The following is a 55,470-nucleotide window of genomic DNA, read 5'->3' on the forward strand; positions in this document are numbered from 1 at the left end:
CCGTGACAACCCTGATCTTCACCCATCACGACTGCTTCGCGCACGACACCGGCCCCGGCCACCCGGAGGCGCCGGAACGGCTGGCGGTGGTGTGGCAGGTGCTCGATCGGCCGGAGTTCCGCGACCGCGGTGACGGTGCCGTCCAGCTCCTGCAATTGCAGCCGGGTGAAGTCGCGGGCGCTGACGACGCCGACCAGATGGCCGTCCTCCAGAACCGGAAGATGGCGGATGTGGTGCTGCTCCATCAGATGCAACGCCTGCCGCACGCTGTCGGACGGGGCGCAGGTCACCGGCTGGCGGGTCATCAGCTGAGACACCGGCATCGCCATCAGAGAGCTGCCGCGTTCCAGCAGGGCGTGCACGATGTCGCGCTCCGACAGGACGCCGGCCAGCGTGTTGCCTTCGGTGCGGCAGACGTCCTTGACGACCAGGGCGCTGATGTTCTCCGCCTTCATCAGGCGGATGGCGTCGGCGACCGTTGCACTGGTCCGCACGGCGACGACGCGGGCTTGCTTGGTGCGCAGGATGTGTTCGACCTTCATGGCGGGACTCCTGATCGGCTGCGGCTGGCGGGAAAGCCATATGCGGGGCGGCCCGTCTTCAGGGCCGGCAGGGCGCCCGGCCGGGCGCCTTGCTTTGAATATGGTATGCCAAATACTGTACGCCAATCAAACAATTTCGCTGACCAATTTTGGCGGCGGCCCTAATTCTCAGCCCGCCTCATACGATTGTGCAGCGCAATGGGCCTCGCTCTGTTGGTTCATGATACCAACGCAGCACAGCCATACTGTTCGTAATGCGATATGTTTGTTATGCATGCAAATGGACCTAGGCATGCGGTATGCGCATGTCCGGCATCATGTACCTTGTATACCAAAAAACTTGAACCGATTGCTGCGCCGCGTCATAACGGAATTGTCACGCCGAAGCCGACCAAACAAAAAAAGCACCCCACCGAGACACTGGAGCGATGAACATGTTGGAAATGCTGGTTCTGGCGCTTGTGCTGTCCGTCTTCGGCGGCACGGTCCATTATATTCTTTCGATGCAGATCGCCAACGCGGGCAAGTCGCAGCGCGATTTCTCCTCCGCGCCGCTTCGCCTTGCCAACCCGACCGAGGCCGATCTCAAGGAGCCGGAAGACGAACTGCCGCCGGGTCCGGCCTGGGCGAGCTTCCCGCGCGCCTTCTGACCTGCGGCTCTTCCTTCCTGTCATCGTGAGAAAGACGGCCTCCCGGGGCCGTCTTTTTCGTTTCCAGTTTGGGTATCTCCACCCGGTCAGGCGAGCGGCAGGACCAGCTGGAAGCTTTTGATGGTCATCCGCTTGCGGTGGTAGAAGCGGTGGGCCTCGCCACGCTGGATGCCGGAGATGATCTCCATCTGGGCGCAGCCGCGCTCGCGCGCCTCGCCGGCCAGCCAGTCGAACAGCTTGTCGCCCAGCCCGTAGGAGCGCTTGGCGGAGCTGGTCACCAGATCCTCGACATACATATAGCGACCGCGCGACAGCGTCTCGTGGACGCGGAAGCCGCCGCAACCGGCGATCTCGCCATCCAGCCGCAGCAGGGCGAGGTTGTAGCCGTCGTCCATCTGGCGGCGGATCTGCGCGCGGTAGGCTTCGGGGTCGGTCATGTGGGTCCGCAGCTCCTTCATGACCGCGTAGCTGGCGGCGATATCGGCATCGTCACGCGCCACGACGATCTCGATGCTCTGCTGCTGGTCCATGGCGGTCGACTCCTTATCAATATGGGTTCTGCCGGAAAGGGCATCGGCGCCGACGGTATGTTCCCGGCGCTGGCATACCATATGCCAGTCGCTCGTCCGGCCAAACGCTGGCCTGCCACACTTTCCGCGTGCCGGAAAACCAATGGCCGCAGGTAGGGCCCGCAGCGGCGCGAATGCAGCCTGCGGAAACAGTTCGTCCCTTCCACTAATCGCTTGCGCGGCATTCGGCATCTGGTATACCATATTGATAATTCCAGATCGGATCAGGACCGCACCGATTTGGCGGGGGGCGAAAACCCGCCTCCCACAGCAGTGAAGCGCCCCGGGGCCGCATCCCCGCCGCGCTGCCACTCACAGCAAACAGCAGCATCAAATTCCGAAGCATCTCAGAAGACACCAAAAGAAAACGCCTAAAGCATCAAAACAGAAGCGACGCCCGAATCGGCAGAGAACCGCTTCCTAGGAGGAGATAGAAGATGCAGCATACGAATTCGGAGGCGCAGGGAGCACCGCTCGGCGGCCGCTGGATGCAGTTGGTCATCGGCGTGATCTGTATGTCGATGATCGCGAACCTGCAATATGGCTGGACGCTGTTCGTCAACCCCATCGATGAAAAGTATCATTGGGGCCGTGCCGCCATTCAGGTCGCCTTCACCATTTTCGTCGTGACCGAAACCTGGCTGGTGCCGGTCGAGGGCTGGTTCGTCGACAAGTTCGGTCCCCGCATCGTCGTCGTGGTCGGTGGCATCCTGTGCGCCCTGGCCTGGGTCATCAATTCGTTCGCCGACTCGCTGGCGCTGCTCTATCTCGGTGCGGCCATCGGCGGCATCGGCGCTGGCGGTGTCTATGGCACCTGCGTCGGCAACGCGCTGAAGTGGTTCCCGGATCGCCGCGGCCTCGCCGCCGGCCTGACCGCCGCCGGCTTCGGTGCCGGCTCCGCCCTGACGGTCGTGCCGATCGCCAACATGATCCAGACCTCCGGCTTCGAGCAGACTTTCCTGGTGTTCGGTCTGGGCCAGGGCCTGATCGTCTTCGCGCTGGCCTGGTTCCTGAAGGAAGCCGACCCGGCCCTGCTGCCGAAGAACAAGAGCAACATCGTCCAGAGCCGCCGCAACTACACCCCGCAGGAGACGCTGAAGTCGCCGGTCTTCTGGGTGATGTACCTGATGTTCGTCATGGTCGCCGCCGGCGGTCTGATGGCCACCGCCCAGCTCGGCCCGATCGCCAAGGACTTCCACCTCGACGGCATGCCCGTCAGCATCATGGGCCTGACCCTGCCGGCGCTGACCTTCGCACTGACCATCGACCGCGTGCTGAACGGCGTGACCCGTCCGTTCTTCGGCTGGGTGTCCGATCATATCGGCCGTGAAAACACGATGTTCGTCGCCTTCGCCATCGAAGCGGTCGGCATCCTGGCGCTGAACCAGTGGGGTCATCACCCGGTCGCCTTCGTCGTCCTGACCGGTCTGGTGTTCTTCGCCTGGGGCGAGATCTACAGCCTGTTCCCGTCCTGCTGCGCCGACAGCTTCGGGTCGAAGTTCGCCACCACCAACGCCGGCCTGCTCTACACCGCCAAGGGCACCGCGTCGCTGGTCGTTCCCTTCGCCAACGTGATCGTGTCCTCCACCGGCAGCTGGCAGGCGGTGTTCTTCTTCGCCGCCGCGGTCAACGCCATCGCCGCCTTCATGGCCCTGTTCGTCCTGAAGCCGATGCGTGCCCGCCAGATCGCCGAGGACACCACCCAGCCGGTCGGCAAGCTGGCGGCCGAGGGCGCCGACTGAAAGCACCGCGGACCTTCCGCCGAAGGAGTTCCCGTTGACCGGGGGGCCAGCCGGAACTCCAAATAAGGGCGGAACAGTCTGAGGGCGGAACAGGTACCGCCGGCAAAACGACAAACCGGCACCGGGACCACCGCATTGGTCCCGGTGCCGGTTTGTCGCGTTTTGGGAGGCCGGCCGTGAACCGCATTCACGCCCGCACCCCGACTGACAGGTCCCGGCAGAGAACGCTGGGAGACTGATATTCTGTATACAGAATACGGGTTGCATCGTCAACACGGATCGAAAGGGGTGGATCGATCATGTTGGGTATTCTTGTCCTGATGCTGGCGGCCTTCTGTTCCGGCGCGCTCAACGCCGTCGCCGGGGGTGGCGCCTTCATCACGTTTCCGGCGCTGCTGTTCGCTGGGGTGCCGCCGGTGGCTGCCAATGCCTCCAGCACCGTGGCGCTGTTTCCGGGGCAGGCGGCCAGCAGCTGGGCCTACCGGCGGGAGATCGCCGCCGGCGGCCAGGTGAATGTGCCGGTCTTCGCCGCGCTCAGCCTCGTCGGCGGGCTGGTGGGCGCGCTGCTTCTGCTGGTGACGCCCAATGCCATCTTCGCCCGCTTCGTTCCGTGGCTTCTGTTGTTCGCGACAGCCGTCTTCGCCATCGGCGCCTATGCGCCGGGCATCGTGTCCAGGCTGCGCCTGGGCGGGCGCAGCGTGCTGGTGGTGCAGTTCCTGATCTCGATCTATGGCGGCTATTTCGGCGGCGGCATCGGCTTCCTGATGTTGGCGGCGCTGACCCTGTTCGGGCTGCGCGACATCCACGCCATGAATGGGCTGAGGCTTCTGCTGGCGATGCTGATGAACGCGGCGGCGGTCGGCACCTTCATCGTCGCCGGTGCGGTGTCCTGGCCGGAAACCGTAGCGATGGCCCTGGCGGCGGTGGCCGGCGGTTATGCCGGCGCCATGGGGGCGAAGCGGGTCGATCCCAAGCTTTTGAAGACCTTGGTGGTCATCATCGGAGCGGTGCTGACCCTGTACTTTTTCGCGAAGGGAGCCTGATCCGAACGGGGTGTATCCGGCGTCCGCAATCTCAACCGTGCCCCCACATTCCGCATTGACATACGGTATGTGGTATACCAAACTCCAGACACAGTTTGCGCGACAGACTGTTGGATGCCGCTGCAAAGCGACCGGTCAGCCGATGGATGCGGCCGGTGCGGGCAGGCTGGCGTCGTCCAGCCCCACAGCATTCAAAAAGTGAAATCGGGGGAGAGGGGAATCCGGCATGAAGATCTGCATCTACGGATCCGGGGCCATCGGCGGCTACCTCGGCGTTCGCCTGCATCAGGCAGGTGCCGAAGTCAGCCTGGTGGCGCGTGGCGCGCATCTGGCGGCGATGCGCGAAAACGGCGTCACCTTGCTGATGGGGGAGGAGAAGACCGTCGTCCACCCCCGCTGCACCGACAACCCGGCCGAACTCGGCCCGCAGGATTATGTGATCGTCGCGTTGAAGGCCCACTCCGTCCCCGGTGTCGTGCCCGCGATGCAACCGCTTCTCGGTGACCACACCGCCGTCGTCACCGCGGTCAACGGCATTCCCTATTGGTATTTCTACGGCACCGGCGGCGCGTTCGACGGCCGCACGCTGGAAACCGTCGATCCGGGTTCCGTCCAGTGGAAGGGCTTGGGTCCGCAGCGCGCCATCGGCTGCGTCGTCTATCCGGCGACCGAGGTGGTGGAGCCGGGCGTCATCCAGCATGTCTACGGCGACAAATTCTCTCTCGGCGAGCCGGACGGGTCGAAGTCGGACCGCGTCGTCGCCCTGTCGAAGGCGATGGAGGCCGGCGGCCTGCGCGCGCCGGTGCTGGACCGCATCCGCGACGAGATCTGGCTGAAGCTGTGGGGCAACCTCTGCTTCAACCCGATCAGCGCGCTGACCCACGGCACGCTGGAGGTCATTTGCGGCGATGCCGACACCCGCGCCGTCGCCAAGGCGATGATGCTGGAGGCTAAGGACATCGGCGACAAGCTGGGCGTCCATTTCCGCGTCGATGTGGAGCGCCGCATCAACGGCGCCGCCGCGGTGGGCGCGCACAAGACCTCGATGCTCCAGGATCTGGAGCGCGGCCGGCCGATGGAGATCGACCCGCTGCTGTCGGTGGTGCAGGAGATGGGCCGCATGGTGGGCGTGCCGACGCCGACCATCGACGTGGTGCTGGCGCTGGTGAAGCAGCGCGGCGAAACCGCCGGCTGCTACAGCCGGCCGCAGCCTGCGGCTCCCGCCCGCACTCCGGAAGTGGCGGCGGCCCAGTAGGCAGGCCCATCAGGCAGGCCGGGGCAGAACAAATCAGGCGACGCGGCCGGCGCAAACCGGGACAGGTTTCGCGCCGGCCGCCTCAAGGGGGGTGGAGCGTCATGAAGGTCGAGGACATTCTCCGCAAGAAGGGCACGCGCATCGGCATGGTGCGCATCAACGAAACGGTCTCCACCGCGCTGCGCCTGATGAAGGCGGAGAATACCGGCGCGCTGGTGGTCAAGGACGTCTGCCGCACCGAAGGCAACACGGTGGTCGGCGTCATTTCCGAACGCGATGTCGTCCGCGCCCTGGTCGACCGCGGTCCCGCCATACTGGAGCAGGCGGTTTCGGCGTTGATGACGCGCGATCCCTACTGCTGCAGCCCGTCGGACTCCGTGCGCCATGTGCTGAGCCTGATGGACGAACACGGCATCCGCCATGTCCCGGTTCTGGAAGGTTCGACCCTGGTCGGCGTCGTCAGTGTCCGCGACCTGATCCGCCGCCAACTGGAAGAGTTGTCGGGCGAGGGCGTTCCGGTGGCCGCCGCCACGGCTGCTGCCACCGCAGCGGAAGGCTGGGACTTCCCGGTCGTTGCCAATCAGTGAGTGCTGCGGGTGGGGCCGGCGCATGTCCGCCGCCCCATCTGAGTTGCCGCTTCGGCGCTTGCCCGCCCTGATCCGGCTCTGACCGGGAGCCTTGACCCAGGGGTGGGGCGATTATTGCCCGCCGCCAAGGCCGGCCTTCGAAAGCAAATGACATGAAGATCGCGATACCCAGGGAGCGCCGCCCGGGCGAGCGCCGCGTCGCCGCGTCTCCCGAAACCGTCAAGAAATTCAAAGCCCTCGGTCTGGACGTGGTGGTGGAGAGCGGGGCCGGCCTCGGTTCCAGCATCACCGACGCGGCCTATGAGGCGGCGGGGGCCGCCATCGCCGCCGACCAGGCTTCGGCGCTGGCCGATGCCGACATCGTGCTGAAGGTCCAGCGGCCGCTGATCGCCGGCGAAGGGGAGGTCGACGAGCTGGCGCTGATCCGCAAGGGTGCGCTGCTGTTCGCCATCCTCAATCCCTACAACAGCCGCGACCATGTGAAGGCCTACGCCGATGCCGGCGTGAACGCCTTCGCCATGGAGTTCATGCCGCGCATCACCCGCGCCCAGGTCATGGACGTGCTGTCCTCCCAGGCCAACCTCGCCGGCTACAAGGCTGTCGTCGATGCCGCCTCGGAATATGGCCGCGCCTTCCCGATGATGATGACCGCCGCCGGCACCGTGCCGCCGGCCCGTGCCTTCATCATGGGCGTCGGCGTCGCCGGCCTCCAGGCCATCGCCACCGCCAAGCGCCTCGGCGCCATCGTCTCGGCCACCGACGTGCGCCCGGCGGTGAAGGAGCAGGTGCAGTCGCTGGGCGGCAGCTTCGTCGCCGTCGAGAACGACGAGTTCAAGCAGGCCGAGACCGCCGGCGGCTACGCCAAGGAGATGTCCGACGACTACAAGCGCCAGCAGGCCGCTCTGGTCGCCGAGCACATCAAGAAGCAGGACCTCGTCATCACCACGGCGCTGATCCCCGGCCGCAAGGCGCCGATCCTGGTGACGGCGGAGCATGTGGCGTCGATGAAGCCGGGCTCGGTGATCGTCGATCTGGCGGTGGAGCAGGGCGGCAACGTCGAGGGCGCCAAGCTGGGCGAGGTGGTGACCACGGCCAACGGCGTGAAGATCGTCGGCCATGCCAACTACGCCAGCCGCATCGCCGAGAGCGCGTCGCTGCTCTACGCCAAGAACCTGCTGGCGCTGCTGACGTCGCTGCACGGGAAAGACACCGGCGTGGCCGTCAACTGGGACGACGAGATCGTCAAGGCCATCGCGCTGACCCGCGACGGCGCCATCGTGCATCCTGCCTTCGCGGACGCCCGCGAAGCGCAACCCGCGTGAGGAGGCGGATCCCATGGAACACCCGGATCCCGCAAGCAACATCGCCGCGTTCCGCCAGACCCTGGCGGCGTTGAGCAATCAGGTCGATGCGCTGGCCGTGCAGGTGGCGCAGCTGTCCCCCGTCCCGGCGACCGAGGCGGCCAGCCATGGCAGCTTCTTCGTCACCGGCCTGACGGTGCTCGTGCTGGCCTGCTTCGTCGGCTATTACGTCGTCTGGCGCGTCACCCCGGCCCTGCATTCGCCGCTGATGGCCGTGACCAACGCCGTGTCGTCGGTCATCATCGTCGGCGCGCTGGTCGCCGCCGGTCCGGCCGGCCCGATCTTTGGCGATGGGGGCTTCTCCAAGGTCCTGGGCTTCCTTGCCGTCATCCTGGCGTCCGTCAACATCTTCGGCGGCTTCCTCGTGACCCAGCGCATGCTCTCCATGTTCAAGAAGAAGGGCAAGTAAGACCATGGAAACCTTGTCGGCCCTTCTCTATCTCGTCGCCTCCATCTGCTTCATCATGGCGCTGCGCGGGCTGTCCAGCCCGGAGACCTCGCGCCAGGGCAACATCTACGGCATGGTCGGCATGACCATCGCCATTCTGACCACGCTGGCCTCGCCCATCGTCCAGTCCTACTGGATGATCGTGCTCGGCATCGCCATCGGCGGCGCCATCGGCTACGTCGTCGCCAAGAAGATCGAGATGACGGCGCTGCCGCAGCTGGTCGCCGCCTTCCACTCGCTGGTCGGCCTCGCCGCCGTCTTCGTGGCGCTGGCCGCCTTCTATTCGCCGGAGGCGTACGGCATCGGCCTCCGCGGCGCCATCGCCAAGGGCTCGCTGATCGAAATGGCGCTCGGCACCGCGGTGGGTGCCATCACCTTCACCGGCTCCATCGTCGCCTTCGCCAAGCTCCAGGGTCTGGTCACCGGCAAGCCGCTGGTCTTCCCGATGCAGCATCCGCTGAACGCGGCGCTGGGCGTGCTGACCGTCATCCTGATCATTTGGCTGGTGCAGTCGAATGCCGATGTCGTGATGTGGCTGATCGTCATCGTGGCGCTGGCGCTGGGCTTCCTGCTGATCCTGCCGATCGGCGGCGCCGACATGCCGGTCGTCATCTCGATGCTGAACAGCTACTCGGGCTGGGCGGCCTGCGGCATCGGCTTCACGCTGCAGAACAACCTGCTGATCATCACCGGTGCTCTGGTGGGCTCCTCGGGTGCGATCCTGTCCTACATCATGTGCAAGGGCATGAACCGCTCGATCTTCAACGTCATCCTCGGCGGCTTCGGCGGCGAGGCGGCGGGTGCCGCAGCCGGTGCCAAGGGTCCGCAGGGCTCGGTGAAGGCCGGCTCGGCGGAGGATGCCGCCTACATCATGAAAAACGCCCAGTCGGTGATCGTGGTGCCCGGCTACGGCATGGCGGTGGCCCAGGCCCAGCATGCGCTGCGCGAGATGGCCGACAGCCTGAAGCACGAAGGCGTGGATGTGAAGTACGCCATCCACCCGGTGGCGGGCCGCATGCCCGGCCACATGAACGTGCTGCTGGCCGAGGCCAACGTGCCCTACGACGAGGTGTTCGAACTGGAGGACATCAACCGCGACTTCGGCACGGCGGATGTGGCCTTCGTCATCGGCGCCAACGACGTGACCAACCCGGCGGCCAAGACCGACCCGACGAGCGCCATCTACGGCATGCCGATCCTCGATGTGGAGAAGGCCAAGACGGTGTTCTTCATCAAGCGCGGCATGGCCGCCGGCTATGCCGGCGTCGAGAACGAGCTGTTCTTCCGCCCCAACACCATGATGCTGTTCGGTGACGCCAAGAAGGTCACCGAAGAGGTCGTCAAGGCGATGGAAGCGTAACGGACACTTCGACTGAAGAGGCGCGCCGCTCCGAAAGGGCGGCGCGCTTTTTCTTTTTTAGACTGGTGTTATCACTTCACCAGATCGTCCAGCCGGAAGCCGGCGATCTTGTAGATTTCCTCCAGCGCCCGGCCGAACTCCACCTCCGGCTCGTTCGCCACGCGCTCGCGCATCGCCGCCAGGATCTCCTGCTTGCTGCTGAAGCGCACCGCCATGATGAAGGGGAAGCCGAAGCGTTCCCGGTAGGCCCGGTTCAGGTCGCGCTGCTCCTGGGCTTCCCCCTCCGTCAGCTCGTTCAGGCCCGCTTTCGCCTGTTCGGTCTGCGAGAAGGCGGTCAGATTGGCCGGGCGGCTGGCACGGTCGGCGAGGTCGGGGTGGGACAGGATCAGGGCATGCTGCCGCTCCGTCCCCGCCGCGCGGACGATGCCGGTCATCGCCGCGCGCAAGGCGGTGGCATCGGCGAAGGGGCGCTTGTCCCAGGCGGCCTCGGCCACCCACGGGCTTTCCTCGAACACGGCACCCAGCGCCGCGACGAAGGCGGCGCGGTCCATCCGGTTCAGGTCGTCCAGGCTGTAGGGCATCTGCTGCGGTCTCATTTCGCGGTGTAGGGGTGTTCGGCGATCCAGTGGCGGGCGATGTCGAGCCGTGTCGCCACCCACGCCTTGTCATGGCTGCGCACATAGTCGAGGAAGCGGGCCAGCGCCGCGGCGCGGCCAGGGCGCCCGACCAGACGGCAATGCAGGCCGATGGACATCATCTTCGGCGCCGTCTCGCCCTCGGCATAGAGCGTGTCGAAGCTGTCCTTCAGATAGGCGAAGAACTGGTCGCCGCTGTTGAAGCCCTGGTTCGTCGCGAAACGCATGTCGTTGGCGTCGAGCGTGTAGGGAACGATCAGCTGCGGCCGGCCATGGCTGTCGTCCCAATAGGGCAAATCGTCGGCATAGGAATCCGCATTGTAGACGAAGCCGCCCTCCTCGGCGACCAGCCGCCAGGTGTTCGGGCTGCACCGCCCGAGATACCAGCCGAGCGGACGCTCGCCGGTCACGCGGGTGTGGATTTCGATGGCGCGCAGCATGTGCTCACGCTCCACCTCGGCCGGCAGATGCTGGTAGTCGATCCAGCGCCAGCCATGGGTGGCGATCTCCCAGCCGGCGGCCTTCATCGCGGCGACCACCTCGGGATTGCGCTCCAGCGCCATGGCGACGCCATAGACGGTGACCGGCAGGTTGCGTTCGGTGAACAGGCGGTGCAGCCGCCAGAAGCCGGCGCGCGAGCCGTATTCGTAGATCGACTCCATGTTCATGTGGCGGGCGCCCGGGATCGGCTGGGCGCCGACGATCTCCGACAGGAACGCCTCCGACGCGGCGTCGCCATGGAGGACGCAGTTCTCGCCGCCCTCCTCGTAATTGATGACGAACTGCACCGCCACGCGGGCGCCGCCCGGCCAGTTGGCCTGCGGCGGGGTGGCGCCATAGCCGATCATGTCGCGGGGATAAGCCGTGCCGGTCATCGTCGTCTCGCCCTTTTGCGCTGCGGTCGAAGCGGAACCTACGCTAAGCCATTGGCGGCAGGGGGTTCAACCGGCCGATTGTCTCCCGGCGGCCGAAGACAGTTTCCGAATTTGGACGGGTGGGCAGGGCAGGGCGGATGCGCTTAAGCTGTGGGTCCGAACTCGCACCGTCGCGGAGACCGTACCCCATGGGCCGCTTGACCACCCACGTCCTCGACATCGCCGCCGGCCGTCCGGCGCCGGGCATGCGCATCCGCCTGACCTCGCTCGACACCGGCGCCGTTCTCGGCGAGTTCACAACGAACGCCGACGGCCGGCTCGATGCCCCAGCGCTCCAGGGCGAGGATTTCAAGTCCGGCCGCTACGAGCTGCTGTTCATGGCCGGCGACTATTTCCGCCGCATCGGCGCGATCTCGGGCGCCATTGACGGTGACGGGCCGGACTTCATCGACGAGGTTCCGCTGCGCTTCGGCATCAAGGACGCGTCCCAGCATTACCATGTGCCGCTGCTGGTTTCGCCTTGGGCCTATTCCACATATCGCGGCAGCTGAGGTCCCTCCCCGTTCGGCACCGCTTTCCAGCCTGTGGAAAAGGCAAGCCGTTGATTTGCCGCACCCACCATCCGCGCGCTTAGCTGTTCTCAGCAACAATCGCGTTTGGTGAGGAGTCGAGCGATGGCGAGAATGACGGCGGCGGAAGCGGCGGTGCGGGTGCTGGAGCGGGAGGGCATCGACGTCTGCTTCGGCGTCCCGGGCGCCGCGATCAACCCCTTCTATGCGGCGATGCAGCGGCGCGGCACGATGCGCCATGTGCTGGCCCGCCATGTCGAGGGTGCCTCGCACATGGCCGAAGGCTACACGCGGGCGAATGCCGGCAACATCGGCGTGTGCATCGGCACCTCCGGCCCGGCCGGCACCGATATGATCACCGGCCTCTATTCGGCGATCGCGGACTCGATCCCGATCCTGTGCATCACCGGCCAGGCGCCGCGCGCCCGCCTGCACAAGGAGGATTTCCAGGCCATCAACGTGCCGGACATCGCAAAGCCGGTGACCAAGTGGGCGCTGACCGTGCTGGAGCCGGCCCAGGTGCCCTACGTCTTCCAGCAGGCCTTCCATCTGATGCGCAGCGGCCGTCCCGGCCCGGTGCTGATCGACCTGCCCATCGACGTCCAGATGGCGGAGATCGAGTTCGACGACGAGACCTATGAACCGCTGCCGGTCTACAAGCCCTCGGCCACCCGTGCCCAGGTCGAGAAGGCGCTGGCGATGTTCGCGGCGGCGGAACGTCCGCTGGTCGTGGCCGGCGGCGGCATCATCAACGCCGATGCGTCCGACAAGCTGGTGGAGTTCGCCGAGCTGCTCGGCGTGCCGGTGATCCCGACCCTGATGGGCTGGGGCACCATCCCCGACGACCATCCGCTGATGGCCGGCATGGTGGGCTTGCAGACCGCCCACCGCTACGGCAACGCGACGATGCTGAAGTCCGACTTCGTGCTGGGCATCGGCAATCGTTGGGCCAACCGCCACACCGGCTCGGTCGAGGTCTACACCAAGGGCCGCAAGTTCGTGCATGTCGACATCGAGCCGACCCAGATCGGCCGCGTCTTCATGCCCGATCTCGGCATCGTGTCGGACGCCGGTGCGGCGCTCGACCTGTTCATCGCGGTGGCGAAGGAGTGGAAGGCCGAGGGCCGCTTCAAGGATCTCGGCGGCTGGGTCAAGGACTGCCAGGGCCGCAAGCGGTCGATGCACCGCCGCAGCGACTTCGATCAGGTGCCGATGAAGCCGCAGCGCGTCTATCAGGAGATGAACAGCGCCTTCGGCCAGGACACCACCTACGTCACCACCATCGGCCTGTCGCAGATCGCCGGCGCGCAGTTCCTGCACGTCTACAAGCCGCGCCACTGGATCAACTGCGGCCAGGCCGGCCCGCTGGGCTGGACCCTGCCGGCGGCGCTCGGCGTCCGGGTGGCCGATCCGAAGCGGCGCATCGTCGCGCTGTCCGGCGACTACGACTTCCAGTTCATGATCGAGGAGCTGGCGGTCGGCGCCCAGCACAAGCTGCCCTACATCCATGTGCTGGTGAACAACGCCTATCTCGGCCTGATCCGGCAGGCGCAGCGCGCCTTCCAGATGGACTTCCAGGTGCAGCTGTCCTTCGAGAACATCAACGCGCCGGAGATCGGCGTCTATGGCGTCGACCATGTCGCGGTAGCGGAAGGGCTGGGCTGCAAGGCGATCCGCGTCACCGAGCCGGACCGCATCCAGGAGGCCTTCACCCAGGCCCAGGCCTGGATGGACCAGTATCAGGTGCCGGTCGTCGTCGAGCTGGTGCTGGAGCGGGTAACCAATATCTCTATGGGTGCCGACATCGACAGCGTCACCGAGTTCGAGGAGACGCTGGACCTGCCGGTGGAGGAGAGCGAGACCGTTCTGGTCTGACGATCCGGTCCTGATCCGGACTGAAACCGCCGGGGCGCAGGCGCGCTCCGGCGGTTTTCGTTTTGGCAACCATGCTGCGTCGCGGAAATTCCCTCTCCGCGGCCCCCGTGCTAGCGTCCGTCCCGACCCGTAAACCCACCGGTCCGGCCCAATCGTCTGGCAGGGAGTCCGCGCGAGCATGGCGTTGCTTGAAAACATGCGCATCTTCGTCCGCGTCGTCGAACTGGGCAGCCTGTCGGCCGCCGGGCGGAACCTGCGCATGTCGCCGGCCATGGTCAGCCACCGCATCCAGCAGCTGGAAACCCATCTCGGCGTCCGGCTGCTGAACCGCACGACGCGGCAGTTGCAGGCGACCGAGACCGGCATGGATTTCTACCAGAGCTGCCTGGAGGTTCTGGAAGCGGTGGAGCGGGCGCACAGCAGCATCGCCGCCGGGTCCGGCGTGCCGTCGGGCAGCGTCAGGGTGACGGCGCCCTTGGGCTTCGGCCGCCGCATCCTGGCGCCGCTGGTGCCGGACTTCTGCGCCGCCCACCCGCTGGTGGAGGTGCGGCTGCGGTTGTCCGACCATCTGCTCGACCTGCTGCGCGAGGCGGTCGACGTGGCGGTGCGCATGGCGGCGTTGAAGGATTCCAGCTTCGTCGTGCGCAAGATCGCCGACGTGCGCCGCGTGCTGGTGGCGGCCCCCTCCTACCTGTCGGAGCGCGGACGGCCTTCAATGCCGGCGGACCTGTCCGGCCACAACTGCCTGCTTCTGCGCTTTCCCGGTACCCAGCAATATCAATGGAGCGTGCTGGAGGGCGGCGAGCCGGTGAAGCTGCCGGTGTCGGGCCGCTTCGACGCCGACGATGGTGACGTGCTGACCGGCTGGGCGCTCGACGGGCGCGGCATCGCCATGAAGCCGCTGTGGGAGGTGGCCGAGCATCTGGCCAGCGGCGCCCTGGTGCCGGTTCTGCCCGATTTTCCGCCGGAGCCGGTGACGCTGGCCGTGCTCTATCCCCATCGCGCGCTGGTTCCCGCCAAGGTACGGGCGTTTGCCGACCACATGGTCCCGAAGATCAAGTCGGCACTGCTGGGAATATCTCCAGAGACGATCCTGTGATCGTCGGTACCCAGCCCTAGGGGTAATCCTGACTGGCCGTCCTGGATGCTTTATCTATCCTCCCTGGCGCTGTCGTATGCTGAGGCCGTGCCGCCAAGATACTTTGTTTCCGGAGACGATACCATTCGTGGCTCGTATCGGGAATGAAGCGGTGAATTCGGAAGCCATGGCCCTTCCGCATCCGTCCGGCGCGGCATGAGGAAGGGAGGACTCCATGTTTCTGTTCACCAGGGCTGTGAGCTGCGAGCGGGCCAAGCTGGATGCGCTCGACCGGTCGCAGGCCGTCGTCGAGTTCACGATGGATGGCACGGTGGTGGATGCGAACAGGAATTTCCTAGAGGCGATGGGCTATCGCCTGGAGGAGGTGAGGGGGCGTCCGCATCGCATGTTCGTCGATCCCGACCATGCGAAAAGCGCCGAGTACCGCCATTTGTGGGACGAGCTGCGGGCAGGCCGCTTCCAATCGGCGGTGTTCCGGCGGCTCACCAAGTCGGGCCGGGAAATCTGGCTGCGCGCCACCTACAACCCGATCCTCGGCGTCGGCGGCCGGCCGGTCGGCGTGGTGAAGTTCGCCACCGACATCACCGAGGCGAAGCTGCGGGAGGCCGATGCCAACGGCAAGCTCGCCGCCATTGAACGGTCCCAGGCGGTGATCGAGTTCGGATTGGACGGCACCATCCTGACGGCCAACCAGCGTTTCCTTGATCTGATGGGCTATCGGCTGGAGGAGGTGCGGGGGCAGCATCATAAGCTATTCCTCGATGGCGTGGATGCCGCCGATCCGGCCTACAGCGCATTCTGGGAGAAGCTTGGCCGGGGCGAGCATCAAAGCGGGGAATTCCGGCGCCTGACCAAGAGCGGCGCGCAGGTCTGGATCCAGGCGACCTATACACCGATTCTCGACCCGACCGGAAAGCCGTGGAAGATCGTGAAGTTCGCGACCGACGTGACCGAACAGCGGGTTCACAACGCCGACTTCCGCGCCCAGATCGAAGCGATCAACCGATCGCAGGCGGTGATCCATTTCAGGCCCGACGGCACGATCCTGGACGCCAATGAAAACTTCCTGAAGGCGATGGGATACCGGCTGGACGAGGTGGTCGGGCAGAACCATCGCCTGTTCGTCTCGCCGGAACAGCAGGGCAGCGCCGAATACCGCCAGTTCTGGGAGATCCTGCGCAGCGGGAAATTCCACTCCTCGCTCTACCGCCGCCGGGCCAGAAACGGATCCGACGTCTGGATCAATGCCAGCTACAATCCCGTGCTGTCCGAGACGGGGGAGGTGGTGAAGGTGGTGAAGTTCGCCACCGACGTGACCGGCATGATCAAGTCGCGTTTGGAAGCCATCGAGTTTTCCAAGCGGACGGTTCAGCAGGTGGCCGAAGTCGGCGATGCGGTCGAGCGGATGTGCGGATCCGCGACGCAGATTTCCACCGACATCCTGACGTCGCGCAAGGTGGTGGACGAGATCGACCGCCGGACCTCCGCTGCAGACAGCGCCACCGGCCGGTTGAACGAGGCTGCGGCGGCGATGGACGGCGTCGCCAAATTCATCGACGCCATTGCCTCGCAGATCAAACTGCTGTCACTGAACGCCACCATCGAGGCGGCACGGGCGGGCGAGGCCGGGCGGGGCTTCGCGGTCGTGGCGACCGAGGTGAAGTCGCTGGCCGAACAGACCTCAGGCGCCACCGAGCGGATCGGCGTCGAGATCGTCGCCATGCAGGAGGTCGTCCGTCAGGTGGTGGAGGCGCTGGGCGGAATCGCCCGGTCGGTCGACAGCGTGAAATCGACCGTTCATGGGGTTGCCGCCGGCGCCGAGGAACAGATGTCGCTCAGCGACGGCGTCGTGTCCAACATGCGGGAAGCCCGGAACGGCGTCGAGGCGATCAACCGCAATCTGCAGGAGATGCTGATCAAGGCACAATAAAGAGAGACGGTGACGGGCGGGCCGGTCCGGCCGGCCAGCCTCACACCCCCCGCGAGCGCACCAGCAGCACGCGCGCCTCTTCCGACGCGCGGTGCAGGTGGGGCAGGAACTGCACCTCCATCTCCGGGCAGGTGACGCGCGCGGCCTGGGCGCTGATGTTCATCGCCGCCACCACCCCGCCGGCGGCGGTGCTGATCGGCACGGCGATGGAGCGCAATCCCAGTTCCAGCTCCTGGTCGACCAGCGAGAAGCCGCGGTCGCGTACCCGTTCCAGCTCGCGCTTCAGCGCGTCGGGCGCGGTGATGGTCCGTTCGGTGAAGGGCTTCAGCGGCACCCGCGCCAGATAGGCGTCCAGCTCCGCCTCCGGCATCGCCGCCAGCAGGACCCGCCCCATCGAGGTGCAGTAGGCCGGCAGGCGGCTGCCGACATTCAACCCGACCGACATGATCCGCTTGGTCGCCGCACGGGCGATATAGACCACGTCGTCTTCGTCCAGAACGGCGGCGGAGCAGGATTCCTGCACCGCGCCGCTGACCTGTTCGATCAGCGGGTCGAGAATCGTCGCCAGCGGGGCCGACGACAGGAAGGAATAGCCGAGCGCCAGGATCTTCGGTTTCAGATGGAAGGTCCGGCCGTCCGACCCGGCATAGCCCAACTGCATCAACGTCAGCAGGCAGCGCCGCGCCGCCGCCCGCGGCAGGCCGGTGATCTTGGCGATGTCGGCGATGGTCAGGTTCGGCTCGCGCTCGGTGAAGGCGCGAATCACCGACAATCCCCGCGCCAGCGAGGTCATGAAGTTCGGATCCGACGCCTCTTCCGCCGCGCCGGAGGGTGTCTTGTTTGCGGTCCCGGCCAGTTGCTGGGTTTCGGCCATGCGCGGGCTCCTTCGCTACGAGCGATCCTGAGGGGTCAAATTAGGGCGATTACCGCGCAATAGCCAGAAAAATCGAACGGAATCAGCCGCAACTCCGTCGGCAGCAGAAATAGTTCGAGGTGCCCGCAATTGGCCTTGCGGGTGTCTGGCATCTGGTATACCGTATCGATAATTCAAAAACGACGCGCCACTCAGTACCAAGGGCCAAGGGCGATCGTCCGAACGCTCGCACGAACAACGCTCACGACAACAAGCGGCGCCGATGGCGTCGGCGCGCAAAGGGTCGGAAACGTGATGAACCGGGAAAGATTCAGTGTCGAACCCCTCGAACAGGGGATGAGCTTCAAGGCCAAGGCCTACCAATCGCTGCGACAGGCCATCACGCAGATGAACATCTACGGCCAGAGCAACGAGATCAGGTTGGACGAACGCCGTCTGTGCGAGGCGTTGGGTGTCAGCCGCACCCCGGTGCGCGAGGCGATGGCGCTGCTGGAACAGGAGGGGTTTATCCGCTCCCAACCGCGGCGCGGGATCTTCGTGGTGCGCAAGACGAAGGCCGAACTGGTGGAGATGATCACGGTGTGTGCCGCCCTGGAAGGCATGGCGGCACGCCTGTTCGTCGAAAACGCCACCACGGAGAAGCTGGAACTCCTGCACGCCGCGTTCGACAAATACACGAAGGCCGAGTTGGCGGAACATGTCGCGGAGTATTCCGACGCCAACATCGTCTTCCATCAAAGCATCGTCCAGGCTTCGGGTTCCGCTCTGATCTCGGACCTGACCGACCGCTTCTTCATCCATATGCGTGCGATCCGCCGCGCGACGATGGGCCTCGGCGACCGTGCCGACCAGTCCATCCACGAGCATCGGGACATCATCGAGGCGCTTGCCGCCCGCGATGCCGATCTCGCGGAACGCCGCGTCCGGGAACACACGCTCGGTCTCGCACAGTACGTGGAACGGCATTGCGCCTTCCTCGACTAACCAACTTTGAACCTTTTTGGAGCCTCGGGGAGGAGTCACCCATATGTCTACTGCGGCTGCAACGATCACTAAGAACCAGGCCACGGAAGCATCTGTTGTCGAAGACGCGCCGGCGCTGACCGACGGCTTCCAGCTCGTCATCGACGCGCTCAAGCTCAACGACATCAACAACCTGTATGTCGTCCCCGGCATTCCGATTTCCGACCTGCTGCGCATGGCGCAGGCCGAGGGCATGCGCGTCGTCTCGTTCCGCCACGAACAGAATGCCGGCAACGCTGCCGCCATCGCCGGTTTCATGACGAAGAAGCCGGGCGTCTGCATGACGGTGTCGGCTCCGGGCTTCCTGAACGGCCTGACCGCGCTGGCGAACGCCACCACCAACTGCTTCCCGATGATCCTGATCAGCGGCTCGTCGGAGCGCGAGATCGTCGATCTCCAGCAGGGCGACTATGAGGAGATGGACCAGCTGGCCATCGCCAAGCCGCTGTGCAAGGCCGCCTTCCGCATCCTGCACGCCCAGGACATCGGCATCGGCGTGGCGCGCGCCATCCGCGCTGCCGTGTCGGGCCGTCCGGGCGGCGTCTATCTCGACCTGCCGGCCAAGCTGTTCTCGCAGGTGATGGACGCGGCGGAAGGCGCCAAGTCGCTGGTCAAGGTGGTCGATCCGACCCCGGCGCAGTATCCGTCGGCCGAGGCGGTGAACCGCGCGCTCGACCTGCTGAAGGGCGCCAAGCGTCCGCTGGTGATCTTCGGCAAGGGGGCCGCCTACGCCCAGGCCGACGAGACGATCCGCTCCTTCGTCGAGAAGAGCGGCATCCCCTTCCTGCAGATGAGCATGGCCAAGGGCCTGCTGCCCGACACCCATCCGCAGTCGGCCGGTGCCGCCCGCTCGCTGGTTCTGCAGGAAGCCGACGTGGTCATGCTGGTCGGCGCGCGGCTGAACTGGCTGCTGTCGCACGGCAAGGGCAAGACCTGGGGCAAGCCCGGTTCGAAGAAGTTCATCCAGGTCGACATCGAGCCGCGGGAGATGGACAGCAACGTCGAAATCCATGCCCCGCTGGTCGGCGACATCGCGTCGGTCATGGAAGTGATGCTGAAGGGCATCGACGGCGGCCTGACCCCGCCGACCGACTGGATGGCCACCGTCGCGGCCAAGCGTGAGCAGAACGTCGCCAAGATGGCGCCGAAGCTGATGAGCAACGCCTCGCCGATGAACTTCCACGGTGCGCTGGGCGCTCTGCGCCGCGTCATCAAGGAGCGGCCGGACGCCCTGCTGGTCAACGAGGGCGCCAACACCCTCGACCTCGCCCGCGGCATCATCGACATGTACGAGCCGCGCAAGCGCCTCGACGTCGGCACCTGGGGCGTGATGGGCGTCGGCATGGGCTACGCCGTCGCCGCCGCGGTGGAGAGCGGCAAGCCGGTGCTGGCGGTCGAAGGCGACAGCGCCTTCGGCTTCTCCGGCATGGAGGTGGAGACGATCTGCCGCTACAACCTGCCGGTCTGCATCGTCATCTTCAACAACAACGGCATCTATCGCGGGACCGACGTCAACCCGACCGGCGGGAACGACCCGTCGCCGATGGTCTTCGTCCCCGGCTCGCGTTACGACAAGATGATGGAAGCCTTCGGCGGCGTCGGCGTCCACGTCACCAACCCGGACGAGCTGTACCGCGCCGTCAACGAGGCGATGGACAGCGGCCGTCCGACCCTGGTCAACGCCGTCATCGACCCGGCCGCCGGCACCGAAAGCGGCAACATCGGCAGCCTGAACCCGACCAGCTCGGTCCGCAAGATGCCGTCCTAAAACAAACGCCGACCGACACGACTTAAGAAGCAGGGGGAGAAATACATGGGCAAGGCACTTCAGGGCGTGCGGATTCTCGACTTCACGCATGTGCAGTCGGGACCGACCTGCACCCAGTTGCTCGCCTGGTTCGGCGCCGACGTCATCAAGGTCGAACGGCCGGGCGAGGGTGACATCACCCGCAGCCAGCTGCGCGACCTGCCGGACGCCGACAGCCTGTATTTCACCATGCTGAACCACAACAAGCGGTCCATCACCCTCGACACCAAGACGCCCAAGGGCAAGGAGGTGCTGGAGGCGCTGATCAAGACCTGCGACGTGATGGTCGAAAACTTCGCCCCCGGCGTGCTCGATCGCATGGGGTTCACCTGGGAGCGTATCCAGGAACTGAACCCCGCGATGATCGTCGCGTCGGTGAAGGGCTTCGGCCCCGGGCCGTTCGAGAATTGCAAGGTGTACGAGAACGTCGCCCAATGTGCGGGCGGTGCCGCCTCGACCACCGGTTTCGACGACGGCCCGCCCATGGTCACCGGCGCCCAGATCGGTGACAGCGGCACCGGCCTGCATCTGGCGCTTGGCATCGTCACCGCGCTCTACCAGCGCAAGGAGACCGGCCGCGGCCAGAAGGTGCTGGCCGCCATGCAGGACGCCGTGCTGAACCTGTGCCGCGTCAAGCTGCGCGATCAGCAGCGTCTGGCCCACGGGCCGATGAAGGAATACCCGCAATACCCGAACGGCGAGTTCGGCGACACGGTGCCGCGCGCCGGCAACGCGTCGGGCGGCGGCCAGCCGGGCTGGATCCTGAAGTGCAAGGGCTGGGAGACCGATCCCAACGCCTACATCTACTTCATCGCCCAGGCCCCGGTCTGGAAGTCGATCTGCAAGGTCATCGGCAAGGAAGAGTGGATCACCGATCCCGACTACGCCACCCCGGTGGCCCGCCTGCCGCGCCTGATGCAGATCTTCGGCACGGTGGAGGAGTGGACCAAGACCCTGACCAAGTTCGAGGTCATGGACCTTCTCAACAAGTACGACATTCCCTGCGGCCCGATCCTGTCGATGAAGGAAATCGCCGAGGACAAGTCGCTCTACGAGACCGGCACGCTGGTCGAGGTGGAGCATCCGACCCGCGGCAGCTACCTGACGGTCGGCAACCCGATCAAACTGTCCGACAGCCCGACGGAGGTCACCCGCTCTCCCCTGCTCGGCGAGCACACCGACGAAATCCTGCGCGACGTGCTGGGTTTCGGCGAGCGTGAGATCGTCGAGATCCGCGACAGCGGCGCCATCGGCGTCGTGGAGCGGCTGGCGGCGGAGTAACAGTTTCGGTCTTCTCCCCAGCCCTGCCCGCTTCGGCGGGAGAGGGTGGGGGAGGGCCAGCACCCGATATTTGAAAAGTCTGCCGATTTTTAAAAAAGCCCGCTTCCCCTCTTCCCGACCGTCCCCTTCCCGGTCGCTCAAGAGCCGAAGCGGGAGCCGAAGCCCGGACTTTTAAAAATCCGCCGCCCGTCAGCCGAAGAATTCCCGGCCCCCCGCGGTCTCCAAAAGACAATTCCCGACTGGGACAGAGACGAAAACCATGAACATTCACGAATATCAGGCCAAGGATCTGCTGCGGGGGTACGGCGTCGCCGTTCCGCGCGGCGGCGTGGCTTTCACCCCGGAAGAGGCTGCATCGGTCGCCCGCGAACTCGGCGGTCCGGTCTGGGTGGTGAAGTCGCAGATCCATGCCGGTGGCCGCGGCGCCGGACGCTTCCAGGACAATCCGGGCGGCAAGGGCGGCGTCCGCGTCGTCAAGTCGGTCGAGGAGGTCGCCTCCAACGCCGCCGAGATGCTCAATCGCGTCCTCGTGACCAAGCAGACCGGCCCGGCAGGCAAAGAGGTCAAGCGCCTCTATGTCGAGGAAGGCGCCGACATCAAGCGCGAACTGTATCTCGGCCTGCTGATCGACCGCGCCACCGGCCGCGTGACCATCATCGCTTCGACCGAAGGCGGCATGGAGATCGAAGAGGTCGCCCACAACACGCCCGAGAAGATCGTCAAGGTCGCGGTGGACCCGGCCACCGGCATCCAGGGCTACCACACCCGCAAGGTCGCCTTCGCGCTGGGCCTGGAAGGCAAGCAGGTCGGTGCCGCCGCCAAGTTCATCCAGGCCGCCTACAAGGCCTTCGTGGATCTGGACTGCGCCATCGTCGAGATCAACCCGCTGATCGTCACCGGCTCGGGCGACATCCTGGCGCTCGACGCCAAGATGAGCTTCGACGACAACGCCCTGTTCCGTCACAAGGATGTCGCCGCCTTGCGCGACGAGGCGGAAGAGGATCCGGCGGAGATCGAAGCCGCCAAGCACGAGCTGAACTACGTCAAGCTCGACGGCAACATCGGCTGCATGGTCAACGGCGCCGGCCTCGCCATGGCGACGATGGACATCATCAAGCTGTACGGTGCCGAGCCGGCCAACTTCCTCGACGTCGGTGGCGGCGCCACGAAGGAGCGCGTCACCGCGGCCTTCAAGCTGATCCTGTCCGACAGCGCGGTGGAAGGCATCCTGGTCAACATCTTCGGCGGCATCATGCGCTGCGACGTGATCGCCGAAGGCGTGGTCGCCGCGGCGCGCGACGTGAAGCTGCATGTTCCGCTGGTGGTGCGGCTGGAGGGCACCAACGTGGCGCTGGGCAAGAAGATCCTGGCCGAATCCGGCCTGCCGATCCTCTCGGCCGACAATCTGGACGACGCAGCCAAGAAGATCGTCGCCGCCGTGAAGAAGGAGGCCGCGTAACATGGCTGTTCTCGTCGATAAGAACACGAAGGTGATCTGCCAGGGCTTCACCGGAGCCCAGGGCACCTTCCACTCCGAACAGGCCATCGCCTACGGCACCAGGATGGTCGGCGGCGTCACGCCGGGTAAGGGCGGGGCCAAGCACCTCGACCTGCCGATCTTCGACACCGTCGCCGAGGCGGTCGAGAAGACGGGCGCCAACGCCTCCGTGATCTACGTGCCGCCGCCGTTTGCGGCCGACGCGATCCTGGAAGCCATCGACGCCGAGATCCCGCTGGTGGTCTGCATCACCGAAGGCATCCCGGTGCTGGACATGGTCCGCGTCAAGCGCGCACTGGCCGGTTCCGCCACCCGCCTGATCGGCCCGAACTGCCCCGGCATCATCACGCCGGACGAGTGCAAGATCGGCATCATGCCGGGCCACATCCACAAGCGCGGCAAGATCGGCATCGTCTCGCGCTCGGGCACGCTGACCTATGAAGCTGTCGCGCAGACCACGGCGGCCGGCCTGGGGCAGACCACCTGCATCGGCATCGGCGGCGACCCGGTCAACGGCACCAACTTCGTCGACAGCCTGGAGCTGTTCGTGAAGGACCCGGAGACCGAGGGCATCATCATGATCGGCGAGATCGGCGGCGACGCCGAAGTCCGCGGCGCCGAGTTCATCAAGGCCTCGGGCACCAAGAAGCCGGTCGTCGGCTTCATCGCCGGCCGCACGGCTCCTCCGGGCCGCCGCATGGGCCATGCCGGCGCGGTGATCTCCGGCGGCAACGACACCGCCGACTTCAAGATCGACTTCATGAAGTCGGTCGGCATCGCCGTCGCCGACAGCCCCGCCAGCCTGGGCTCCACCATGCAGGCGATTTTCAAAGGGTAACCGTTTCCCCGCGGGACCGCCGTCCGCGACGGTCCCGCGGTCTTAGCCAAGCCTTCTGTCACTCACGCCATCAGCCGCAACAGACAGGCGCAACCAACGCGCCGGACCCCGAGGGAGATGGGACATGAAAGCGCAAGCCCAAAACAGCATCCTGGCCCGCCGCATCATCCACGACGACCCCAGCGAGGGCGCCGCGGCCATCATCAAGACCGCGATCATCGAGACGCCGCGGGTGAAGAACGACAACGGCAAGGAAGCCAAGGCCGAACGCGGCCAGGTGGTCCAGTCGCTGTGCCGCGCCCTGAACATCCTGACGATCCTCGGCTCCAACGACGGTCCGATGACGCTGACCGAGCTGTCGGAGGCCGCCAACCTGTCGCCCTCCACCACCCATCGCCTGCTGACGACGCTTCAGTACGAGCGCTATGTGCGCTTCGACCAGAGCGCGCGCGGCTGGGTGGTCGGTGTGCAGGCCTACATGACCGGTGCCAATTTCCTGAAGACCCGCAATCTGGTCGACGTCGCCCGTCCCCGCATGCGCCGCCTGATGGAGGAGAGCAGCGAGATCGTCAATCTGGCGGTCGAGGAGAATGGCGAGGCGCTCTATCTGGCCCGCGTCGGCGGCCCCCGCGCCGCCCAGGTCGCAGTTCCGCAGACCGACCGCACGCTGCTGCACTGCTCCGCCGTCGGCAAGGCGCTGCTGGCCGGCATGCCCGAGACCAAGGTGCAGACCATCGTGACCCAGCGCGGCATGCGCCAGTTCACCCGTAGCACCCTGTCGTCGCTGCCGGCGCTGTACCGCGACCTGACGCTGGTCCGCACCCGCGGCTATGCCCTGGACCAGGAGGAGCGGGTGTCCGGCCTGCGCTGTGTCGCCGCCCCGATCTTCGACGAGAATTCCCGTGTGATGGGCGCCCTGTCGCTGTCCGGCTCCAGCCGGCGCATCGAGGACGCGCGGTTGCGCGCCCTGGGCGAAATGGTCAAGCGCGCCGCCGCCGCGGTGACGCAGGAACTGGGCGGCCGCGTGCCGGTTCCCAACTGACCCGTTCCTCACAAGGGACAAAGAGACGCATAAAGCAAAAGAACGCCAAGAGCTGACGGCAGGTGGTGCACGTTGGCATTCCTCCCTGGCGCACTTCGGGCCGCATTCCTCACGGGATGTGGCCCTTTTTCTTGAGAAAAGAGCCGTTTCCACGGAATGGAAAAGCGTCTTTTTTCTCGGGAAAATCGGCGTGTTCCGTGCGATTGTCTGTCTCGGGAAAGGCGTTCCTTTCTCATCGGGCGGATGTGTTGTTTTGCATGTTCGCGCTTCTCTCGGAGACTGGCCGTGCTGTGTGCAGCACGGCCATTTTTTTGACTTTTCCGCAGGGCGAAATCGGATCCATCGCCGCGTGGACTGGCCGTCCGCCGCGACGACAGAGTGCCCCCCAGACCAATCACCGGAACAGGGCAGGGGAGTGATCCGAATGGCAGAATCCAGACTGATGACGGCAATCGAGGTGAGCCAGCCGGGCAAGCCGGAGGTGCTGGTCCCGGCGCGCCGCCCGGTTCCCGATCCGGCGCCCGGCGAGATCCGCATCGCCGTCCAGGCAGCCGGCGTCAACCGGCCCGACGTGCTCCAGCGCCTCGGCAAGTACAACCCGCCGCCGGGCATCACCGACATCCCCGGCCTGGAGGTCGCCGGCACCGTCGATGCGCTGGGCGAGGGGGTGGAGGGCTGGCGCATCGGCGATCCCGTCTGCGCCTTGCTGGCCGGCGGCGGCTATGCCGAGTTCTGCGTGGTGCCGGCGGCACAGTGCCTGCCGATCCCCGACGGCCTGTCGATGGCCGAGGCGGCGGCCCTGCCGGAAACCTTCTTCACCGTCTGGTCGAACGTGTTCGAGCGCGGCGCGCTCCAGCCCGGTGAGGCGCTGCTGGTCCATGGCGGCACGTCGGGCATCGGCACCACGGCAATCCAGCTGGGGGCGGCTTTCGGTGCCCGCGTCTTCGCCACCGCCCGCGGTGCCGAGAAATGCGCCGCCTGCGTCCGGCTCGGCGCCGAACGCGCCATCGACTATGCCGAGGAGGATTTCGTCGCGGTGGTCAAGGGGGCGACCGGCGGTGCCGGCGTGAATGTGGTGCTGGACATCGTCGGTGGCGATTATGTCGCCCGCAGCATCGACGCGCTGGCGGTCGAGGGCCGCTATGTCTGCATCGGCTTCGTCCGCGGGGCGACGGCCAACGTGAACTTCTTCCCGGTGATGACAAAGCGGCTGGTGCTGACCGGCTCCACCCTGCGCGCGCGGCCGGTCGCCTACAAGCAGGCGGTGGCCGAGCAGCTGAAGGCCCGCGTCTGGCCGCTGGTGGCCGCCGGCACGGTCAGGCCGGTCGTCCACGAGGTCTTTCCGCTCGCACAGGCCGCCGACGCCCACCGGCTGATGGAGAGCAACCAGCATGTCGGCAAGCTGGTGCTGGCGATGGGGTGAACTGAAACTGTCTTCAGGTCAGTCCAGCATCGGCAGCCCGGTCTCGATGCGGACCAGCGCGGCCAGCAGCGGGGCGCCGATGTCGCGGCGGACGAAGTTGCTGGCCTTCTCCGCTGCGTTGATCGCCAGCTGGAAGGTCCGGCGCCAGCGGTCGTCGTTGTAGAAGACCTTCTCCGCCTTGGCCCGCTGCGCCAGCAGGCCGGGGCGGCGGCCGGCGGCCTCGTCCACCAGCTTGTTCAGGCGGTTCATCAGGTCGTTGGCGATGGCCGGCTCGCCGCGCTTCATCGCGGCTTCGATCAGCTCGGCGTAAGCCTCACCGCGGGTGTCGATGTCCGCCACCTGATCGGCGTAGGCGACAGCCATGCCCGCCTCGCCGCGCTTGGCGAGCCGCCCCAGCACCGCCGGGATGGTCCACGGATTTTCGTCCTGCACGGTGCTGAGCAGGCCCAGCGCCAGCTTCGGCTCGCCGATGTCGGCTGCCGCCACCGCCAGTTCCGGCGGGCAGCAGTCGCCGCGGGTTTCCTTGAACTTCGAGAATTGCGTCTCGACCGTGTTCAGGAACAGGGTGCGGGCCTGCGCCTCCTTGCCGGCGCGCAGCAGCGTCTGGGCGACCAGCCCCAGCTCCCAGGCGCAATTGTGGCTGGAGGCATAGCTCTTGGCCTCGTCGGCCAGCGCGTTGGTCAGGCCGCCGTCGCCGCGCCACGCCGCCGCCTTGGCGATGTCGGCGAGGTTGTAGATGCGGGTCGAGCAGTCGTTGATCTGCCGGGTGATGTCGAGCGCCAGCGGCGTCTGCCCCATCAGCGACAGGGCACGGGCGACGAACAGATCCTGGCCGGAGCTGTCGGCGACGCCGCCGCGGCGAACCGCGCTGACGAAGGGCGCCATGATCTCCTTGGCGCGGCCGGTGTCGCCCAGCTGCTGGTAGGCGACGGCCAGCGACAGCCAGTCCCAGCGCGCCGCGTTGATCGGCGTCTCCACAGGCGGCAGCATCTCGCCGATGCGGTGGAGGAAGCACAGGCTGTTCAGCGCGTCGTTGCAGACCAGCGCACGGATGCGCGAGCGGAATTCGTAGAAGTCGAAATCGCCGACGAACTGGTTGGTGACGAGCTGCACCGCCAGCGGGCTGTCGGGATATTTCGTCACGATGTCGTTGAACAGCTTGTCCGCCTCCTTCAGCAGGCGGCCCTCCTCGGCGACGTCATAGGTGTTGTCGGCCTGACGGATCAGCTGCAACGCCTGGACGAACAGGCGGTTGGCCGGACCGGGGGTGCCGGCGGCCGGGTTGTCCGCCCCGCCGCCGTCCTGGTCCTGCGCCAGTACGGTCTGCTTCGCCCCATCCTGCGCCACATTGTCCAGCGCCACCGCGTCCTGCGCCGGAACGGGACCGGCCGCGAAGGCCGCCGGCAGGCTCAAGGCTGCGGCGACGGCGGCGGTGCGGAGAACGGCGAGGACACGGGATAGGGCGGAGGACATGGCGGTCGGGGTTCAACCCTGGATGTTTGGGTTCGGGAGCAGACGGACGTAGCTGACGACGCGTTGGACGTTGGGCACCGAACGGGCGTGCTGGAGCGCACGGTCCAGCTCTTCCTGCGAACTGGCGACACCCATCAGATAGACAACGCCATCGACGGTATCGATGCTGTAGTTCTGGCTATGAATATCCGCATCGAACGTGATGCGGCTGCGGATCTGGGTCGAAATCCAGGTGTCGCGCGCGGTGTCCACGATGCTGGACCCGTTGTCGATCTGGATTTCGTTGATGACTTCCTTCACGCCCTGGGCCTGCCAGGCGAGGCGCACCGCGTCGAGCCGCATCTGCGCGTCGGCGGCGCGGCCGGTCAGCAGGACGCGGCCCTGATCGACGGTCAGGCCGATGCGGTTGGTCAGGTCGATGGAATGCTGCAGCCACAGCGAATTGATGCGGGCGCGGATTTCGGTGTCGCTGACGAAGCCGCCGAAGCCGCGCTCCTGCGTCGCCACGACGGCGGTCCCGCCCGCGGCGCCCAGCACCAGCGGCCCGCAGCCGGCCAGCGAAACACCGGCGGTGCAGGCGAGTGCGAAGACTGTCCAAAGGCGGCTCGAACCCGTCACAGTGTGCCTCCTTTCGCCTGCATGGCCAGCGCCGGGCGGAATCGGCGCGCGGCCGGAAAAAGTCACGGCGGAACGGTCTTTGCAATGGGGAAATTCGAGGCTTTCACCAGTCATCGTCACTTTGTCCCGATGTGATGCACGGATGTTGCAGTCGCTGCGATTGCGAAGGAGCGGCCGCGGCAGAAGATCGGCCGCAGCGCCTCATGCAGTTTCGGTGTGAAATCAGGCGAAAGCTGGGCTGGAAAGCACGCCGGCGATTTCACGGGCCAGGACGCGGGAAACCACCCGCCGGGCGGTCGCGTCGCGCAGGATTTCTTCGTCCCTGGGGTTGGAGAGGAAACCGGTTTCCACCAGCACCGACGGCACGTCCGGCGCCTTCAGCACCGCGAAATTGGCCGCGCGCATCGGGTTTTCGAGCAGGCGCAGCTCTTTGCCCGCCCCCTCCACCAGAATCTGGCGGGCGGCCAGCGAGGCATGGCGGGTGTGGCGCGCCGTCAGGTCCATCAGGATGTCCTTGACGATCCGGCCGCCGCCGGCCGCCCCCGGCTTGCCGAACCGGTCGGCCTGGTTTTCCTGCTGGGCGAGGCGGGAGGCGAAGGAGTCCGATGCCTTTTCCGAGAGGATGTAGGCGGACAGGCCGCGGGCATCGGCATTGGGGGCGCTGTCGGCGTGGATCGACACGAACAGGTCGGCCCCGGTCTCGCGCGTCAGCGCGACCCGGTCGTCCAGCGCCAGGAAACGGTCGTCGTGCCGCGTCAGCCTGACGGCGACGCCATGCCGCTCGGCAAGGATGCGCGCCACGTCGCGGGCGATGTCCAGCGTCACTTCCTTCTCGAAGGTGCCGCGGGTGCCGATGGCGCCGGGATCGTTGCCGCCGTGGCCGGGATCGAGCATCACCAGCCGCGACCGCGACGAAGTGCCGCTGGCCGGTTTGCGGTCGGGCCGCCGGCCCGACGCCTCGGCGCTGCCCGAACCCAAAGGCTGGGCCAGCGCCAGACCGGCGGTGCCGAAGGCGGTTAACCAAAGCTTGCTGAGTCCGAGCCCAAGCAGCTGTCGTCGATCCATGGCCAAAAATACCGTGCTGCAAAGGAGGGAAGGCATCGGCCCCAAGCCGTGCCATCCGTTCATCTAGCCTGAATCATTAACCAATGCGGCGGCGCAAAAGTATTGTCAAGGCCGGCCAGATTACCGTTTCTGAATATTTGTGGGCATTCGGTAACCAGGGCAGACTTGACGTGCCGAGGATTCGACAGAGGTCATTGGTTGCTTGATGGCGAACTGAAAAAGCGCTAAAATTTTAGCGATCAGCTCGGGAGGTGTCGATGTTGAGGAAAGCACTGTTCAACATCATCCGGCAAGAGCAGCGCGATATCGAGGACAAGCTCGAACGCGAGGAACAGCAGGCGAGTCCTGACGTCCGCCGGATCGTCGGCCTGCAACAGGAGGCCACCAGCCTGCGTCGTGAGTTGGAACATTTCCACGACGTTTGACCCCGGCCGTCGGCTTCGGCCGACCGGGTATCTTTTGGGTAGGTCGCCACTGAATTTTGTGACCGATGGGTCGCGCCCCCTTCTCCGCAAAACCGCGGGGAAGGGGATTTTTGTTTCCGGGTCCTGTTTCCAGAGAAAAGGGCGAAACCCTGGCGCCTATCCCAGCTTGGCGTATCCGCGTTCGATCACCCGTTCCGCGGCCTCGTACACCGCCAGCATCTGCTCGTAGGCGGCGCGCAGGCGGGCGAGGTCCGCGACGGCGGCAGCGTCCGGGTGCCGGGACTCCGACATCTTCAGGCCGGCACGGATATAGTCGGCGCGCAGTTCCGCCACCCGCACCGCCATCCGCAGGAAGGAGTCGCGGTTGAGGTTCGGCAGTTCGCGCCCGATGACCTCGCAGTTGGCCTCCAGGATCGCGGCGTCCATGTTTTCCAGGAAATGGCGGATGCGCTGGCTGCGGCTGCTGTCGGCGGCATCCGCCGTCATCAGCTTGTCGACCTTGCCCTTGGTGTATTCACCGATGATCTTGCCGCCGGATGCCATGGGTGACTCCGTCTTCCTCCGCCGGCCGGTCCGGCCGCCGTTGCCGATTGTCGCACCGCCGGCCGGCCGATGCCAGAGCGGCGTGGACCGCCCGGCATCGGGGAGAATCGCGCCGGACGGCACAGCCATGTGCACACTCGCTCATGAAGCGGGTGCAACATCGCGGCGTTCGTGCTAGGGAAGCTTCCCCCTTTTCTTGCTGTTACGCCATGGTGGACGCGCGATGTCTGAGACCGGCTCCGACTATATCCTCACCGTTTCCTGCCCCGACACCGTCGGCATCGTCTTCGCGGTGTCCGGCTTCCTGGCGGAGCGGAGCTGCAACATCATCGACAGCGCGCAGTTCGGCGACCGCATCTCCGGCCTGTTCTTCATGCGCGTCAGCTTCAACGGCAACCCGGCCGGGCCCGGGAAGGCGCAGCTTGAGGCCGACTTCGCGGCGCAGGTGGCCGAGCGCTTCGGCATGACCTGGAAGATCCACGACGCCCGGCGCCGCCCGCGCGTGCTGATCATGGTGTCGAAGTTCGGCCACTGCCTGAACGATCTGCTGTACCGCTACCGCACCGGATATCTGCCGATCGAGATTCCGGCCATCGTCTCCAACCACCGCGATTTCTACCAGCTGGCGGCGTGGCACAACATCCCGTTCCACCATCTGCCGGTCGGCTCCGACAACAAGGCGCAGCAGGAGGCCCGCCTGCTGGAGATCGTCGACGAGGAGAGGGTCGACCTCGTGGTGCTCGCCCGCTACATGCAGGTGCTGTCCGGCGCGCTGTGCGAGCGCATGGCCGGCCGGGTGATCAACATCCACCACAGCTTCCTGCCCAGCTTCAAGGGGGCCAAGCCCTACCATCAGGCCCATGCCCGCGGTGTGAAGCTGATCGGCGCCACCGCGCACTATGTCACCTCCAACCTCGACGAAGGCCCGATCATCGAGCAGGAGGCGGAGCGTGTCGACCATACGATGACGCCCGACGACCTGGTGGCCATCGGGCGTGACATCGAAAACATCGTGCTGGCCCGTGCCGTCCGCTACCACGTGGAGCATCGTGTGCTGCTGAACGGCAACAAGACGGTGGTCTTCCGCTAAAGCCTCCCGAGTGAAGCGGCGCAGCCCCTCAGTGGGGCTGCGTCTCGCGGGCGTCCTCCGGCTGCGGCATGAACACGGCGCGCGTGATCGCCTGTTCGATCTGGTCGCGGGTGAAGGGCTTCGGAATCACCGGGCCCAGATGCTCCAGCCCGTGCTTGGCCAGATCGTCCGGGAAGGCGGTGACGAAGATCACCGGCAGGAACCGGCGGGCCCGCAGCTCGCGCGCCACTTCCAGCCCGTTGTCGCCGTCGGCCAGCCGGATGTCCATCAGGGCCAGCGTCGGCCGGTGCTCGGCCGCCAGAGACAGCGCCTCATCCATCGTCGCCGCGTTGCCGCAGACGATGTGGCCCATGCCGCGCACCGTCTCCGCCAGATCGTAGGCGATGATGGCGTCGTCCTCGACGATCAGGATGGTGGCGGTCAGCCGGGCACGGACGCGCTCGCGGGCGTGGGTCAGCCGTTCCACCGCGTCTTCCGGGGCAAGGCCCAGCACGGCGGCAGCCTCGCCGACCGGCAGATCCTCCAGGTTGACCAGCAGGTAGAGCCGGCGGTCGGTCTCCGCCAGCGTCATCAGCGCCGATTCCACCGGATGATAGGGCGCGACCGCGGGGGGCGATCCGTCTTCATCCTGCAGTTTGTGCAGATGGCGATAGAGCGTGCCGCGCGACGTGTCGTCGCCACGGCCGCTTTCCGCCTCGTCCGCCTCCAGATACCATTCCAGGGTGCGGGTCACCAAGGCGTCCCCCCGCCCGTTCGTCCCGGTCAGCGCGCGGGCGTAGCGGCGCAGGTAGGGCAAATGCTGCATGAAGTGACCGGTGTACTGCTCCATCTCTCTCCCCGTGCCTTTCTGCGGCGCGTGTTCCTGGCATCCACCCGATATGCCGTGTCCGGAACCCCGGATACGGCAGGTGCAACTCGATCTCTCCCGGGCGCATGTTCCCGGTCCGCATGTCCGGCGCTGAAATCCGGCGATCGAACCGCCTGGGCGGCTCTGCCGAAGATCACGACGCCATCGCCGCTGCTTCGATCAGCAGACTGACTCATCCCGAGCTGCAGCGGTGGAGTTCATATGGCGCAGTCCGCGGCCTAACGGGAGTGAACCCAAAAGATTTATTGGAGATACCGAGAACGGGTTACTCAGTATGCATAATATGAAGCAAGGCCGGATGTCGCCCGCCGGGCCTTGCGGGCAGCCTATGACCGGTATGGCATAGGGGATGCCGGACGAGCGGACTTAACCGTTCGGAAAGGCTTACAAGCCTACTCTGTCTTTGCCCTCCAGCATCGGTCTTTCCGTTGCTGTGCGAGGGCGAGGCGAGTGTTCCCGATCCTCGTGCGCGCCGGCCAACCCCCAGGCCGGCGCGTTTTTCTTTTCCGCCAAGGCAGCGTTCGAATCGCCGACTGTCCTGCTCGGGAACCAACCGTTGGCGGCGGTGTTGGACATGGCATGGTGTGATTCCTCCCTGAACCGCCAATCCTAATCGCCGCCAGGCGCCGCCGCGACATCATGCGGGTGGCGCCGGCGGCGAACTTTTTATCTGCCAAGATAACGGCCATGTCGCCGTTTCGCTTCCGTCAATCAGGGACTTTCACAAGCCGGCACTTGCAACGCGTTTAATCCAACGTTAAGGACATCGGCACACGGTTGGGGCATGGCGTCTTTGGGCGCATCCTGCCGTTTCAAGGCCGGCGGACCTGTGCCGGCCGGGGTATCGCGTGGGCTGCCGCATCGGGTCCGGGTTTGTGCATGGAAGACCAAGAGTTGGATCGGTCCCTGATGGATGGCATTCCGCCGGATGAGCTGGCCGACTTCGCCCGGTGGCGGGAGCGCGTGCGCGGCACGAACATTTCCGAGAAGACGCTGCTGGCGACCGACTATCTCAATCACTTCAACGAAATCGTGATGCTGATCGAGATGATCCCGGACATGCCGGACATGCTGGAGGAATGCCGGATCTGGCAGCCCAAGAGCTATGCCGAGCATTTCCGCGACAGCGGCTTTTCCGACAAGGACCTGGCGATCGAGGCTTATGGCCATGTGCCGTCCAAGTTCCTCCGTCCTTTCGAGGATACCATCGCCCAGGCCCATCAGGTGATCGCCCACACGCTGGAGCGGATCGGCACCGACATCGACAGCGGCGATCCCGACAAGCTGCGGATGGACTGCCAAACCTCCGTCGCGATGATCCACCGCATCATCCAGATCGCCAACGGCATCATCCACGGCACCGCCCACGTGATGGAGCAGGGCGAGATCGATCTTTACCTGCAGAACGGCTGACGATCGGTACGCCGACCCGTACTTTCGTTCCAAATCATGCGTCTTACCAACGAAAAACCGGCCTTTTCAGTCACTTGTCCCGGCACGAATGGCGATTGATGGTGCACCCACCATTCGTTCGTTGCATGGCTCACTTGCTCCCCCTGGCACTATAGTCGGATCATAAAAGATAAGACGGAGGCGTGTTCATGCGTCCTCTGCGGGGGGAGATGGAGCATTGCCCATGAAGGGATGCGCATTCGCGCCGGCCGATGGTATGGCCGTGTCTGAACCGCGCGTGTGGCGGCCGGGTCCGCCCACCGATCACGCCGGCCCCGTTCTTCCCGTCCTGCAACGGGGGGAGACGACGCAGCGCATGACGCCATCCGGACATCTCGACAGCTTCACCCGTGACCGGCTGCCGACGCCGTCGCAGCGCCCCGATCTGATTCTCGACCGTCCCGAACTCCAGTATCCGCAACGCCTCAACGCCGTATCCGCCTTGATCGACGGCTGGCGCGAGCGCGGCTGGGATGGGCGCCCCTGCCTGATCGGCGGCGATGGCGACGTCTGGAGCTATGGCCGGATGCGCGACACCGTCGACCGCATCGCCCGCGTCCTGACCGAGGATTACGGGCTGGTCACCGGCAACCGCGTCCTGCTGCGCGGCCCCAACACGCCGATGCTGGCCGCCTGCTGGCTGGCGGTGATCAAGGCCGGCGGGGTGCTGGTGCCGACCATGCCGCTGCTGCGCGCGCCCGAGCTGGCCGACGTGCTGAAGCGCGCCTCCATCGACATGGCGCTGTGCGACACGCATTTCCTCGACGATCTGGAAGAGGCGGCTCTGCCGTCGCTGCGCATCGTCGGCTTCCGCGACGGCGAGCTGGAACACCGCATCGCCACCAAGCCGCCGGGCTTCGAGGCCGCCGACACGGCGCAGGACGATGTCGCGCTGATCGCCTTCACCTCCGGCACCACCGGCACGCCGAAGGCTGCCGCCCATCTGCACCGCCATCTGCTGGCGATCTCCGACCTGTCGCCGCGCTCCGTGCTGGGGACGACGGCCGAGGATGTCTTCTGCGGCTCGCCGACGCTGGCCTTCGCCTACGGGCTGGGCGGGCTGCTGCTGTTCCCGCTGCGGATCGGCGCCTCGGTGATCCTGCTGGAGCGCGGGACCGCCGACCGGCTGATCGAGGCCGCCACCCGCCACAAGGCGACGGTGATGTTCACCGTGCCGACCGTCTATCGCGGCATGATCGGCCGCATGGCCGCCGACCCGGCGCTGGCGAAGGGGCTGTCCGGCCTGCGCCTGTGCATCTCCGCCGGAGAGCCGCTGCCGCAGCAGACCTTCGAAGGCTGGCGCGACGCCACCGGCCTGGAAATCCTCGACAGCCTGGGCACCACCGAGCTGCTGAACGCCGTGCTGCATGCCGTTCCCGGCAATGTGCGGCCGGGCTCCACCGGCAAGCCGGTGCCGGGCTATGAGGCGATGGTGGTGGACGACCAGTTCCGCCGGCTTCCCCCCGGTCAGGTCGGCCGGCTGGCGGTGCGCGGTGCGACCGGCTGTCTCTATCTCGACGATCCGCGCCAGGAAAGCTATGTCCAGCAGGGCTGGAACCTGACCGGCGATGCCTTCCACGTCGATGAGGACGGCTTCTTCTGGTACCACGCCCGCACCGACGACCTGATCGTCTCGGCCGGCTACAAGATCTCTGGGCTGGAGGTCGAGAACATCCTGCTGAGCCACGATGCGGTGCAGGAGTGCGCGGTGATCGCCGCCCCCGACCCGGTGCGCGGCACCATTCCCAAGGCCTTCGTCGTCCTGCGCGACGATGTCCGCCCCGACGAGCGTCTGGCGGAGGAACTGCAAAGCTTCGTCAAGGAGCACATCGCGCCCTACAAATACCCCCGCGCGGTGGAGTTCCTCGACGCCCTGCCGCGGACGGAAACCGGCAAGGTCCAGCGCTTCAAGCTGCGCCGCCGCGCCTGGCAGCCGGACGAGGCGGAATAACCGCCCCTACCGGGGAAAGCCGGCGAAGCGGGTCAGTCGGATGTTGCGCTTCTCCAGCAGGGCGGCGAACTCCGGCCCGCGCAGATAGTCGTATTCGGCACGCCGCGGCTCGACCAGTGTGTCGACGCGGCGCAATTCCTCATCGGGCAGGCCGGGGTGAACCATCACCAGGGTCCGGCCGCCGATCCCGTCCAGGAAACGGGACATCAGCTCGGCGAAGGGCCGGCTGCCGGCGAAGTCGTAGACGCCGGCGAAGCGGTCGTTGGCCGGGATGCCGCAGTCCCGCACCGTCCGTCTCAGCCCGCCGCCCAACCCGCCGATCAGCAGCGTCTTCGGCACCGCCACGCCCCGGCGCAGCACCGCCGCCACCGGCTCGCCGCACAGGCGGACATAAGCGCCGGGCAGGGAAGCCAGCGCCTCCGCCACCGCATCGCGGACGACCGGCAACTGATGGATGTGCTGGTGGCCGTCGATATAGTCGGGCGGCCCACCCCAGGCATCGGCGAAAGCGGCGATCTGGCGCGACAGTTCGTCACGGATTTCCGCCCGTGCCGCCGGCCTGTTCAGCCTCCCGCGATAGGCCCAGCCCATCAGCCGCCCCAGCGGCGGCAGTCGTCCGTCCGGCGCCAGCGTCGGCATCGGCCCCAGCGGCGGCTGGTCGGTCAGGGTGAAATGAAGCCCGACGTCGGCCTTGTCCTTCAACGCGCGCAACGCATCCGCCCCGCTGCGCCAGTGTGGGCAGAGGCTCATGACCGAGGTGGCGGTCAGCCGGCCCTGGGCGATCAGGTCGCGGATGGCGGCGTTGACGCCGGGCGCCAGCCCGTAATCGTCGGCGCAGAGCAGCAAGGGGGTGGGGGCGGTATCGGTCATGGCCGGACGGATGCGGGTGGCGAAGGTCCGGCCAAGATGGGAGGGCGGCCCTTGCCGATCAAGCGATACCGGTTGCCGATACCGGCAAGCGTTCCGGAGCCGGCGATGCTGCTCAAGCCGCTCAGGCCGCTTTGCCCGCCGGCTCCGCCGCCGGCCTGCGGGCTTGCAGGGTGGCGAGCATCACGCCGGGCAGCACCAGAAGCACGCCCATCAGATGGAAGCTCTGCAACGGCTCGGACAGCATTGCCCAGGAGGCCAGCGCCGCCCACAGCGGCGACACGTACAGCGAGGTCGAGGCGCGGGCCGCGCCCATCATCACGATGGTCTTCTGATAGGCGAGCAGCGCCAGCACCGAGGCGAACAGCGCCACGGCGACGATCGACAGGACGGTGGAGACGGAGATGGGGACCGGCCGCACCGCCACCGTCTCCCACGCATAGAAGGGCGCCAGCACCAGCACGCCGGCCAGCGCATTGGCGGCGAAAGCGGTGACCACCGGCAGGGGTGTGCCCGATTGCCGCAGCAGGATGGTGTAGACCGACCAGGACACCGCCCCGGCCAGCACCAGCAGGTCGCCGCCATTGAAGGACAGGTGCCGCAAAGCCTCCAGATCGCCGCGGGTCAGGATCACCAGCACGCCGGCCATCGCCAGCAGGATGCCAAGGATCTGCCGCGGCCGGATGGCGTCGCCCAGCCAGACCGCGGCCAGCGCCAGGATCATCGCCGGGCTGGTCGCATAGATCAGGCTGGCGTTGGTGGCGCTGGTCCGCTCCAGCCCGTAATAGACGATGGCGCCTGAAATCCCCTGGCCCAGCACGCCCAGCAGCAGGTAACGCCGCCATTGCGCCTTCAACTGGCCGCGGTGGGCCAGCAGGCCCGGCAGGGCGAAGGGCAGCACGATCAGGAAGGCGATCAGCCAGCGCCAGAAGGCCAGCCCGACCGGCGGCACCACATGCGCCGCCGCCCGCCCGACCACGGGGTTGGAGGCCAGCAGCGCGGACCCGACGATGTAGAGGCTGTAGGCGGCCAGCGGTCCAGACCGCAGGAAGGACGGCAGAAGCGGAAAGGGCATGCCGGACCGGTATCCGAAAAATGGTTTCATAACAGGTGCAACCCAGCCTAGCATGGGGTTCGCCGCCGGACTTCACGGCGGGTGCGCATGGCAGCCGACCGCCTCCATCGGCTGCGCGCATTTCCCTGGCGATACACCCGGTAAGCCTGATTCGCCGGGGTAGGAAGCTGCCGGTTCGGTCAACCGGATGGTTGGCTTTGCAACTGTTTCGTTTTCGGGGGCGAAAATGTATCCATACGGACGTATTGGCGCCACGAATTGTGCTCTGCGCCACGGTATAGCCACGTATGCATGTAGGCGTTGACAGGCGCCTTGGGCACGCGCCAAATGGCGACGCTATTTCCATAGGCGTTCTGGCAAATTTCCATACGCTCCAATCGGAATCGGGAGGCAAGACGAATGAAGCGCATCCTGCTGGGTGCCGGGCTTGGTATGGCCGCGGCGCTGGCGCTGTCGGCGCCGGCCCAGGCGGCGAAGACCCTTGTTTATTGCTCCGAGGGAAGCCCCGAAAACTTCAACCCCATGTTGAACACGACCGGCACCAGCTTCGACGTTGCCCTTCCGGTCTACAACAACCTCGTCCAGTTCGAGCATGGCGGCACCAAGGTCGTTCCCGGCCTGGCCGAATCCTGGACCATCTCCGACGACGGGCTGGTCTACACCTTCAAGCTGCGTGCCGGTGCCAAGTGGCACAACGTCGGCGATTTCAAGCCGACCCGCGACGCCAACGCCGACGACGTGATCTTCTCGTTCGAGCGCCAGTGGAAGCCGGATCATCCCTTCCACAAGATCTCCGGCGGCGCCTACGATTACTTCAACGACATGGCGATGCCCAAGCTGTTGAAGTCGATCGAGAAGGTTGACGACCTGACGGTCAAGTTCACGCTGAACGCGGTCGAGGCGCCGTTCCTGGCCAACCTCGCCATGCCGTTCGCCCCGATCATGTCGGCCGAATACGGTGCGATGCTGCTGAAGAAGGGCACGCCGGAGAAGCTGGACCAGGTTCCGGTCGGCACCGGTCCCTTCCAGTTCGTCGCCTACCAGAAGGACGCCGTCATCCGGTACAAGGCGTTCGAGCAGTATTGGGGCGGCAAGCAGCCGCTCGACAACCTCGTCTTCGCGATCACGCCCGATGCGGCGGTTCGTCTGGCCAAGCTGAAGGCCAACGAATGCCAGATCATGCCGTATCCGAATCCGGCCGACATCGACGGCATGAAGAAGGACACCTCCATCGTCGTCCAGGAGCAGGAAGGCCTGAACGTCGGTTACGTCTCCTTCAACGTGACGAAGAAGCCGTTCGACGACGTGCGCGTCCGCCGCGCTGTCAGCATGGCGCTCGACAAGAAGGCGACCGTCGCCGCGGTCTATCAGGCCGCCGGCGTCCCGGCCAAGAACCCGATTCCGCCGACCATGTGGTCGTACAACGACGCCATCGAGGATTATCCCTACGACGTCGAGCGCGCCAAGAAGCTGCTCGCCGACGCGGGTTATCCCAACGGCTTCGAAACCGACCTGTGGGCGATGCCGGTGCAGCGCCCGTACAACCCCAACGCCAAGCGCGTCGCCGAGATGATGCAGGCCGATCTGGCCAAGGTCGGCATCAAGGCGAAGATCGTGCAGTACGAGTGGGGTGAGTACCGCAAGCGGATGCAGCAGGGCGAGCACCAGATGGGCATGCTCGGCTGGACCGGCGACAACGGCGATCCGGACAACTTCCTCTATACCCTGCTGGGTTGCGAGGCTGCGCGTCCGGGCGGCAACAACCTGTCGAAGTGGTGCAACAAGGAGTTCGACGACCTCGTCGTCCAGGCCAAGCGCACCACCGACATCGCCGCGCGCACCAAGCTGTACGAGCAGGCGCAGGTCATCTTCAAGGAAGAGGCCCCGTGGTACACCATCGCCCATTCGGTGGTTTACATGGGCCTCGCCAAGAACGTCGTCGGCTACAAGATGGACCCGTTCGGCGTCCATCGCTTCGAAGGCGTCGACCTGAAGTGATGCGCGGCGCGCCCCTGCAAAAAGGGGGTGCGGCGCCGGGTGTACCGGGTTGGAGGCGTGGGGTTCCGCGCCTCCAACCCTTTGAACAGAGTGGCATTCCCAACCCTGCGCAAGCGGGGGAGGGCCGGAGTGGGGGCAGGTGCCCCTGATGGAACGGGGTGTCGGCCCGAGCGGTTTTTCTGCCGGGCCAGCGCTCCGTTCCAGTTTTCACCGTAGTTTTAAAAAACGAGTACCCGTCGATGCTTCGCTTCATCCTGACGCGGGTAAGCTTGGTGATTCCGACTTTTCTCGGCATCACCTTTCTGACCTTCATCCTGATCCGGCTGGTTCCCGGCGACCCCATCGAGGTGCGCGTCGGCGAACGGGGTATCGCGCCCGAACGGCTGGCCGCCCTTCGCCATGAACTGGGTCTCGACCAATCGCTCTGGCAACAGTTCCTCGATTATGTCGGCAACGTGCTGTCGGGCGATTTCGGCCTGTCGCTGGTCACCCACAATTCGGTGCTGAGCGAATTCATCACCCTGTTCCCGGCGACGCTCGAACTGGCGCTGTGCGCCATGCTGTTCGCGACGCTTGTGGGCTTGCCGGCCGGCATCCTGGCGGCGGTCAAGCGCGGGTCGCTGTTCGACCATGGCGTGATGGGGGCCAGCCTGACCGGCTATTCCATGCCGATCTTCTGGTGGGGCCTGCTGCTGATCCTGTTCTTCTCGGTCGCACTAGGCTGGACCCCGGTCTCGGGGCGCCTGGATCTGGTCTATTACGTGGAGCCGGTGACCGGCTTCATGCTGATCGACACGCTGATGGCCGGCGATTACGAGGCGTTCCGTTCGGCTTTGTCGCATCTGATCCTGCCGACCATCGTGCTGGGCACCGTGCCGCTGGCCGTGGTGGCGCGCATGACGCGCTCGGCCATGCTGGAGGTATTGGGCGAGGATTACATCCGCACCGCCCGCGCCAAGGGTCTGGCCGATGGCCGGGTCATCGGCATGCATGCGCTGCGCAACGCGCTGATCCCGGTGGTGACCGTCATCGGTTTGCAGGTCGGCACGCTGCTGGGCGGCGCGATTCTGACCGAGACCATCTTCTCCTGGCCGGGCGTCGGCAAATGGCTGATCGAATCGATCAACCGCCGCGACTATCCGGCCCTGCAGGGCGGCGTCCTGCTGATCGCCACCTCGGTGATCCTGGTCAATCTGCTGGTGGACGTGCTGTACGGCGTCCTCAACCCCCGCATCCGTCACGCGCGGTGAGGCCAATCCATGTCCGCTGAAATCTCGACCAACGCAGAACCCGCAGTCAAAGTGTCGCGCCCGCCGCACCCGCTGACTGAGTTCTGGTATCACTTCAAGCAGAACAAGGGCGCGCTCGGCGGTCTGGTGGTGATCGCGCTGATCGCGCTGATCGCCGTCTTCGCCGGCGTCATCGCCCCGCACAATCCCGACATCCAGTACCGCGACGCCATCCTGACCCCGCCGGTCTGGCAGGAGGGCGGAAGCTGGAGCTACATCCTGGGCACCGACGACATCGGCCGCGACATGCTGTCCCGCCTGATGTACGGCGCGCGGCTGTCGATGATGATCGGCCTGATCGTCGTCACCCTGTCGCTGGCCGTCGGGCTGGGGCTGGGGCTGGTCGCCGGCTTCTTCGGCGGCATGGCCGACGTGCTGATCATGCGCGCCATGGACATCCTGCTGGCGCTGCCGTCGCTGCTGCTGGCCGTGGTGGTGGCCGCCATCCTCGGGCCGGGGCTGGTGAACGCCATGCTGGCGGTGTCGGTGGTGGTGATCCCGCACTATGCCCGCCTGACCCGCGCCGCCGTGCTGGCCGAGGTGAACAAGGACTATGTCGTCGCCTCGCGCGTTGCCGGGGCCGGGCCGCTGCGCCTGATGCTGATCGTGGTTCTGCCCAACTGCGTCGCCCCGCTGATCGTGCAGGCGACGCTGGGCTTCTCCACCGCCATCCTCGACGCCGCGGCGCTGGGCTTCCTCGGTCTCGGCGCGCAGCCGCCGACGCCGGAATGGGGCACCATGCTGGCCTCCTCGCTCCAGTTCCTCCAGCGCGCCCCCTGGGTCGTGACCTGGCCCGGCATCGCCATCCTGGTGACGGTGCTGGCCTTCAATCTGTTGGGCGACGGTCTTCGCGACGCGCTCGACCCCAAGCTGAAGCGTTGACCTCATGCCTCTTCTCGACATCAAGAACCTGTCGGTCGAGTTCACCACCCGCGCCGGCACCTTCCGCGCGGTGGATGGCATCGACCTGACCGTGGACGAAGGCGAGGTCGTCGGCATCGTCGGCGAATCCGGCTCCGGCAAGTCCGTCACCTCGCTGGCGGTGATGGGGCTTCTCGGCTCCAACGGCCGCGTCGTCGCCGACCGGATGATGTTCGGCGGCCGGGATCTGCTGACCATGCCCGCCGCCCAGCGCCGGAAGATCACCGGCAAGGACGTCGCCATGGTCTTCCAGGAGCCGATGACCAGCCTGAACCCCTGCTTCACCGTCGGTTTCCAGATCATGGAGACCCTGCGCGTGCATGAGGGGCTGTCCGGCAAGGCGTTGCGCAACCGCGCCATCGCGCTGCTGGAGCAGGTCGGCATCCCCGCGCCGGAAACCCGCCTGTCGGCCTTCCCGCACCAGCTGTCGGGCGGCATGAACCAGCGCGTGATGATCGCCATCGCCATCGCCTGCAACCCGCGCCTGCTGGTGGCGGACGAGCCGACGACGGCGCTGGACGTCACCATCCAGAAGCAGATCCTCGACCTGCTGGTCCAGTTGCAGCGCGAGCGCGGCATGGCGCTGATCCTGATCACCCACGACATGGGCGTGGTGGCGGAGACGGCCCAGCGCGTCGTCGTCATGTATGCCGGGCAGGTGGCGGAGACGCGCCCGGTCCAGTCCCTGTTCGAACGGCCGCGCCACCCCTACACCGGCGCCCTGCTTGACGCCCTGCCGGAGCGGGCCCTGGGCAAGCGCCGGCTGCCGACGATTCCCGGCATGGTGCCGGGCATCGCCGACCGGCCGGCCGGCTGCCTGTTCAGCCCGCGCTGCCGCTTCGCCGACGCGCGCTGCCGTGCCGAGCGCCCGGCGCTGTTCGATGTGGACGACGGGCGCGCGCGCTGTTTCTACCCGCTGCCGGACGGCCATCTGGCCGCCGGGGAGGCGCTGTGATGACCATCCAGACCGAACCCCATATCTTCGAGGCCTCGGCCGGCAATTCGGTCGTGCTGGAAGCCCGCGACCTTCGCAAGCACTATGCGGTCAAGCGCGGCGCCTTCAAGCCGATGGCGACGGTGAAGGCGCTGGACGGCGTGTCCTTCCGCCTCCAGGCCGGCAAGACGCTGGCGGTGGTCGGCGAGTCGGGCTGCGGCAAGTCGACGCTGGCCCGCTCCGTCACCATGATCGAGCCGCCCAGCTCGGGCGAACTGCTCTATGACGGCCGCGAGGTCGTCGGGCGCAGTGCCGCGGAGATGAAGGAGCTGCGCCGCACGGTGCAGATGGTCTTCCAGAATCCCTACGGCTCGCTGAACCCGCGCAAGACGGTCGGCTCCATCCTGACCGAGCCGCTGGTCATCAACACCGCCATGGACAAGCACGAGCGGCGCGACCGCGCGGTCGCCATGATGGGGAAGGTGGGCCTGCGCCCCGATCAGGTGGACCGCTATCCGCACATGTTCTCCGGCGGCCAGCGCCAGCGCATCGCCATCGCCCGCGCCCTGATGCTCAATCCGCGCGTCGTCGTCGCGGACGAGCCGGTGTCGGCGCTCGACGTGTCGATCCAGGCGCAGGTGCTGAATCTGATGATGGATTTGCAGGAAGAGCTGAACCTCGCCTACCTGTTCATCTCCCACGATCTCAGCGTGGTGCGCCACATCGCCGATTCGCTGATGGTGATGTATCTGGGCAAGCCGGTGGAGCATGGCGCCAAGGACGTGGTGTTCAGCCGTCCGCGGCACCCCTACACCCGCATCCTGCTGGCGGCGACGCCGCGGGTGAACCCGGATCTCCGCCTCGACCGTGTGGTGCCGAAGGGCGAGCTGCCGTCGCCGCTGAACCCGCCGCCCGGTTGCTCCTTCCACAAGCGTTGCCCCTTCGCCACCGAGCGCTGCTCCGCGGAGGTTCCGCCGCTGCGCACCGTCGATGAGCGGCTGGTGGCCTGTCACTACGCCGAACAGATGGACTGACCGGAACGGCGACGGTTCGGGAAGGCGGCTGTTGAGTGCGGCGGCCGTCTTCTTTACGGTTGGCCCGATTCGTTTTTCAGCAGTCCTATCAGGGAGAGTGCCGCCATGCCGTCGTTCGACATCGTGTCCGAGACGGACGTCCACGAGATCGACAACGCCCTCGCCGGTGTCCGCCGCGAGATCGAAACCCGGTTCGACTTCAAGGGCTCCCAATGCACGGTGGAGCGGACCGAGAACGAGATCGTTCTGCTGGCCGACGACGCGCCGAAGCTGGCTCAGATGCAGGAACTGCTGCGCGTCTATGTGACCCGCCGCAAGCTCGACGCCGCGGCGCTGGACTTCACCGCACAGCCGCAGCGCGCCGCGGGCGATGCCCTGCGCCACACCGTGACGATCAAGCAGGGAATCGCGCAGGATCTGGCGAAGACCATCGTCAAAGGGATCAAGGACAGCAAGATGAAGGTCCAGGTCTCGATCCAGGGTGACGAACTGCGGGTGACGGGCAAGAAGCGCGACGACCTGCAGGACGCCATCGCCCTGGTCAAGCGGATGGGCATCGAGCAGCCGTTGCAGTACCAGAACTTCCGCGACTGATCTCAAGCCGGCCCGGCAACGCTTGCCGGGCCGCTGGGAATCTTCTGCCGGGCGGCTGGGAAATTTTTGCCGGTCAAATCGTCGCAGGGGCGGTGCCGGCCCTTGTGAATCGCCGGTTGTGTTGATGGCGTGATTTTTGCGTGTATCTCTGCGGTTCGCCACAAACCGCCGGGGATGGTCCCATGTCGATGATGGCCAACAGCGAGGCCACGCAAGCCATGCGCATCAGGGCGGAAGACGTCCTGGAGCGCAAAGGGACGTCCGCGTCCAGGCAGGCGGGTGCGCTGGCCGGCCAGTTCGCGGCGATGCTGGAAACCCTGAACGGGGTCGGGGAGGGCGACGCCTCCGGTGCCGGCGGCACGGGAGTGGTGCCGAACGCCCAGCCCTCCGTGCGCCTCGGCGTCGGTGCCGTCACCCTGTTCGCGCAGGAGGACGGGCAGGGCGGGGCCGGGATGGACCCTGCATCCCCGGTGCCCGACCCACAGGACCCCGCCACCGCGATGCAGGTGGTGGAAAGCGCCATCCAGACCGGCAACGGGGCCAATTTCCGCTGGCTGACCACCCTGCTGACCCAGAACTCGGCGGCCTGATCTCTGCAGCCTGATCTCCGCGGCCTGATCCGGGCCGCGTTCGGAAGAACCCGCTCAAAACCCCCGGCCGAACTCGGCCCAGGACATCGCGACGTCCGGCGATTCCGGCTTGCGCTTGCCGCCGCCATGGCGGGTGCGGAAACCCGCGAACAGATCCGGCAGGGCGATGTGCGGGAATGCCGCGGGAAAGTCGACTCCCCCAGGGGCGAAGCCGGCGGGGGCCAGAGCGGCGGAACCGGCGAACAGGCGGGTCAGGATGCTGGACATCATACGATTTCCCCTGGCTGCGGCGCGGCTCATCAGCGCCGTTGAACATGGCCGGATCATGCGCCTGCTGCCGCGCCGCAACAAGATATTCTGTATACCAGATACCGTATTTCAAATATGTGTGCGCCGCATGGCTCTGCCTTGACAGTTATGTTCGCAAGACAAGCAATCGGTGCATGCCTGCTGCAGTGAAAAAGCGAGACTTTTCAACGCATTCCACGATGTGGAAAAGAATAACGCATTCGGTATCCGGTATTTGGAATACGGATTGTTGAGGCGCACAGTCATGTCCGAACGGCGCTCGACGCGGTGCGATGCGGGTGGTCCGCCACAGCGGACAGCCGCACCCCGCCGGTCCTGCGCCCCCACGCTCAACGGGACTTTGGGGCATGACCACAGAGACGACCGAAGACCGCGGTCTTCTGCACAACAAATGGTTCCAGCTCAGCGTCGGCCTGCTGTGCATGGCGATGATCGCCAACCTGCAATATGGCTGGACGCTGTTCGTCGATCCCATCGATGCCAAGCATGGCTGGGGACGCGCGGCCATCCAGATCGCCTTTTCCATCTTCGTCTTCACCGAAACCTGGCTGGTCCCGGTCGAGGGCTGGTTCGTCGACCGTTACGGCCCCCAGGTGGTGGTTCTGGTCGGCAGCCTGCTGGTCGGCGGCTCCTGGGTGATCGACAGCCAAGCCACGTCGCTGCCGATGCTTTACACCGCGGCGGTGATCTCCGGCATCGGCGCCGGCTGCGTCTATGGCACCTGCGTCGGCAACGCGCTGAAATGGTTCCCGCAGCAGCGCGGTCTCGCCGCGGGCGTCACCGCCGCCGGCTTCGGCGCCGGTGCGGGCGCCACGGTCATTCCCATCGCCAACATGATCGCCTCCCAAGGCTACGAGCAGGCCTTCCTGGTTTTCGGCATCGGGCAGGGCGTGGTGATCTTCGTGCTGTCCTTCTTCCTGCGCAAGGCGCCGAAGTCGCAGGCGGCGGCGCGAAAGAACGGGCTTGCCCAAACCAAAATCGACCATCCGCCGTCCCGCGTCATCCGCACCCCGGTCTTCTGGCTGCTCTACGTCATGTTCGTGATGGTGGCCTCCGGCGGCCTGATGGCGGCGGCCCAGATCGCCCCGATCGCCCATGACTTCCATGTCGCCGATTCGCCGATCAACATGTTCGGCCTCGTCCTGCCGGCGCTGACGCTGGCGATCTCCATCGACCGCATCCTCGACGGCGCCGGCCGGCCCTTCTTCGGCTGGGTTTCGGACCGCATCGGCCGCGAGAACACCATGTTCATCGCCTTCGGCATCGCCGCACTCGCCATCATCCTGGTGACGCAGCTCGGCCGCAATCCGGTGATGTTCGTGATCTTCACCGCGATGTTCTTCTGCGTCTTCGGCGAGATCTACAGCCTGTTCCCGGCCACCGCCGGCGACACCTTCGGCTCGAAGTTCGCGGCAACCAACGCCGGCATGCTCTACACCGCCAAGGGCACGGCGGCGCTGCTGGTCCCGCTCAGCAGCATCATCGCCAGCCATTTCGGGTGGCACGCCGTGTTCTACATCGCCGCCAGCTTCAATCTGGTCGCCGCGGTGCTGGCATTGTTCGTCCTGAAGCCGCTGCGCGCGGCCTTCATCCAGGCCGACGATTACGGGCTTCAGGCGGCACCGGTCACCGCCGAGCGCTGACGGCGGGTTCTCCTCAACGCCCCAGCCTCGCCCAGGCCGCCCACTCGTCGAGAGAGGTGCGGGCGGCCGCGACCAGGGCATCGGCGAAGGCCTCATGCGCCCCGGCTTCCATGGCCGGGGCGTTGCCGTATCCGGACCCCATCCCGGCGCGCAGCCCCAGCCGCCGCAGCATGCCGCGCTCCTGCTGCACCACGCGCAGCCGGACCTTCTCGCCGAAGCGGCCGCGCATGACCGAGCGGATGTCGCCCAGCCCGTCGATCAGCCCGAGCGCCAGCGCCCTCCGCCCGGCCCAGAAGGCGCCGGAGAACAGCTCCTCCTCCGGTCCGGTCAGCCGGCTGCCGCGCCGCGTGCGCACCATCGCCTTGAACGCCTCGTGCACGTCGGCCTGGAGGGCCTTCAGATGGGCGACCCCGTCCTCCCGCTCCGGCGAGAAGGGGTCGAGCAGCACCTTCTTGTCGCCGGCGGTGTAGAGGCGCCGTTCGATGCCGTGGCGTTCGATCAGCGCATGCAGCCCGAAACCGGACGACACCACGCCGATGGAGCCGACGATGGAGCTTTCGTCGGCCCAGATCTCGTCCGCCGCGCAGGCCAGCCAGTAGCCGCCCGAGGCTGCGGCATCCTCGCAGAAGGCGAAGACCGGCACCTTCTTCTCTTCCGCCAGATCGCGGATCCGCTTGGCGATCAACGCCGACTGCACCGGCGACCCGCCCGGCGAGTTGACGATCAGCGCCACCGCCTTCTGGTCCTTGGGCGCGAAGGCGCGCTCCAGCAGCGGGGCGACGCCGGCCAGTGTCAGGCCGGAGCGGAGCGGACCGCCCTGGCCGATGACCCCGGTCAGGCGGACGACGGACACCAGCGGCCCGGCCTTGCGCCAGGGGCCGAAGGGGAGTTTGGCGAGGAGGGATTTCAGGCTCATGCCGGCAGAGATGGGATTGAAGTCTCCCGATTGAAAGGCTCCGCCCCCGCTAAAAAAACGGCTAGAACGCCAACGCTTCCGCATCGCGCAGCACCCGCTCCGCCTCCGGGCTGTAGCCGCCTTCGGCCTTGTGCACCGTCAGCCCCGCGGTCAGCCGGGCCGGCGCCCTGCCGCCCTTGCGGGCGACCAGCAGCAGCCGCTTGGCCTCCACCCCCGGCTTGGGCCACAGCGGCACCAGGACCAGGCTGCCGAACCGGCCGCGCAGCGCGTGCAGGATGTCCTCGATCCGGTCGGCCCGGTGGACCATGGTCAGAGTGCCGCGCGGCTTCAGCATGCGGCCGGCGAAGCGCACCCAGTCGGCCAGCTGCGCCGCCCCTTCCACATTCGCGGCGGCCTTCCAGCCGTCGGGCGGGATGCTGGCGGCCCCCACCTTCAAATAGGGCGGATTCATCATCACCCGGTCGAAACCGGCGCCGCGGAGCGCATCCGGCGGTGCCAGCAGGTCGCCTTCCACCACCGTCACCCGCTCCGCGACACCGCTGAGCGCGGCATTGCGGCGGGCGAAGGCGCAGGCGTCGGCCCGCTGTTCCAGCCCGACCACCGCCACCCCCGGCACCCGGACGGCGAGGCACAGTGCCGCAGCCCCGGTGCCGGTGCCGACATCCAGAACCCGCTCGCCGTCGCGGGCGGCGGTGACCGCGGCGAGGAAGACCGGATCGATGGCGGCGCGATAGCCGCCCTCGGGCTGGAGCAGCCTGACCCGGCCGTTCAGCAGGAAATCGGCGGGTAAATTCACTGGCGCTTCGATGCTTTGTTCCGAAATCGGCATGATCGGGCGGTTCACGCTTCGCCGGCCTCGCGCAGGATGCGGACGGCCTGTGCGGCGTCGTCCGTATCGACCATCAGCCGGCGGGGAATGGCGCCGATGGACCCCTCGAGGATGCTGGTATAGCTGTCCAGCACGATGGCCTCGATCCCGGCATCGGCAAGCAGGGCGACCAGCCAGGACAGGCGGACGGGATCGGTGGTGCGCAGCAGTTCGGTCATGGTTTCTCGAAAGGACGGGCGTCTCGAAATAACGGCCCCCTGCGGACTTGACCGAAGAGCCTAGGCCGTTATGCTCCCTAGCGCAAATTCTGGCGTCAATCATCTGTGGAGTCGACCTTGGCGGTCGTGACCAACTTCGAGCCGAAACGGCGCAAGTCTACCCCGCTCGACGACCTGACCGCTTTGGTGGCCGAGGACCTCAGCGCCGTCAACCAGATCATCCTCGACCGCATGCAGTCGCAGGTCGAGATGATTCCCCAGCTGGCGGGCTATCTGATCGCCGCCGGCGGCAAGCGCCTGCGTCCGGTGCTGACGCTGGCCGCCGCCAATCTGTGCGGCTACCAGGGCGAGCATCACCGGCTGCTGGCCGCGGTGGTGGAGTTCATCCACAGCGCGACCCTGCTGCACGACGACGTGGTCGACGAGAGCGACCTGCGCCGCGGCATGGCCTCGGCCAACGCGGTGTTCGGCAACAAGGCCAGCGTGCTGGTCGGCGATTTCCTGTTCTCCCGCGCCTTCGAGATGATGGTGGAGGTGCAGTCGCTCGACGTGCTGCGCATCCTGTCCGGCGCGTCCGCCATCATCGCCGAGGGCGAGGTGCTGCAGCTGCGCACCACCAACGACACCGAGACCAGCGAGCAGGCCTATCTCGAAGTCATCAAGGGCAAGACGGCCGAACTGTTCGCCGCCGCCTGCCGTGTCGGCGCCGTCGTCGCCAACCGCCCGCAGGCGGAGGAGATGGCGCTCTACGACTACGGCATGAATCTCGGCATCGCCTTCCAGCTGGTCGACGACGTGCTGGACTACTCGGCCTTGCAGGCGAAGCTGGGCAAGACGGTCGGCGACGATTTCCGCGAGGGCAAGATCACCCTGCCGGTCGTGCTGGCCTTCCGCCGCGGCAACGACGAGGAACGCGCCTTCTGGCGCCGGGTAATGGAAGACCTCGACCAGAAGGACGGCGACCTGGAGCGTGCCCAGGCGCTGATGGCCCGCCACAACGCCCTGAAGGACACGGTGGAGCGTGCGCGCCATTACGGCTCCATCGCCCGTGACAGCCTGGGCCTGTTCGCCGACGGGCCGGTCAAGCAGGCGCTGCTGGAAGTCATTGATTTCGTGATCGATCGCGATTTCTGACAAGGCTGCGGAGAGGGTGGATCGACGGTCCGGATCTTTTTGACGATGACGCATTTTTTGCGTTGCGCCCCCGACCCGGACCGTTTATACACCCCCTCCACCGGCGGACGGCGCACCTCAGGGTGACAGGCCGACGGTGACAGGACCGGAGAGTAGCTCAGCCTGGTAGAGCACTGCTTTCGGGAGGCAGGGGCCGGAGGTTCGAATCCTCTCTCTCCGACCATAAAGACAAGGGCTTCCGGAGAAATCCGGGAGCCCTTCGTCGTTTCAGGGCTGTCGTCCGGCAGGGCGGAACAGCCGGGTAAAATGCCCCTGCAAAACAGCCCTACAAAATGGCATGGCAAAAATGCAGCGGCCGGGCTGTGACTTTGCATTGCGTCGCCGGCCGGAACCGTTTATACACCCGCTCCACCGACGGACGGCGCACTTAAGGGTGACCGGCCAGCGGTGACAGGACCGGAGAGTAGCTCAGCCTGGTAGAGCACTGCTTTCGGGAGGCAGGGGCCGGAGGTTCGAATCCTCTCTCTCCGACCATAAAGACAAAGGCTTCCGGAGTGATCCGGAAGCCTTTCGTCGTTTCAGGGCTGGTGCCGTATTGGCTGCCTCGTCAGGCGGCGCGCTGCTGCTGCGACATCTGGCTCCGCACATGGTCGCAGGCCTGATCGACCTCCCGTGTGAATGTGTCGTAATCCACCTGCATGCCATTCAGGTAGGCGCTCCAGCCCGCGCTGGACTTCGCGTAATGAACGGCGGCCTCGATCTCGTCCTGCGTCGCGCCGAACAGCTTGGCGAGTGCCGTATGGTAGAAGGCGCAGTACCGGCACTTCATGACGGCGGCAATCCCCAGACCGATCAGTTCACGGTATTTCTGGGGGATCGGCCCGTCATCGACCTGCACGGCCTTGAACAGGCGCCATTCGGCTTCGATGGTGGTGTCGGGCAGTTCCTTGAAGAAGGATGGAACCAGCCCGAAGATGTCCGTGATTTCCTGGTATATGGCTTGGCGATCCGCTTGGCGATCCATGTGCCCCTCCCTGAGGTGAGGCGTGGGCGTGCCGCGGGATGCGCGGGCACGCTCGCGTCGAAGCCGGCTATTATGCGCCGTGAAACGCCGGCTGGACGTTTCCATTGGGGCAGATGTGCTTTTTAGCCTTTGCCCCGGCGCCGACTCCCCCAATTCCGGCCAGCCGCCTTCTCACACCGTGCACAGGAACCGCCGCTCCGTCCCTTCCAGCACCAGGGCGGTCAGGCGGTTGGTGGCGTAGGCGCCGGTGTCGATGCCGATGCGGTTGGGCAGCAGTTCCGGCTCCGGCGCGATGGTGTGGCCATGGACGACTATTTTGCCATGGTCGGCGCGCGACGCCAGGAAGGCCTCGCGGATCCACAGCCGGTCCTGGTCCTCCTGCCGGTCGAGCTGGACGCCGGGGCGGACGCCGGCATGGACGAAGTGGTAGTCGCCGATGGTCAGATGGTTGCGCAGGCCCGTCAGGAAGGCGCGGTGATGGGCGGGCAGCAGGCTGTTCAGCATCAACTGGGCCTGTTGCAGATGCTCCACCGGCGCATCGGGGTCGGGGGCCGGGATGCCGTAGCTCTCCAGGGTCGCGTCGCCGCCATAGGTCAGCCAGCCGGGGGCGACGCGCAGGTCGGACAGGAAGCCCAGCATCGTGTCCTCGTGGTTGCCGCGCAGGAACACGGCGCCGAAGGCCGGCGGCAGCCCGCAGGCCAGCCGTTCGATCACCAGCCGCGAATCCGGGCCGCGGTCGACGTAATCGCCGAGGAAGACGAGGTATTTCAGCAGGTTCGGCGCCTGATCGGCATCGCGGGCGATCTGGCCCAGCATCTGGTCGAGCAGGTCGAGCCGGCCATGGATGTCGCCGACCGCATAGACGCGCATGCCGCGCGGCACCGTTGCCGGTCCTGTCCGCCCGGCCGGGGAAACGCCCGACGTGGCATCAGCCCACAGTTTCCGTGCCAAGCTCAACACGCGGCAGTTCTCGATTTTGTCACAATGCACCCACTCAGCTGTGTCCGGACCGCCGGCTCTTCAAGGGGGCGAAGGGGGCTTCTTCTGTTGCACTGCATTCACCCCATTCGAGGCGATGGAGGAGGGGTGGCAAGGTCGCGCGACGACAGCAGCGGCCGGCGCAGCCGTCCGGAGGCGATGTCGGCCCGCAAAGTACCACTGTCGGCGGCACACACGCGGTCCAGTTCCGCCCGGTTGGCCGCGAAGAACGGATTCTGCTCCGACGAGTTCGCCGGCCGCTCATGTTCCAGGTGATAGAGCGGACCGGGCACCCGCTCCACGCTCAGGCCCAGCCGGACGAAGCGTTCGACGATCTCGTCATCCTCGTACCCCCAGGACAGGAAGGCTTCGTTGTAGCCGCCATTGGCTAGCAGCCGCTCCCGGTCGAAAAAGGCGCCGCCGCCGGGAGAGTTGCGGTGGATCAGCGAAAAACGCGGACAGACGACATTCAGCGGGGCAGCCGACAGCGTATAGCCGAAGCGCTGAACCTCCTGCCCCATGATCCGGAAGAACAGCCCATTGTAGGGAAACACCAGCCCGCCGCCCTGCCGCACCCGGTCGCGCGCCAGCACATACTGAATCGGGTCAACCACGATGTCGGTGTCGTGCAGGGCGACGATGGGGGTTTCCGCCGCCTCGACCATGCGGTTGATCAGGTGAGCCTTGTGGGTGAAGGGCGTGTCGTTGCCGCGCAGGTGCAGATGGCGGCAGCGGGCGGTAAGATCGGGGCCGAGCGCGTCGGGCACGTCGCTCGGCCCGTCCCGGTCCTCGCCGATCAGCACGGGTGCGTCGACATGCTTCAGCAGGAAGCCGACGATCCAGCGCAGGTTGCGCTTGCGGTCGTCGCTGTCGGCGCGGAAGGGGATCAGGATGGTGGTGTCGCGAAGGTCGTGCCGCCCGTCCGGCAGCCGCGCCGCCATCGCCGCCTGCCGGGTGCGGAAGGCGGCCTCCTGCACCGCCACCCTCTCCTGCGACTGCTCGTCGGCTGGGTTCAGCGCCAGCGCCATCTCGTAGAAATGCACCGCGGCACCGGGACGGCCCAGATCGGCCGCGATGTCGCCATGCTGGCGCCAGCCGGCGGGGAAATGGGGGTGGCGGCCCAGCAGCATGTCCAGCGCCGCCAGTGCCTCCTCCAGCCGTCCGGCACCTTGCAAGGCTTCGCTCAGATGATATTCGCAGTCGGGAAAATCGGGGCGCAGCGCCAGGGACCGGCGGTAGGTGACGATGGCCTCCTCCGTCCTCAGCGCGCGGTGATGGATGGTGCCGAGGTTGAACAGCGCGTCGGCATCCGGCGCCCGCTCCACCGAGCGGGTCAGCAGGTCCAGCGCGCGGTCCATGTCGCCCCGTCGGCCGGCGATGAAGCCCATCCGGTGCAGCGCCTCGGCGTTGCCGGGATCGGCATCGAGGATGAGGGCGTACAGGTCCCAGCCCTCGGCAAGCCGGCCGGATCTGAGGTGGTCGAGCGCGATGGCGAGCGCTTCGTCGAGGGTGACGGTCCGGCCGCTGGCGGGCATGCGGTTTCAATCCATTGCGAAATGAAGGGCCATTGCGAAACGAAGGGTGTCGGCGATTCCACTTTGACACGGAGGGGGGACGCGGTGAACTCTTCGGTCGATCAGAGCGGATCCGATCCGCAGTGCGTCCAGCCAAAAAAGGCCCCCGCAGCATCATGACCAACGACCATAAGAACCGTTCCACCGGAGGACTCGCCCTTACCCGCCGCACGCTGGGGCAGGCCGCCATCGCCGGCGGCGTGCTGGCCGGCTTCGGCCGTGCGCCGGTCTTCGCGCAGGACACCACGCTGAAGGTCGGCGTGCTGCTGCCGCGTTCCGGCCTGCTGGCCCAGGCCGGTCAGGCCTGCCAGCGCGGCGCCGACATCGCGCCTGCGGTGCTGTCCGAACTCGGCTACAAGGTCGAGGTGTTGTCGGCCGACACCGAATCGAACGCCGACGTCGCCCGTTCGCGCACGGAAAAGCTGATCAACGACGGCGCCCATGTCATCGTCGGCGCCTTCGACAGCGGCCAGACCGCCGCCGCCGCCCAGGTCTGCGAACAGCGCGGCGTGCCGCTGGTGATGAACATCGCCGCCGCCGACAAGCTGACCGAGCAAGGCTACAAGACCGTCTTCCGCAACTTCCCGACCTCCACCATGCTGGTGTCGAATGGGATGTCGCTGATGAAGGACCTGTTCGCCGCCACCGGCACCACCCCGAAGACGGCCGTGTTCCTGCACGCCAACGACACCTTCGGCATGGCGAACAAGGCCGCCATCGACGCGCTGTTCCCCAAGCTGGACATGCCGTTCCAGATCGTGGAGTCGATCTCCTACGATCCCAAGGCACAGGATCTGGCGGTCGAGGTGGCGAAGGCCAAGGGCACCGGGGCCGAGCTTGCCATCGTCACCACCCGCGCCAACGACGCCATCATGATGGTGCGCGAGATGGTGAAGCAGCGCTGGGAGCCCAAGGGCATCGTCTCCCCCGGTTCGCCCGGCCTCTATGACGAGCAGTTCTACAAGGTGCTGGGCAAGTACGCCGACTACGCCATCACCAACCTGCCCTGGTACGACCCCAAGGCGGCGATGACCAAGCGGGTCGAGGCGGCCTTCAAGAAGCAGTTCCCGAACGACCGGTTCGAGGGCTATGCCTTCAACGTCGCCTTCACCTTCGAGGCGATCCTGATTGCCGCCGACGCCTTCAAGCGCGCCGGCACGGCGGAAGCGTCGGCGATGCTGGCGGCCCTGCGCCAGACCAACCTGTCGGACAAGCTGATGGTCGGCCCGGCGATCACCTTCGACGACAAGGGCCAGAACACCAACCTGATCTCCGCCTGTATCCAGAACCACAAGCTGCGCCCGACCGTGGTGCTGCCGAAGGCGTCGGCCGAAGCCGACCCGGTGTTCCCGATGCCGGGCTGGGGCAAGCGGGCTTGATGTGAAGCGTCCCTGACTCTCCCTCTCCCGTCCCGGGAGAGGGAAGGGGCGCATGCGGAGCATGGGAAGGGTGAGGGGGATTCCAAGAATCGGGTCCATGTTCGGATCACCCCTGACCCTCCCCACGCCTTCGGCGCGGGTCCCCTCCCTCTCCCGGGGCGGGAGAGGGCCTACCTCAACTCCCCGGCGCCCTGGGTGCGCTCCAGTTGCGCAGCACGCTGACCACACGCAGCACGAACACCGCCAGCGCGCCGACCACCGCGACCGGCACCGGCGGCAGGTCCAGCCGCTGGCCAGCGATCACCACCGCGGCCCCCAGCAGCGAGGCCATGGCGTAGATTTCCTCGCGCAGC

Annotated in this window: 53 protein-coding genes and 2 tRNA genes (1 of these 55 only partly in view); 35 read left to right on the forward strand and 20 right to left on the reverse strand. The window is 66.4% G+C overall.

Annotated features, from left to right (window positions below; translation table 11 throughout):
* Positions 1-542, reverse strand: a 542-nt coding sequence (locus GBZ48_RS14730) for a CBS domain-containing protein (protein WP_246307194.1), incomplete at its 3' end; no start/stop codon positions are given.
* Between the two features lie 428 nt (positions 543-970).
* Between GBZ48_RS14730 and GBZ48_RS14735 the strand changes: the two genes are divergently transcribed.
* The gene (locus tag GBZ48_RS14735; protein WP_098737466.1) at positions 971-1,192 is read left to right on the forward strand and encodes a hypothetical protein; all 222 of its coding nucleotides are present in this window, start codon (positions 971-973) and stop codon (positions 1,190-1,192) included.
* A gap of 86 nt (positions 1,193-1,278) precedes the next feature.
* On the opposite strand, the gene GBZ48_RS14740 is transcribed toward GBZ48_RS14735, so the two are convergent.
* Positions 1,279-1,722, reverse strand: a complete 444-nt coding sequence (locus GBZ48_RS14740) for a GNAT family N-acetyltransferase (protein ID WP_174471725.1) — start codon at positions 1,720-1,722, stop codon at positions 1,279-1,281.
* Between the two features lie 476 nt (positions 1,723-2,198).
* On the opposite strand from GBZ48_RS14740, the gene oxlT (GBZ48_RS14745) reads away from it, so the two are divergent.
* The 7 genes from oxlT (GBZ48_RS14745) to GBZ48_RS14775 all read left to right on the forward strand — a co-directional run bounded on the left by oxlT (GBZ48_RS14745) (position 2,199) and on the right by GBZ48_RS14775 (position 9,557).
* On the forward strand, positions 2,199-3,503 hold the full coding sequence (gene oxlT / locus GBZ48_RS14745; RefSeq protein WP_174471726.1) for an oxalate/formate MFS antiporter: 1,305 nt from the start codon (positions 2,199-2,201) through the stop codon (positions 3,501-3,503).
* 299 nt (positions 3,504-3,802) lie between these two features.
* Entirely contained in the window at positions 3,803-4,546 is a 744-nt protein-coding gene (locus GBZ48_RS14750) for a sulfite exporter TauE/SafE family protein (protein ID WP_174471727.1), read from the forward strand.
* Between the two features lie 226 nt (positions 4,547-4,772).
* Complete coding sequence (locus tag GBZ48_RS14755) at positions 4,773-5,801, forward strand: 2-dehydropantoate 2-reductase (RefSeq protein ID WP_174471728.1); 1,029 nt, start codon at positions 4,773-4,775, stop codon at positions 5,799-5,801.
* A 101-nt stretch (positions 5,802-5,902) separates the two neighbouring features.
* Positions 5,903-6,388, forward strand: coding sequence for a CBS domain-containing protein (locus tag GBZ48_RS14760; protein WP_174471729.1), 486 nt, complete (start codon positions 5,903-5,905; stop codon positions 6,386-6,388).
* Positions 6,389-6,540: 152 nt separating this feature from the next.
* Positions 6,541-7,710: a Re/Si-specific NAD(P)(+) transhydrogenase subunit alpha gene (locus GBZ48_RS14765; RefSeq protein WP_174471730.1), complete on the forward strand. Its 1,170-nt coding sequence runs from the start codon at positions 6,541-6,543 to the stop codon at positions 7,708-7,710.
* Between the two features lie 13 nt (positions 7,711-7,723).
* Positions 7,724-8,158, forward strand: a complete 435-nt coding sequence (locus tag GBZ48_RS14770) for an NAD(P) transhydrogenase subunit alpha part 2 (protein WP_174471731.1) — start codon at positions 7,724-7,726, stop codon at positions 8,156-8,158.
* A gap of 4 nt (positions 8,159-8,162) precedes the next feature.
* Positions 8,163-9,557: an NAD(P)(+) transhydrogenase (Re/Si-specific) subunit beta gene (locus tag GBZ48_RS14775; RefSeq protein ID WP_174471732.1), complete on the forward strand. Its 1,395-nt coding sequence runs from the start codon at positions 8,163-8,165 to the stop codon at positions 9,555-9,557.
* A gap of 71 nt (positions 9,558-9,628) precedes the next feature.
* On the opposite strand, the gene uraD is transcribed toward GBZ48_RS14775, so the two are convergent.
* Positions 9,629-10,138, reverse strand: a complete 510-nt coding sequence (gene uraD / locus GBZ48_RS14780) for a 2-oxo-4-hydroxy-4-carboxy-5-ureidoimidazoline decarboxylase (RefSeq protein ID WP_174471733.1) — start codon at positions 10,136-10,138, stop codon at positions 9,629-9,631.
* Positions 10,139-10,149: 11 nt separating this feature from the next.
* Positions 10,150-11,067, reverse strand: a complete 918-nt coding sequence (puuE, locus tag GBZ48_RS14785) for an allantoinase PuuE (protein ID WP_174471734.1) — start codon at positions 11,065-11,067, stop codon at positions 10,150-10,152.
* 188 nt (positions 11,068-11,255) lie between these two features.
* Here puuE and uraH point away from each other — a divergent pair, with 188 nt between their 5' ends.
* The 4 genes from uraH (at position 11,256) to GBZ48_RS14805 (ending at position 16,540) form a co-directional block, all read left to right on the forward strand.
* Positions 11,256-11,618, forward strand: a complete 363-nt coding sequence (gene uraH, locus GBZ48_RS14790; protein WP_174471735.1) for a hydroxyisourate hydrolase — start codon at positions 11,256-11,258, stop codon at positions 11,616-11,618.
* Between the two features lie 123 nt (positions 11,619-11,741).
* On the forward strand, positions 11,742-13,511 hold the full coding sequence (gene gcl, locus GBZ48_RS14795; RefSeq protein ID WP_174471736.1) for a glyoxylate carboligase: 1,770 nt from the start codon (positions 11,742-11,744) through the stop codon (positions 13,509-13,511).
* Positions 13,512-13,689: 178 nt separating this feature from the next.
* On the forward strand, positions 13,690-14,610 hold the full coding sequence (locus tag GBZ48_RS14800; protein ID WP_174471737.1) for a LysR family transcriptional regulator: 921 nt from the start codon (positions 13,690-13,692) through the stop codon (positions 14,608-14,610).
* Between the two features lie 214 nt (positions 14,611-14,824).
* The gene (locus GBZ48_RS14805) at positions 14,825-16,540 is read left to right on the forward strand and encodes a methyl-accepting chemotaxis protein (protein WP_174471738.1); all 1,716 of its coding nucleotides are present in this window, start codon (positions 14,825-14,827) and stop codon (positions 16,538-16,540) included.
* Between the two features lie 40 nt (positions 16,541-16,580).
* Here GBZ48_RS14805 and GBZ48_RS14810 read toward each other — a convergent pair whose 3' ends face one another.
* Complete coding sequence (locus tag GBZ48_RS14810; RefSeq protein ID WP_174471739.1) at positions 16,581-17,414, reverse strand: IclR family transcriptional regulator; 834 nt, start codon at positions 17,412-17,414, stop codon at positions 16,581-16,583.
* Positions 17,415-17,708: 294 nt separating this feature from the next.
* Between GBZ48_RS14810 and GBZ48_RS14815 the strand changes: the two genes are divergently transcribed.
* The 7 genes from GBZ48_RS14815 (at position 17,709) to GBZ48_RS14845 (ending at position 26,326) form a co-directional block, all read left to right on the forward strand.
* The gene (locus GBZ48_RS14815) at positions 17,709-18,398 is read left to right on the forward strand and encodes a GntR family transcriptional regulator (protein ID WP_085083968.1); all 690 of its coding nucleotides are present in this window, start codon (positions 17,709-17,711) and stop codon (positions 18,396-18,398) included.
* Positions 18,399-18,441: 43 nt separating this feature from the next.
* The gene (oxc, locus tag GBZ48_RS14820; protein WP_209798294.1) at positions 18,442-20,205 is read left to right on the forward strand and encodes an oxalyl-CoA decarboxylase; all 1,764 of its coding nucleotides are present in this window, start codon (positions 18,442-18,444) and stop codon (positions 20,203-20,205) included.
* A gap of 45 nt (positions 20,206-20,250) precedes the next feature.
* Entirely contained in the window at positions 20,251-21,525 is a 1,275-nt protein-coding gene (frc, locus tag GBZ48_RS14825; RefSeq protein ID WP_109451041.1) for a formyl-CoA transferase, read from the forward strand.
* A 259-nt stretch (positions 21,526-21,784) separates the two neighbouring features.
* A complete protein-coding gene (gene sucC / locus GBZ48_RS14830) occupies positions 21,785-22,984 on the forward strand; it encodes an ADP-forming succinate--CoA ligase subunit beta (RefSeq protein WP_174471740.1) in 1,200 nt (399 codons plus the stop codon).
* 1 nt (position 22,985) lies between these two features.
* Positions 22,986-23,861, forward strand: coding sequence for a succinate--CoA ligase subunit alpha (gene sucD / locus GBZ48_RS14835; RefSeq protein WP_174471741.1), 876 nt, complete (start codon positions 22,986-22,988; stop codon positions 23,859-23,861).
* Between the two features lie 124 nt (positions 23,862-23,985).
* Positions 23,986-24,903: an IclR family transcriptional regulator gene (locus GBZ48_RS14840; RefSeq protein ID WP_109050104.1), complete on the forward strand. Its 918-nt coding sequence runs from the start codon at positions 23,986-23,988 to the stop codon at positions 24,901-24,903.
* Between the two features lie 424 nt (positions 24,904-25,327).
* The gene (locus GBZ48_RS14845) at positions 25,328-26,326 is read left to right on the forward strand and encodes an NAD(P)H-quinone oxidoreductase (protein ID WP_174471742.1); all 999 of its coding nucleotides are present in this window, start codon (positions 25,328-25,330) and stop codon (positions 26,324-26,326) included.
* An 18-nt stretch (positions 26,327-26,344) separates the two neighbouring features.
* On the opposite strand, the gene GBZ48_RS14850 is transcribed toward GBZ48_RS14845, so the two are convergent.
* The 3 genes from GBZ48_RS14850 to GBZ48_RS14860 form a co-directional block, all read right to left on the reverse strand.
* On the reverse strand, positions 26,345-27,799 hold the full coding sequence (locus GBZ48_RS14850; RefSeq protein ID WP_174471743.1) for a hypothetical protein: 1,455 nt from the start codon (positions 27,797-27,799) through the stop codon (positions 26,345-26,347).
* A 12-nt stretch (positions 27,800-27,811) separates the two neighbouring features.
* Positions 27,812-28,417: a BON domain-containing protein gene (locus tag GBZ48_RS14855; protein WP_174471744.1), complete on the reverse strand. Its 606-nt coding sequence runs from the start codon at positions 28,415-28,417 to the stop codon at positions 27,812-27,814.
* A 222-nt stretch (positions 28,418-28,639) separates the two neighbouring features.
* Positions 28,640-29,482, reverse strand: coding sequence for an N-acetylmuramoyl-L-alanine amidase family protein (locus tag GBZ48_RS14860; RefSeq protein ID WP_174471745.1), 843 nt, complete (start codon positions 29,480-29,482; stop codon positions 28,640-28,642).
* Positions 29,483-29,739: 257 nt separating this feature from the next.
* Between GBZ48_RS14860 and GBZ48_RS14865 the strand changes: the two genes are divergently transcribed.
* Positions 29,740-29,907 carry a hypothetical protein gene (locus GBZ48_RS14865; protein WP_174471746.1) on the forward strand — a complete coding sequence of 56 codons (168 nt, stop codon included), beginning with the start codon at positions 29,740-29,742 and terminating at the stop codon, positions 29,905-29,907.
* Positions 29,908-30,063: 156 nt separating this feature from the next.
* Here GBZ48_RS14865 and GBZ48_RS14870 read toward each other — a convergent pair whose 3' ends face one another.
* Positions 30,064-30,450 (reverse strand): hypothetical protein, encoded by a 387-nt coding sequence (locus tag GBZ48_RS14870; protein ID WP_109449699.1) that lies wholly within the window; start codon positions 30,448-30,450, stop codon positions 30,064-30,066.
* 223 nt (positions 30,451-30,673) lie between these two features.
* On the opposite strand from GBZ48_RS14870, the gene purU reads away from it, so the two are divergent.
* Positions 30,674-31,540, forward strand: coding sequence for a formyltetrahydrofolate deformylase (gene purU / locus GBZ48_RS14875; protein WP_174471747.1), 867 nt, complete (start codon positions 30,674-30,676; stop codon positions 31,538-31,540).
* Between the two features lie 28 nt (positions 31,541-31,568).
* Here the strand turns inward: purU and GBZ48_RS14880 are convergent, their stop codons facing one another.
* Positions 31,569-32,369: a response regulator gene (locus GBZ48_RS14880; protein WP_174471748.1), complete on the reverse strand. Its 801-nt coding sequence runs from the start codon at positions 32,367-32,369 to the stop codon at positions 31,569-31,571.
* Between the two features lie 948 nt (positions 32,370-33,317).
* On the opposite strand from GBZ48_RS14880, the gene GBZ48_RS14885 reads away from it, so the two are divergent.
* Positions 33,318-33,821 (forward strand): hypothetical protein, encoded by a 504-nt coding sequence (locus GBZ48_RS14885; RefSeq protein ID WP_174471749.1) that lies wholly within the window; start codon positions 33,318-33,320, stop codon positions 33,819-33,821.
* 355 nt (positions 33,822-34,176) lie between these two features.
* Entirely contained in the window at positions 34,177-35,811 is a 1,635-nt protein-coding gene (locus GBZ48_RS14890; RefSeq protein ID WP_174471750.1) for an AMP-binding protein, read from the forward strand.
* 6 nt (positions 35,812-35,817) lie between these two features.
* Here the strand turns inward: GBZ48_RS14890 and GBZ48_RS14895 are convergent, their stop codons facing one another.
* Both GBZ48_RS14895 and GBZ48_RS14900 read right to left on the reverse strand, forming a co-directional pair.
* Positions 35,818-36,681 carry a ChbG/HpnK family deacetylase gene (locus GBZ48_RS14895; RefSeq protein WP_174471751.1) on the reverse strand — a complete coding sequence of 288 codons (864 nt, stop codon included), beginning with the start codon at positions 36,679-36,681 and terminating at the stop codon, positions 35,818-35,820.
* A gap of 121 nt (positions 36,682-36,802) precedes the next feature.
* Entirely contained in the window at positions 36,803-37,753 is a 951-nt protein-coding gene (locus GBZ48_RS14900) for a DMT family transporter (protein ID WP_246307196.1), read from the reverse strand.
* A gap of 399 nt (positions 37,754-38,152) precedes the next feature.
* Here GBZ48_RS14900 and GBZ48_RS14905 point away from each other — a divergent pair, with 399 nt between their 5' ends.
* From GBZ48_RS14905 to GBZ48_RS14935, 7 genes are all read left to right on the forward strand, one after another.
* Positions 38,153-39,751: an ABC transporter substrate-binding protein gene (locus GBZ48_RS14905; protein ID WP_174471753.1), complete on the forward strand. Its 1,599-nt coding sequence runs from the start codon at positions 38,153-38,155 to the stop codon at positions 39,749-39,751.
* 239 nt (positions 39,752-39,990) lie between these two features.
* Positions 39,991-41,001 (forward strand): ABC transporter permease subunit, encoded by a 1,011-nt coding sequence (locus GBZ48_RS14910; protein WP_174471754.1) that lies wholly within the window; start codon positions 39,991-39,993, stop codon positions 40,999-41,001.
* A gap of 9 nt (positions 41,002-41,010) precedes the next feature.
* Complete coding sequence (locus GBZ48_RS14915) at positions 41,011-41,922, forward strand: ABC transporter permease subunit (RefSeq protein ID WP_174471755.1); 912 nt, start codon at positions 41,011-41,013, stop codon at positions 41,920-41,922.
* A gap of 4 nt (positions 41,923-41,926) precedes the next feature.
* On the forward strand, positions 41,927-42,916 hold the full coding sequence (locus GBZ48_RS14920; protein WP_174471756.1) for an ABC transporter ATP-binding protein: 990 nt from the start codon (positions 41,927-41,929) through the stop codon (positions 42,914-42,916).
* The gene (locus GBZ48_RS14925) at positions 42,916-43,929 is read left to right on the forward strand and encodes a peptide ABC transporter ATP-binding protein (RefSeq protein ID WP_174471757.1); all 1,014 of its coding nucleotides are present in this window, start codon (positions 42,916-42,918) and stop codon (positions 43,927-43,929) included. Before GBZ48_RS14920 ends, GBZ48_RS14925 begins: the two co-directional genes overlap by 1 nt.
* 105 nt (positions 43,930-44,034) lie before the next feature.
* Complete coding sequence (locus tag GBZ48_RS14930; RefSeq protein WP_174471758.1) at positions 44,035-44,523, forward strand: YajQ family cyclic di-GMP-binding protein; 489 nt, start codon at positions 44,035-44,037, stop codon at positions 44,521-44,523.
* A gap of 182 nt (positions 44,524-44,705) precedes the next feature.
* A complete protein-coding gene (locus GBZ48_RS14935) occupies positions 44,706-45,113 on the forward strand; it encodes a hypothetical protein (protein ID WP_109050121.1) in 408 nt (135 codons plus the stop codon).
* Between the two features lie 54 nt (positions 45,114-45,167).
* Here the strand turns inward: GBZ48_RS14935 and GBZ48_RS14940 are convergent, their stop codons facing one another.
* On the reverse strand, positions 45,168-45,383 hold the full coding sequence (locus GBZ48_RS14940) for a hypothetical protein (RefSeq protein WP_174471759.1): 216 nt from the start codon (positions 45,381-45,383) through the stop codon (positions 45,168-45,170).
* Between the two features lie 386 nt (positions 45,384-45,769).
* Here GBZ48_RS14940 and oxlT (GBZ48_RS14945) point away from each other — a divergent pair, with 386 nt between their 5' ends.
* The gene (oxlT, locus tag GBZ48_RS14945) at positions 45,770-47,065 is read left to right on the forward strand and encodes an oxalate/formate MFS antiporter (protein ID WP_174471760.1); all 1,296 of its coding nucleotides are present in this window, start codon (positions 45,770-45,772) and stop codon (positions 47,063-47,065) included.
* A gap of 13 nt (positions 47,066-47,078) precedes the next feature.
* Here oxlT (GBZ48_RS14945) and GBZ48_RS14950 read toward each other — a convergent pair whose 3' ends face one another.
* From GBZ48_RS14950 to GBZ48_RS14960, 3 genes are all read right to left on the reverse strand, one after another.
* Positions 47,079-47,981: a S49 family peptidase gene (locus tag GBZ48_RS14950; protein WP_174471761.1), complete on the reverse strand. Its 903-nt coding sequence runs from the start codon at positions 47,979-47,981 to the stop codon at positions 47,079-47,081.
* Between the two features lie 61 nt (positions 47,982-48,042).
* Positions 48,043-48,810 carry a tRNA1(Val) (adenine(37)-N6)-methyltransferase gene (locus tag GBZ48_RS14955; RefSeq protein ID WP_174471762.1) on the reverse strand — a complete coding sequence of 256 codons (768 nt, stop codon included), beginning with the start codon at positions 48,808-48,810 and terminating at the stop codon, positions 48,043-48,045.
* An 11-nt stretch (positions 48,811-48,821) separates the two neighbouring features.
* On the reverse strand, positions 48,822-49,028 hold the full coding sequence (locus tag GBZ48_RS14960; protein ID WP_109449728.1) for a putative signal transducing protein: 207 nt from the start codon (positions 49,026-49,028) through the stop codon (positions 48,822-48,824).
* A 117-nt stretch (positions 49,029-49,145) separates the two neighbouring features.
* Here GBZ48_RS14960 and GBZ48_RS14965 point away from each other — a divergent pair, with 117 nt between their 5' ends.
* The 3 genes from GBZ48_RS14965 to GBZ48_RS14975 all read left to right on the forward strand — a co-directional run bounded on the left by GBZ48_RS14965 (position 49,146) and on the right by GBZ48_RS14975 (position 50,696).
* Positions 49,146-50,162, forward strand: coding sequence for a polyprenyl synthetase family protein (locus GBZ48_RS14965; protein ID WP_174471763.1), 1,017 nt, complete (start codon positions 49,146-49,148; stop codon positions 50,160-50,162).
* Positions 50,163-50,308: 146 nt separating this feature from the next.
* A tRNA-Pro gene (locus tag GBZ48_RS14970) sits at positions 50,309-50,385 on the forward strand.
* Positions 50,386-50,619: 234 nt separating this feature from the next.
* A tRNA-Pro gene (locus GBZ48_RS14975) sits at positions 50,620-50,696 on the forward strand.
* Between the two features lie 73 nt (positions 50,697-50,769).
* On the opposite strand, the gene GBZ48_RS14980 is transcribed toward GBZ48_RS14975, so the two are convergent.
* From GBZ48_RS14980 to GBZ48_RS14990, 3 genes are all read right to left on the reverse strand, one after another.
* Positions 50,770-51,186: a carboxymuconolactone decarboxylase family protein gene (locus tag GBZ48_RS14980; RefSeq protein ID WP_174471764.1), complete on the reverse strand. Its 417-nt coding sequence runs from the start codon at positions 51,184-51,186 to the stop codon at positions 50,770-50,772.
* 171 nt (positions 51,187-51,357) lie between these two features.
* Positions 51,358-52,068 (reverse strand): metallophosphoesterase family protein, encoded by a 711-nt coding sequence (locus GBZ48_RS14985; protein ID WP_425485995.1) that lies wholly within the window; start codon positions 52,066-52,068, stop codon positions 51,358-51,360.
* Positions 52,069-52,244: 176 nt separating this feature from the next.
* Positions 52,245-53,699, reverse strand: a complete 1,455-nt coding sequence (locus GBZ48_RS14990) for a tetratricopeptide repeat protein (RefSeq protein WP_174471766.1) — start codon at positions 53,697-53,699, stop codon at positions 52,245-52,247.
* A gap of 155 nt (positions 53,700-53,854) precedes the next feature.
* Here GBZ48_RS14990 and GBZ48_RS14995 point away from each other — a divergent pair, with 155 nt between their 5' ends.
* Positions 53,855-55,117: an ABC transporter substrate-binding protein gene (locus GBZ48_RS14995; protein ID WP_174471767.1), complete on the forward strand. Its 1,263-nt coding sequence runs from the start codon at positions 53,855-53,857 to the stop codon at positions 55,115-55,117.
* A 175-nt stretch (positions 55,118-55,292) separates the two neighbouring features.
* On the opposite strand, the gene GBZ48_RS15000 is transcribed toward GBZ48_RS14995, so the two are convergent.
* On the reverse strand, positions 55,293-55,470 hold the end of the coding sequence (locus tag GBZ48_RS15000) for a trimeric intracellular cation channel family protein (RefSeq protein WP_174471768.1). 467 nt of this gene lie beyond the right edge of the window; 178 of the gene's 645 nt are visible here — the last part of the coding sequence; the start codon falls outside the window, past its right edge; it ends in the stop codon at positions 55,293-55,295.

It is taken from the genome of Azospirillum melinis, from assembly GCF_013340935.1.
Classification (GTDB): Bacteria; Pseudomonadota; Alphaproteobacteria; order Azospirillales; family Azospirillaceae; genus Azospirillum; species Azospirillum melinis.

Bases quoted from the DNA above. Each gene is read 5' to 3' on its own strand.
- GBZ48_RS14845 (WP_174471742.1), top strand. From the start codon at position 25,328: ATGGCAGAATCCAGACTGATGACGGCAATCGAGGTGAGCCAGCCGGGC.
- GBZ48_RS14895 (WP_174471751.1), bottom strand. From the start codon at position 36,681: ATGACCGATACCGCCCCCACCCCCTTGCTGCTCTGCGCCGACGATTAC.
- GBZ48_RS14940 (WP_174471759.1), bottom strand. From the start codon at position 45,383: ATGATGTCCAGCATCCTGACCCGCCTGTTCGCCGGTTCCGCCGCTCTG.
- purU (WP_174471747.1), top strand. From the start codon at position 30,674: ATGTCTGAGACCGGCTCCGACTATATCCTCACCGTTTCCTGCCCCGAC.
- sucD (WP_174471741.1), top strand. From the start codon at position 22,986: ATGGCTGTTCTCGTCGATAAGAACACGAAGGTGATCTGCCAGGGCTTC.
- GBZ48_RS14955 (WP_174471762.1), bottom strand. From the start codon at position 48,810: ATGCCGATTTCGGAACAAAGCATCGAAGCGCCAGTGAATTTACCCGCC.
- GBZ48_RS14850 (WP_174471743.1), bottom strand. From the start codon at position 27,799: ATGTCCTCCGCCCTATCCCGTGTCCTCGCCGTTCTCCGCACCGCCGCC.
- GBZ48_RS14905 (WP_174471753.1), top strand. From the start codon at position 38,153: ATGAAGCGCATCCTGCTGGGTGCCGGGCTTGGTATGGCCGCGGCGCTG.
- GBZ48_RS14775 (WP_174471732.1), top strand. From the start codon at position 8,163: ATGGAAACCTTGTCGGCCCTTCTCTATCTCGTCGCCTCCATCTGCTTC.
- oxlT (WP_174471760.1), top strand. From the start codon at position 45,770: ATGACCACAGAGACGACCGAAGACCGCGGTCTTCTGCACAACAAATGG.
- GBZ48_RS14915 (WP_174471755.1), top strand. From the start codon at position 41,011: ATGTCCGCTGAAATCTCGACCAACGCAGAACCCGCAGTCAAAGTGTCG.
- gcl (WP_174471736.1), top strand. From the start codon at position 11,742: ATGGCGAGAATGACGGCGGCGGAAGCGGCGGTGCGGGTGCTGGAGCGG.
- GBZ48_RS14735 (WP_098737466.1), top strand. From the start codon at position 971: ATGAACATGTTGGAAATGCTGGTTCTGGCGCTTGTGCTGTCCGTCTTC.
- GBZ48_RS14765 (WP_174471730.1), top strand. From the start codon at position 6,541: ATGAAGATCGCGATACCCAGGGAGCGCCGCCCGGGCGAGCGCCGCGTC.
- oxc (WP_209798294.1), top strand. From the start codon at position 18,442: ATGTCTACTGCGGCTGCAACGATCACTAAGAACCAGGCCACGGAAGCA.
- GBZ48_RS14750 (WP_174471727.1), top strand. From the start codon at position 3,803: ATGTTGGGTATTCTTGTCCTGATGCTGGCGGCCTTCTGTTCCGGCGCG.
- GBZ48_RS14935 (WP_109050121.1), top strand. From the start codon at position 44,706: ATGTCGATGATGGCCAACAGCGAGGCCACGCAAGCCATGCGCATCAGG.
- GBZ48_RS14900 (WP_246307196.1), bottom strand. From the start codon at position 37,753: ATGCCCTTTCCGCTTCTGCCGTCCTTCCTGCGGTCTGGACCGCTGGCC.
- uraH (WP_174471735.1), top strand. From the start codon at position 11,256: ATGGGCCGCTTGACCACCCACGTCCTCGACATCGCCGCCGGCCGTCCG.
- frc (WP_109451041.1), top strand. From the start codon at position 20,251: ATGGGCAAGGCACTTCAGGGCGTGCGGATTCTCGACTTCACGCATGTG.
- GBZ48_RS14760 (WP_174471729.1), top strand. From the start codon at position 5,903: ATGAAGGTCGAGGACATTCTCCGCAAGAAGGGCACGCGCATCGGCATG.
- GBZ48_RS14980 (WP_174471764.1), bottom strand. From the start codon at position 51,186: ATGGATCGCCAAGCGGATCGCCAAGCCATATACCAGGAAATCACGGAC.
- GBZ48_RS14920 (WP_174471756.1), top strand. From the start codon at position 41,927: ATGCCTCTTCTCGACATCAAGAACCTGTCGGTCGAGTTCACCACCCGC.
- sucC (WP_174471740.1), top strand. From the start codon at position 21,785: ATGAACATTCACGAATATCAGGCCAAGGATCTGCTGCGGGGGTACGGC.
- GBZ48_RS14990 (WP_174471766.1), bottom strand. From the start codon at position 53,699: ATGCCCGCCAGCGGCCGGACCGTCACCCTCGACGAAGCGCTCGCCATC.
- oxlT (WP_174471726.1), top strand. From the start codon at position 2,199: ATGCAGCATACGAATTCGGAGGCGCAGGGAGCACCGCTCGGCGGCCGC.
- GBZ48_RS14815 (WP_085083968.1), top strand. From the start codon at position 17,709: ATGAACCGGGAAAGATTCAGTGTCGAACCCCTCGAACAGGGGATGAGC.
- GBZ48_RS14805 (WP_174471738.1), top strand. From the start codon at position 14,825: ATGTTTCTGTTCACCAGGGCTGTGAGCTGCGAGCGGGCCAAGCTGGAT.
- GBZ48_RS14995 (WP_174471767.1), top strand. From the start codon at position 53,855: ATGACCAACGACCATAAGAACCGTTCCACCGGAGGACTCGCCCTTACC.
- GBZ48_RS14755 (WP_174471728.1), top strand. From the start codon at position 4,773: ATGAAGATCTGCATCTACGGATCCGGGGCCATCGGCGGCTACCTCGGC.
- GBZ48_RS14885 (WP_174471749.1), top strand. From the start codon at position 33,318: ATGGATGGCATTCCGCCGGATGAGCTGGCCGACTTCGCCCGGTGGCGG.
- GBZ48_RS14960 (WP_109449728.1), bottom strand. From the start codon at position 49,028: ATGACCGAACTGCTGCGCACCACCGATCCCGTCCGCCTGTCCTGGCTG.
- GBZ48_RS14910 (WP_174471754.1), top strand. From the start codon at position 39,991: ATGCTTCGCTTCATCCTGACGCGGGTAAGCTTGGTGATTCCGACTTTT.
- puuE (WP_174471734.1), bottom strand. From the start codon at position 11,067: ATGACCGGCACGGCTTATCCCCGCGACATGATCGGCTATGGCGCCACC.
- GBZ48_RS14930 (WP_174471758.1), top strand. From the start codon at position 44,035: ATGCCGTCGTTCGACATCGTGTCCGAGACGGACGTCCACGAGATCGAC.
- GBZ48_RS14770 (WP_174471731.1), top strand. From the start codon at position 7,724: ATGGAACACCCGGATCCCGCAAGCAACATCGCCGCGTTCCGCCAGACC.
- GBZ48_RS14840 (WP_109050104.1), top strand. From the start codon at position 23,986: ATGAAAGCGCAAGCCCAAAACAGCATCCTGGCCCGCCGCATCATCCAC.
- GBZ48_RS14860 (WP_174471745.1), bottom strand. From the start codon at position 29,482: ATGGATCGACGACAGCTGCTTGGGCTCGGACTCAGCAAGCTTTGGTTA.
- GBZ48_RS14740 (WP_174471725.1), bottom strand. From the start codon at position 1,722: ATGGACCAGCAGCAGAGCATCGAGATCGTCGTGGCGCGTGACGATGCC.
- GBZ48_RS14890 (WP_174471750.1), top strand. From the start codon at position 34,177: ATGACGCCATCCGGACATCTCGACAGCTTCACCCGTGACCGGCTGCCG.
- GBZ48_RS14950 (WP_174471761.1), bottom strand. From the start codon at position 47,981: ATGAGCCTGAAATCCCTCCTCGCCAAACTCCCCTTCGGCCCCTGGCGC.
- GBZ48_RS14810 (WP_174471739.1), bottom strand. From the start codon at position 17,414: ATGGCCGAAACCCAGCAACTGGCCGGGACCGCAAACAAGACACCCTCC.
- GBZ48_RS14880 (WP_174471748.1), bottom strand. From the start codon at position 32,369: ATGGAGCAGTACACCGGTCACTTCATGCAGCATTTGCCCTACCTGCGC.
- GBZ48_RS14865 (WP_174471746.1), top strand. From the start codon at position 29,740: ATGTTGAGGAAAGCACTGTTCAACATCATCCGGCAAGAGCAGCGCGAT.
- GBZ48_RS14800 (WP_174471737.1), top strand. From the start codon at position 13,690: ATGGCGTTGCTTGAAAACATGCGCATCTTCGTCCGCGTCGTCGAACTG.
- uraD (WP_174471733.1), bottom strand. From the start codon at position 10,138: ATGCCCTACAGCCTGGACGACCTGAACCGGATGGACCGCGCCGCCTTC.
- GBZ48_RS14870 (WP_109449699.1), bottom strand. From the start codon at position 30,450: ATGGCATCCGGCGGCAAGATCATCGGTGAATACACCAAGGGCAAGGTC.
- GBZ48_RS14925 (WP_174471757.1), top strand. From the start codon at position 42,916: ATGACCATCCAGACCGAACCCCATATCTTCGAGGCCTCGGCCGGCAAT.